This window comes from Flavobacterium sp. LS1R10 (assembly GCF_003968825.1).
Lineage (GTDB): Bacteria > Bacteroidota > Bacteroidia > Flavobacteriales > Flavobacteriaceae > Flavobacterium.
Genome location: NZ_RYDH01000003.1, coordinates 1 through 57,671, shown reverse-complemented (window position 1 = coordinate 57,671; position 57,671 = coordinate 1). Strand labels below are relative to the sequence as shown.

General features: G+C 35.1%; 46 protein-coding genes, 1 rRNA gene and 1 pseudogene (1 of these 48 running past the window's edge). 30 read left to right on the top strand and 18 right to left on the bottom strand.

From position 1 onward, the window contains the following. A protein-coding gene (locus EKL96_RS07365; RefSeq protein WP_126456328.1) for an NAD(P)H-dependent oxidoreductase crosses the window boundary here: on the top strand, positions 1 to 160 show its 3' portion. 446 nt of this gene lie to the left of the window's left edge; only the last 160 of its 606 coding nucleotides appear in the window; its start codon lies off the left edge, out of view; it ends in the stop codon at positions 158 to 160. A gap of 1 nt (position 161) precedes the next feature. Next, a complete protein-coding gene (locus tag EKL96_RS07360) occupies positions 162 to 2,045 on the top strand; it encodes a monovalent cation:proton antiporter-2 (CPA2) family protein (RefSeq protein ID WP_126460265.1) in 1,884 nt (627 codons plus the stop codon). Between the two features lie 86 nt (positions 2,046 to 2,131). On the opposite strand, the gene guaB is transcribed toward EKL96_RS07360, so the two are convergent. Further along, positions 2,132 to 3,604, bottom strand: coding sequence for an IMP dehydrogenase (gene guaB / locus EKL96_RS07355; RefSeq protein ID WP_126460262.1), 1,473 nt, complete (start codon positions 3,602 to 3,604; stop codon positions 2,132 to 2,134). Positions 3,605 to 3,689: 85 nt separating this feature from the next. Between guaB and EKL96_RS07350 the strand changes: the two genes are divergently transcribed. Together EKL96_RS07350 and EKL96_RS14185 are read left to right on the top strand one after the other, a co-directional pair. Next, positions 3,690 to 3,971 (top strand): cation-transporting P-type ATPase, encoded by a 282-nt coding sequence (locus EKL96_RS07350; protein ID WP_158614925.1) that lies wholly within the window; start codon positions 3,690 to 3,692, stop codon positions 3,969 to 3,971. Positions 3,972 to 3,977: 6 nt separating this feature from the next. Further along, positions 3,978 to 4,127 (top strand): hypothetical protein, encoded by a 150-nt coding sequence (locus tag EKL96_RS14185; protein ID WP_158615219.1) that lies wholly within the window; start codon positions 3,978 to 3,980, stop codon positions 4,125 to 4,127. Between the two features lie 110 nt (positions 4,128 to 4,237). Here EKL96_RS14185 and EKL96_RS07345 read toward each other — a convergent pair whose 3' ends face one another. From EKL96_RS07345 to EKL96_RS07335, 3 genes are read right to left on the bottom strand one after another with little or no spacing between them, the layout of a single operon-like run. After that, positions 4,238 to 5,632 carry a DUF5723 family protein gene (locus EKL96_RS07345; RefSeq protein WP_126460256.1) on the bottom strand — a complete coding sequence of 465 codons (1,395 nt, stop codon included), beginning with the start codon at positions 5,630 to 5,632 and terminating at the stop codon, positions 4,238 to 4,240. Further along, positions 5,629 to 6,324: a hypothetical protein gene (locus tag EKL96_RS07340; RefSeq protein ID WP_233579276.1), complete on the bottom strand. Its 696-nt coding sequence runs from the start codon at positions 6,322 to 6,324 to the stop codon at positions 5,629 to 5,631. Before EKL96_RS07340 ends, EKL96_RS07345 begins: the two co-directional genes overlap by 4 nt. Continuing rightward, on the bottom strand, positions 6,290 to 7,153 hold the full coding sequence (locus EKL96_RS07335) for a hydroxymethylglutaryl-CoA lyase (protein WP_126460253.1): 864 nt from the start codon (positions 7,151 to 7,153) through the stop codon (positions 6,290 to 6,292). Before EKL96_RS07335 ends, EKL96_RS07340 begins: the two co-directional genes overlap by 35 nt. 198 nt (positions 7,154 to 7,351) lie before the next feature. On the opposite strand from EKL96_RS07335, the gene EKL96_RS07330 reads away from it, so the two are divergent. Both EKL96_RS07330 and EKL96_RS07325 read left to right on the top strand, forming a co-directional pair. Next, the gene (locus tag EKL96_RS07330; RefSeq protein ID WP_126460249.1) at positions 7,352 to 7,963 is read left to right on the top strand and encodes a hypothetical protein; all 612 of its coding nucleotides are present in this window, start codon (positions 7,352 to 7,354) and stop codon (positions 7,961 to 7,963) included. Continuing rightward, positions 7,960 to 8,670, top strand: a pseudogene (locus tag EKL96_RS07325) (DUF3307 domain-containing protein). The gene EKL96_RS07330 and the pseudogene EKL96_RS07325 overlap by 4 nt, the downstream one beginning before the upstream one ends. On the opposite strand, the gene EKL96_RS07320 reads toward EKL96_RS07325, so the two are convergent. Further along, complete coding sequence (locus tag EKL96_RS07320; RefSeq protein ID WP_126460246.1) at positions 8,656 to 9,675, bottom strand: quinone-dependent dihydroorotate dehydrogenase; 1,020 nt, start codon at positions 9,673 to 9,675, stop codon at positions 8,656 to 8,658. The pseudogene EKL96_RS07325 and the gene EKL96_RS07320 sit on opposite strands and share 15 nt — an antisense overlap. A 531-nt stretch (positions 9,676 to 10,206) precedes the next feature. Between EKL96_RS07320 and pepT the strand changes: the two genes are divergently transcribed. From pepT to EKL96_RS14295, 3 genes are all read left to right on the top strand, one after another. Continuing rightward, a complete protein-coding gene (gene pepT, locus EKL96_RS07315; RefSeq protein WP_126460243.1) occupies positions 10,207 to 11,460 on the top strand; it encodes a peptidase T in 1,254 nt (417 codons plus the stop codon). A gap of 85 nt (positions 11,461 to 11,545) precedes the next feature. Continuing rightward, positions 11,546 to 11,719 carry a YdeI/OmpD-associated family protein gene (locus tag EKL96_RS14680; protein ID WP_126460868.1) on the top strand — a complete coding sequence of 58 codons (174 nt, stop codon included), beginning with the start codon at positions 11,546 to 11,548 and terminating at the stop codon, positions 11,717 to 11,719. Positions 11,720 to 12,028: 309 nt separating this feature from the next. Continuing rightward, a complete protein-coding gene (locus EKL96_RS14295) occupies positions 12,029 to 12,490 on the top strand; it encodes a hypothetical protein (protein WP_199739575.1) in 462 nt (153 codons plus the stop codon). A 73-nt stretch (positions 12,491 to 12,563) separates the two neighbouring features. Here the strand turns inward: EKL96_RS14295 and yajC are convergent, their stop codons facing one another. The 3 genes from yajC to EKL96_RS07290 all read right to left on the bottom strand — a co-directional run bounded on the left by yajC (position 12,564) and on the right by EKL96_RS07290 (position 15,070). Next, the gene (yajC, locus tag EKL96_RS07300) at positions 12,564 to 12,836 is read right to left on the bottom strand and encodes a preprotein translocase subunit YajC (protein ID WP_126454584.1); all 273 of its coding nucleotides are present in this window, start codon (positions 12,834 to 12,836) and stop codon (positions 12,564 to 12,566) included. A gap of 30 nt (positions 12,837 to 12,866) precedes the next feature. After that, complete coding sequence (nusB, locus tag EKL96_RS07295) at positions 12,867 to 13,778, bottom strand: transcription antitermination factor NusB (RefSeq protein WP_126460862.1); 912 nt, start codon at positions 13,776 to 13,778, stop codon at positions 12,867 to 12,869. Between the two features lie 185 nt (positions 13,779 to 13,963). Then, complete coding sequence (locus EKL96_RS07290; protein WP_126460240.1) at positions 13,964 to 15,070, bottom strand: Glu/Leu/Phe/Val family dehydrogenase; 1,107 nt, start codon at positions 15,068 to 15,070, stop codon at positions 13,964 to 13,966. 201 nt (positions 15,071 to 15,271) lie between these two features. Between EKL96_RS07290 and EKL96_RS07285 the strand changes: the two genes are divergently transcribed. Together EKL96_RS07285 and EKL96_RS07280 are read left to right on the top strand one after the other, a co-directional pair. Further along, positions 15,272 to 17,032 (top strand): ABC transporter ATP-binding protein, encoded by a 1,761-nt coding sequence (locus EKL96_RS07285; protein WP_126460236.1) that lies wholly within the window; start codon positions 15,272 to 15,274, stop codon positions 17,030 to 17,032. A 71-nt stretch (positions 17,033 to 17,103) separates the two neighbouring features. Beyond that, on the top strand, positions 17,104 to 17,484 hold the full coding sequence (locus tag EKL96_RS07280) for a PUR family DNA/RNA-binding protein (RefSeq protein ID WP_126460233.1): 381 nt from the start codon (positions 17,104 to 17,106) through the stop codon (positions 17,482 to 17,484). A 109-nt stretch (positions 17,485 to 17,593) separates the two neighbouring features. Here EKL96_RS07280 and EKL96_RS07275 read toward each other — a convergent pair whose 3' ends face one another. Then, positions 17,594 to 17,929 (bottom strand): tRNA-binding protein, encoded by a 336-nt coding sequence (locus tag EKL96_RS07275; RefSeq protein ID WP_126460231.1) that lies wholly within the window; start codon positions 17,927 to 17,929, stop codon positions 17,594 to 17,596. 279 nt (positions 17,930 to 18,208) lie between these two features. On the opposite strand from EKL96_RS07275, the gene EKL96_RS07270 reads away from it, so the two are divergent. Then, the gene (locus tag EKL96_RS07270; protein ID WP_126460228.1) at positions 18,209 to 19,327 is read left to right on the top strand and encodes a GTP cyclohydrolase; all 1,119 of its coding nucleotides are present in this window, start codon (positions 18,209 to 18,211) and stop codon (positions 19,325 to 19,327) included. Positions 19,328 to 19,425: 98 nt separating this feature from the next. On the opposite strand, the gene EKL96_RS07265 is transcribed toward EKL96_RS07270, so the two are convergent. Further along, positions 19,426 to 19,902 carry a hypothetical protein gene (locus tag EKL96_RS07265; protein WP_126460225.1) on the bottom strand — a complete coding sequence of 159 codons (477 nt, stop codon included), beginning with the start codon at positions 19,900 to 19,902 and terminating at the stop codon, positions 19,426 to 19,428. 105 nt (positions 19,903 to 20,007) lie between these two features. Beyond that, on the bottom strand, positions 20,008 to 21,270 hold the full coding sequence (locus EKL96_RS07260) for an aminotransferase class I/II-fold pyridoxal phosphate-dependent enzyme (RefSeq protein ID WP_126460222.1): 1,263 nt from the start codon (positions 21,268 to 21,270) through the stop codon (positions 20,008 to 20,010). Between the two features lie 282 nt (positions 21,271 to 21,552). Between EKL96_RS07260 and EKL96_RS07255 the strand changes: the two genes are divergently transcribed. Then, the gene (locus EKL96_RS07255; RefSeq protein WP_126454595.1) at positions 21,553 to 22,317 is read left to right on the top strand and encodes an NYN domain-containing protein; all 765 of its coding nucleotides are present in this window, start codon (positions 21,553 to 21,555) and stop codon (positions 22,315 to 22,317) included. Here EKL96_RS07255 and EKL96_RS07250 read toward each other — a convergent pair. Further along, positions 22,310 to 24,685, bottom strand: a complete 2,376-nt coding sequence (locus tag EKL96_RS07250) for a hybrid sensor histidine kinase/response regulator (protein WP_126460219.1) — start codon at positions 24,683 to 24,685, stop codon at positions 22,310 to 22,312. The two genes, EKL96_RS07255 and EKL96_RS07250, sit on opposite strands and share 8 nt — an antisense overlap. A gap of 494 nt (positions 24,686 to 25,179) precedes the next feature. Between EKL96_RS07250 and trmD the strand changes: the two genes are divergently transcribed. The 6 genes from trmD (at position 25,180) to EKL96_RS07220 (ending at position 32,154) form a co-directional block, all read left to right on the top strand. Then, positions 25,180 to 25,857: a tRNA (guanosine(37)-N1)-methyltransferase TrmD gene (gene trmD / locus EKL96_RS07245; RefSeq protein WP_126460215.1), complete on the top strand. Its 678-nt coding sequence runs from the start codon at positions 25,180 to 25,182 to the stop codon at positions 25,855 to 25,857. Between the two features lie 169 nt (positions 25,858 to 26,026). Beyond that, positions 26,027 to 26,377, top strand: coding sequence for a 50S ribosomal protein L19 (gene rplS / locus EKL96_RS07240; protein WP_126454599.1), 351 nt, complete (start codon positions 26,027 to 26,029; stop codon positions 26,375 to 26,377). A 290-nt stretch (positions 26,378 to 26,667) separates the two neighbouring features. Next, complete coding sequence (locus EKL96_RS07235) at positions 26,668 to 27,891, top strand: isocitrate dehydrogenase (NADP(+)) (RefSeq protein WP_126460212.1); 1,224 nt, start codon at positions 26,668 to 26,670, stop codon at positions 27,889 to 27,891. A gap of 142 nt (positions 27,892 to 28,033) precedes the next feature. Then, complete coding sequence (locus EKL96_RS07230) at positions 28,034 to 30,415, top strand: TonB-dependent receptor (protein ID WP_126460209.1); 2,382 nt, start codon at positions 28,034 to 28,036, stop codon at positions 30,413 to 30,415. 40 nt (positions 30,416 to 30,455) lie between these two features. Continuing rightward, positions 30,456 to 31,277, top strand: coding sequence for a DUF4249 domain-containing protein (locus tag EKL96_RS07225; RefSeq protein WP_126460206.1), 822 nt, complete (start codon positions 30,456 to 30,458; stop codon positions 31,275 to 31,277). A gap of 214 nt (positions 31,278 to 31,491) precedes the next feature. After that, positions 31,492 to 32,154 (top strand): thiamine diphosphokinase, encoded by a 663-nt coding sequence (locus tag EKL96_RS07220; protein WP_126460203.1) that lies wholly within the window; start codon positions 31,492 to 31,494, stop codon positions 32,152 to 32,154. A 5-nt stretch (positions 32,155 to 32,159) separates the two neighbouring features. On the opposite strand, the gene EKL96_RS07215 is transcribed toward EKL96_RS07220, so the two are convergent. Then, on the bottom strand, positions 32,160 to 33,023 hold the full coding sequence (locus tag EKL96_RS07215; RefSeq protein ID WP_126460200.1) for an alpha/beta fold hydrolase: 864 nt from the start codon (positions 33,021 to 33,023) through the stop codon (positions 32,160 to 32,162). 387 nt (positions 33,024 to 33,410) lie between these two features. Between EKL96_RS07215 and rlmF the strand changes: the two genes are divergently transcribed. The 3 genes from rlmF (at position 33,411) to uvrB (ending at position 39,786) form a co-directional block, all read left to right on the top strand. Further along, the gene (gene rlmF, locus EKL96_RS07210; protein ID WP_126460196.1) at positions 33,411 to 34,397 is read left to right on the top strand and encodes a 23S rRNA (adenine(1618)-N(6))-methyltransferase RlmF; all 987 of its coding nucleotides are present in this window, start codon (positions 33,411 to 33,413) and stop codon (positions 34,395 to 34,397) included. A 215-nt stretch (positions 34,398 to 34,612) separates the two neighbouring features. Further along, positions 34,613 to 37,669 carry a TonB-dependent receptor domain-containing protein gene (locus tag EKL96_RS07205; protein WP_126460193.1) on the top strand — a complete coding sequence of 1,019 codons (3,057 nt, stop codon included), beginning with the start codon at positions 34,613 to 34,615 and terminating at the stop codon, positions 37,667 to 37,669. 125 nt (positions 37,670 to 37,794) lie between these two features. Then, on the top strand, positions 37,795 to 39,786 hold the full coding sequence (uvrB, locus tag EKL96_RS07200; protein ID WP_126460190.1) for an excinuclease ABC subunit UvrB: 1,992 nt from the start codon (positions 37,795 to 37,797) through the stop codon (positions 39,784 to 39,786). On the opposite strand, the gene EKL96_RS07195 is transcribed toward uvrB, so the two are convergent. Continuing rightward, on the bottom strand, positions 39,783 to 40,184 hold the full coding sequence (locus EKL96_RS07195) for an excinuclease ABC subunit B (RefSeq protein ID WP_126454617.1): 402 nt from the start codon (positions 40,182 to 40,184) through the stop codon (positions 39,783 to 39,785). The two genes, uvrB and EKL96_RS07195, sit on opposite strands and share 4 nt — an antisense overlap. Before the next feature lie 56 nt (positions 40,185 to 40,240). Between EKL96_RS07195 and EKL96_RS07190 the strand changes: the two genes are divergently transcribed. From EKL96_RS07190 to EKL96_RS07170, 5 genes are all read left to right on the top strand, one after another. After that, a complete protein-coding gene (locus EKL96_RS07190; RefSeq protein ID WP_126460187.1) occupies positions 40,241 to 41,074 on the top strand; it encodes an alpha/beta hydrolase in 834 nt (277 codons plus the stop codon). Positions 41,075 to 41,122: 48 nt separating this feature from the next. After that, positions 41,123 to 42,133 (top strand): dipeptide epimerase, encoded by a 1,011-nt coding sequence (locus EKL96_RS07185; protein ID WP_126460184.1) that lies wholly within the window; start codon positions 41,123 to 41,125, stop codon positions 42,131 to 42,133. 6 nt (positions 42,134 to 42,139) lie between these two features. Continuing rightward, entirely contained in the window at positions 42,140 to 43,171 is a 1,032-nt protein-coding gene (locus tag EKL96_RS07180) for an aminotransferase class I/II-fold pyridoxal phosphate-dependent enzyme (protein WP_126460182.1), read from the top strand. A gap of 58 nt (positions 43,172 to 43,229) precedes the next feature. Then, positions 43,230 to 43,697, top strand: coding sequence for a DUF1456 family protein (locus tag EKL96_RS07175; RefSeq protein ID WP_126454659.1), 468 nt, complete (start codon positions 43,230 to 43,232; stop codon positions 43,695 to 43,697). Positions 43,698 to 43,802: 105 nt separating this feature from the next. Further along, positions 43,803 to 44,324 carry a hypothetical protein gene (locus tag EKL96_RS07170; RefSeq protein WP_126460178.1) on the top strand — a complete coding sequence of 174 codons (522 nt, stop codon included), beginning with the start codon at positions 43,803 to 43,805 and terminating at the stop codon, positions 44,322 to 44,324. 118 nt (positions 44,325 to 44,442) lie between these two features. On the opposite strand, the gene EKL96_RS07165 is transcribed toward EKL96_RS07170, so the two are convergent. After that, on the bottom strand, positions 44,443 to 46,011 hold the full coding sequence (locus EKL96_RS07165) for a protein adenylyltransferase SelO (protein ID WP_199739577.1): 1,569 nt from the start codon (positions 46,009 to 46,011) through the stop codon (positions 44,443 to 44,445). A 161-nt stretch (positions 46,012 to 46,172) separates the two neighbouring features. Further along, on the bottom strand, positions 46,173 to 47,366 hold the full coding sequence (sucC, locus tag EKL96_RS07160) for an ADP-forming succinate--CoA ligase subunit beta (RefSeq protein WP_126460171.1): 1,194 nt from the start codon (positions 47,364 to 47,366) through the stop codon (positions 46,173 to 46,175). A 406-nt stretch (positions 47,367 to 47,772) separates the two neighbouring features. Here sucC and gltB point away from each other — a divergent pair, with 406 nt between their 5' ends. The 3 genes from gltB to lysA all read left to right on the top strand — a co-directional run bounded on the left by gltB (position 47,773) and on the right by lysA (position 55,134). Then, the gene (gltB, locus tag EKL96_RS07155) at positions 47,773 to 52,290 is read left to right on the top strand and encodes a glutamate synthase large subunit (RefSeq protein ID WP_126460168.1); all 4,518 of its coding nucleotides are present in this window, start codon (positions 47,773 to 47,775) and stop codon (positions 52,288 to 52,290) included. 2 nt (positions 52,291 to 52,292) lie between these two features. Next, on the top strand, positions 52,293 to 53,747 hold the full coding sequence (locus EKL96_RS07150; protein WP_126460164.1) for a glutamate synthase subunit beta: 1,455 nt from the start codon (positions 52,293 to 52,295) through the stop codon (positions 53,745 to 53,747). A 169-nt stretch (positions 53,748 to 53,916) separates the two neighbouring features. Next, positions 53,917 to 55,134, top strand: a complete 1,218-nt coding sequence (gene lysA, locus EKL96_RS07145) for a diaminopimelate decarboxylase (RefSeq protein WP_126460160.1) — start codon at positions 53,917 to 53,919, stop codon at positions 55,132 to 55,134. A 339-nt stretch (positions 55,135 to 55,473) separates the two neighbouring features. Here lysA and pafA read toward each other — a convergent pair whose 3' ends face one another. Further along, the gene (gene pafA, locus EKL96_RS07140; protein ID WP_126460157.1) at positions 55,474 to 57,093 is read right to left on the bottom strand and encodes an alkaline phosphatase PafA; all 1,620 of its coding nucleotides are present in this window, start codon (positions 57,091 to 57,093) and stop codon (positions 55,474 to 55,476) included. Positions 57,094 to 57,395: 302 nt separating this feature from the next. Next, positions 57,396 to 57,505, bottom strand: a 5S ribosomal RNA gene (rrf, locus tag EKL96_RS07135). Positions 57,506 to 57,671: the final 166 nt, after the last annotated feature.

Below are 57,671 nucleotides of genomic sequence, written 5' to 3'. Positions count from 1 at the left end.
TGTTGTGCATGGCACACACAATATGTCCAAAGATGATTATAAACAAAACGGTTTAATGTATGGCCATTTTCTAGATTACATAAACAACAATAATTTAGATACGGAAGTACTTTTGCAGTACCATTATTTGAACGAATGGTTTGCCACAATACAACAATAACATGGATACCAATTTTTTACTTCAGGCTATTATTTATTTATCAGCTGCCGTTATTTGTGTTCCTATTGCTAAAAAATTAGGATTAAGTTCTATTTTAGGCTATTTATTTGCCGGCATAATAATAGGCCCTTATGTAATGGGATTTATTGGTCAGGAAGGCCAGGATATTATGCATTTTGCTGAATTTGGCGTTGTGATGATGTTGTTTTTAATTGGTTTAGAACTGGAACCCAGTAAGTTTTGGAAAATGAGGAAATTTATTATTGGAATGGGTTCCGCACAATTAGTTGGAACAACGCTTCTTTTATTTTTTGGATGTCTTTATTTTATGGATTGGAAATGGGAAACCACACTGGCCGTTTCCTTAGCGCTCGCATTATCCTCTACGGCCATTGTATTGCAAACTTTAAAAGAAAAAGGATTATCAAATACTTCCGTGGGACGTTCGTCATTTGCTGTTCTTCTTTTTCAGGACATCGCCGTAATTCCGATTTTAGCATTTTTGCCGCTTTTATCTACCGTAAATCTAGAAACTACAAATGAAATTCAACAATCCCTAATTACAGGTTTCTCCAGCTGGTTGCAAACTTTAATAGTCATCGGATGTATATCAACAATATATTTTGCAGGCCGCTTTTTATTTGTTCCGTTATTGCATATTATCGCCAAAACTCGGTTGCAGGAATTGTTCACCGCATCGGCATTGTTATTGGTTGTAGGCGTTTCTTATTTGATGCAGCTGGTTGGGTTAAGTCCCGCTCTAGGAGCATTTATGGCTGGAGTCGTACTGGCCAACTCTGAATTTCGTCATGAGCTGGAAGGGGATATTGCTCCGTTTAAAGGATTACTACTTGGTCTTTTTTTTCTTGGAGTAGGCGCATCGATAAACTTTAAACTGATTCTTGACAATCCCCTTTTCATATTTGTTTTTGGAGCTATTCTTACTTTGGTTAAGTTTTTCGTTTTATTTATAATCAGCCGCTTTCATAAAAAGAAAATAGACCAAAACCTATTATTTGCTTTTGGGTTAAGTCAGGCAGGAGAATTTGGTTTTGTAATCATGAGCTTCTCTATGCAGCTGAACATCATTCCTAACATTTTGGCCAATCAAATCATGGCTGTTATTGCTATGAGTATGATAGCAACACCTTTTTTGCTGTTAATAAATGAACGCTTAATTTATCCTAATTCAAAATTTCAAGAAAAGGAAACAAAAAAAGACAGTGATTATATTGATGAAGACAATCCTGTAATCATAGCTGGTTTTGGTCATTTTGGGAGTACAGTTGGACGCCTATTAAGAGCCAATAACGTAAAATCAACGATCCTAGATTATGATTCTGATCGAATAGATGTATTACGAAAAATGGGATTCAAAGTATATTATGGAGATGCCACTCGTTTAGAATTATTGAAAGCTGCAGGTTGTGATACTGCCAAACTTTTTATTGCTGCCATTGATAATCCTACGGTAAATTTGCAAGTAATTGAAACCTTAAAAAAACACTTCCCAAATTTAAAGATCTTAACTCGTGCCCGAAACCGAATTGATGCCTATGAATTAATTGACCATAAAGTAGAACACATTTATCGGGAAACGTTATACAGTGCGGTCAATATGGGGGTAGATGCCTTAGTAGAATTAGGTCACAGAAAATATACCGCTACCAGACAAGGGCAGCAATTTATAAAATATGATGAAATTACCACCCGAAAATTGGCGGAAAAACGTCATGATAAAATGGCCTATCTGATCACCGTAAAAGAAGAAATTGAATTACAGGAACAATTGTTGAAAAGTGATATTTATTCCCAAGTTGCAGCCACCAATCACAGTTGGGACAGCGAGCATTTGAAAAACAACTTAGCAGATACTACAGAATAACGATTTTCCGAAAACTGAAAAAAGACATAATTAAGACCTTAAGCGGAATTAATTATGCCTTTTTTATTGTTTAAAAAAACTAAAAATTATCTTGAATAATTAGGAGCTTCTTTTGTAATGGTTACATTATGAGGGTGACTTTCATTGATTCCGCTAGCTGTTATGCGAACAAAACGACCGGTTTCCTGTAAAGTTGGAATGTCTTTAGAGCCACAATACCCCATTCCGGCACGAAGACCACCAATAAATTGTTGCATGCTTTCGTTCAATTCCCCTTTGTAGGGAACCCTTCCTACAATTCCTTCCGGAACCAGCTTTTTTACATCATCTTCTACATCTTGAAAATAACGGTCTTTAGAACCTTCTTGCATTGCTTCAACAGAACCCATTCCACGGTACGACTTAAATTTTCTGCCTTCGAAAATAATAGTTTCTCCTGGAGATTCCATGGTACCTGCTAATAATGATCCTAACATTACACAATCAGCTCCTGCAGCAATAGCTTTTGGAATATCTCCAGTGTAACGAATTCCACCATCAGCAATAACTGGAACTCCAGAACCTTTGATCGCCGCAGCTACTTCAAGAACAGCTGAAAACTGAGGAAAACCAACGCCTGCTACAATACGAGTCGTACAAATAGACCCTGGACCAATCCCTACTTTTACTCCATCTGCACCATTCTCAACTAGATATTTAGCTGCTTCAGCAGTGGCAATATTACCAACAATAACGTCTAAGTTAGGGAATTTCGCTTTAACTAATTTTAGTACATCGACAACTCCTTTCGTATGTCCATGAGCAGTATCGATAATAACTGCATCTACTCCGGCATTAACCAAAGCAGTAGCCCTTTCAACAGCATCGGCAGTTACACCTAACGCTGCAGCTACACGTAAACGTCCGTATTTGTCTTTGTTTGCATTTGGTTTTTGAGTCAATTTAGTGATGTCTCTAAAGGTAATCAGACCCACTAATTTATAATCAGCATTTACTACTGGAAGTTTTTCAATTTTATGACCTTGCAAAACTACTTCTGCTTGTTCCAGAGAGGTACCTTCGGCAACAGTTACTAAGTTTTCACTGGTCATAACCTCAACAATAGGTCTTGAACTATTTTTTTCAAAACGTAAATCTCTATTGGTAACGATTCCTTTTAATATTTGATTTTCATTTACAATTGGAATACCTCCAATACCAAATTCTTTCATGGCATTTTTGGCATCTGCTACTGTTGAAGTTAATGGCAAAGTAACGGGATCGATAATCATACCGGATTCGGCTCGTTTTACTTTTCTAACTTTCGCAGCTTGCTGTTCGATGGTCATATTTTTATGCAAAACGCCTATTCCGCCTTCTTGAGCCATCGCAATTGCCATCGCGCTTTCGGTTACGGTATCCATAGCAGCGGATACAATAGGAACATTTAACGTTATATTTCTTGAAAATTTGGATTGAATACTCACTTCGCGAGGAAGCACATTTGAGTAGTTGGGAACTAATAGAACATCATCGTAAGTTAATCCTTCACCGATAATCTTAGAGTTGTGTGCGATCATTGCAATTGTAGTTGGAGTTTAATTGCGTGCAAATATAGATAATTTTAAGCAAAAAATCGCTATCATTTTCCAATAAATAATTAAATTGCCGTTCAAAGTCAATTCTTTGGTTCTAAAATACACCTTGGTTTCCAATCCAGAAAATCGGTTTAATTTATTTTGCTATGACAGAAACCCACACCAATTAAAAGGACTTTCTAATGAAGCCGTTTTTCTTTCGAGAACAAAATTTGGCTCGAATGCAATAGTCAATCAGGATAAAAATCAGTTCTTGAAATCCCTATTCGAAATGGTAAAGGAACTAATGTTCTTACTATTACTCTCCGCAACTAGTGCTTATTTCATTATTAGTGATTATGGAAACTGAATTTTGATGAGTGTAGCAATTGTATTGGTTTCCGCTATTTCACTGTATCCGGAATCCAAAAGCAGAACAGCAATTGAAGCCTTAAAAAATTATCCAGACCCAAAAGCAAAGTCATTTGCAACAGCTAAATCATTGAAATTTCAAGCGAGGAAATAGTTGTTGGCAACAAAACGCAACTAGGCATAAAATAGGGCAATCATTCGGCAACTCTTGAATTATGAAAAAATAGCAACTTAAAAACTAACGAAGTAATGTTAGATAGTACTTTATCTTTTACTGTTTTTGAAAATAACATTTAACCCCAGTTGAAAAGAAAGACTATTTGCCTTGGTAACATCGCGGTATTCCAAAAGATTATCAGCAAGAATATAGAAATTTACTGGTCCAAAATGACTGGACAATCCCAATCCTATATTCTTGTACGAATACGAATCTATGGTGTATGTGGCTTTCATTTGCAATGCCTTGAAGAGTTTTCGCCTGTAATAGGTGGTAAAAGCGACTAGTGGAGTTCGTGGTGTAGACATAACAAATAATTGGGCGCCAACTGCACTTTTATAAATAGTTTCCGGATCATAATTAAGACAATTACAATCTTCTGGTCTTTCTTCGTCAAACGAATACTGAACCGAAGTATTGAATTTTGCCGGGCGCCAAGTCGTATAATCCGCATATAAGGTGTCCAAAGGAATGGCATCATTGAATTCCTTGTATCCGTTTCCTGGTGAATTACCGGAGCTGAAATTCGGAATCACACCTTCATACTTATAGGTTCCTTTGTATGTTAAACTCTCTACTTCTTTGCTGTGTTTAATAAAACCCACATCAATAACACTGGCCGTAAGCTGTATGTTTTTCTTTGGATAATAGGTAAACCCAGCATCAAATCCCAGTCCTAAATTACCTCCTAAAAAAGCTCTTTTAGTAATGTCTTTCGCCACATTAGGTTCGTAATTCTCATCATTATATTGAGCAATTCCAGACGTATTGAGTTGTAATTGTGAATAAATTATCTGTTCATAGGTTCCTGTAGTGGAAGGAATAGTGTAAATATAGCCTGAGTTCTTGGTAGAATTAGCATTGTAAATACTCGAATAAATTTTACCTCGTACTCCTAAAATAAACTTTTCATTGATGTTTTTATGAAATCCAACATGAAATACCGTTAGCAATTCTGCTTTGACATTCAGATCTCCTAAATTAAAAACTTTACCCAGATAACCTTCATTTCCGTCTAAAGCTAAAATGGCAATGTCTTTAGGAACATAACTTAACATATCAAATTCCTGATACATCCCAAACGAAATATAAGAATCATTTTGTTCTCCTTTGATTTTAAAACCTCCGTTAAAAAGTTCTATTTGTTCATTGATTGCTACCCTGTCTTTTCTAGAAGATGAGAATACTGCATTGCGTAATTTTACATTAAAATCGACTCCGTTATCCGCAAATAAATCATACGCCGAAAATCCGCTTGAGCCTACATTTGCAGAAATTCCGGACAATAAAGGAACTCCAAAATACCAATTATATTTGAAATCTGCTCCCGGATTAGTCATCAAAGACTGAGGAACTGAGGTGAAATTATATAAAATTTGTTTGTTTTGCGAAAAGCAATCTACAGCTAGAAATAAAATAAAAATTAAGATTACTTTTCTCATTCCAGCACTAAATAAGCGGTTGCACCTGAACGCAGTTTCAAACTCCCAGCACTATCCTCGTTCAATGGTGCACCAGGCGACATTGTCAGTGTAAAAGCAATTCTGGTAGTTCTTTTTAATAAATCAAGCTGGGAGTTTTCGAAAGTTTCTGTCTTAGTCATTTTGTTTTCCGAACCGGTATAAGCCGGAACAGTAAAATTTATAGCGTGAACGCGTTGGTAATTTTTGTCCAAAAACACTAGATCCACTGAATATGCTCTACTAATGGTATTTTCCATTTCAAATGAAAGTTCCACTTTTTTTAATCGCTGTCTAAAAAAATCATCATTAAACACATCCAATACGGGTGCATCAAAGATCACGCTTTGCTCTACTCCATTAGTGACAAAATCTTTTGCCAGAATGTCAAAATGTGCTAAATTAGATACAAAAACAGGCTCTAACTTTAAAGTGTCCACCTGATCATAATCTAAATCACTCGCGCATGAAAAAGAAAACAACAACAATATTAGTATTCCTATAACTCTATTGAAAGCCAGTAGTCTCATGGTATGATTCGTTAAAGAAAAAAATTTGATTCGTATGATTAACGCATCAATGATAAACTTATTATTGCCAAAATAAAAGAGTTCCACTCCAGTTTCCTTTCTTTTATTTCTAATGAAACTCTCCAAACAACTTAGAAGCCTCATTATAAGCACTTTCAAAACTCATTGGACTGCTATTTGTATATTCTTTTTGGGCAGTAAAATATGATAATAATTTCTCCGTGGGCATGTTCCCAGTCAGATCATCAGTAGCCATTGGACAACCACCAAAACCCTGAATGGCTCCATCAAAACGACGACATCCTGCTTTATAAGCGGCATCAATTTTTTCAAACCATTTATCAGGTGTGGTATGGAGGTGAGCACCAAATTCTATTTCTGGATATTGTGGAATTAAATTTGAAAACAAATACGAGATTACATCAGGGGCAGAACTTCCTACTGTGTCCGAAAGCGACAGGATTTTGACTCCCATACTGGCTAATTTTTGAGTCCATTCGCCAACAATTTCAACATTCCATGGATCACCATAAGGATTTCCAAAACCCATTGATAAATACGCCACGACTTCTTTGTTGCTTTTAGCTGCAATTTCAAGAATTTCCTGTAAGGTAATTAACGATTCAGCTATGGTTTTGTGGGTATTCCGCATTTGAAAATTCTCAGAAATCGAAAATGGGAAGCCCAAATAGCGTATTTCAGGATGAACAGCCGCAAGAGTTGCTCCTTGTGTATTGGCAATAATAGCCAATAATTTGCTTTTGGTTTGAGATAAATCAAGTTGTGCCAGAACTTCTGCTGTATCCTGCATTTGCGGAATTGCTTTTGGTGAAACAAAGCTTCCAAAATCTATAGTATCAAAACCCACACGCAACAAAGACTGAATATAAGTCACTTTTCTTGCCGTAGGAATAAAAGGTTTGATGCCTTGCATGGCATCCCGTGGACATTCTATAATTTTTATTGGTTCCATAGAAAGCCAAAGATAGAAAAACAATTAAGATTATTAAATTATGATTTTTAAAATTTCTAAAATTGATATTATTACCTATTTTGGTAATAAATTAAAATATTACGTAATTTGGTAATAACAAATATTATTACGTAATTTGGTAATAATTTAATTCTAATCTTTTGAAATTGAATTTGATTTTTTAATTACAGTTGAAATATGATAAGTATAATCACAGGAGACATTATTAATTCGAAACAACTACCTTCTGCAATATGGATTGACGGCTTGAAAGAGCTATTGAATACCAAAGGTAAAAATCCGAGTGAATGGGAAATTTATCGGGGTGACGAATTTCAAATAGAAATTACAAATCCTGAAGAAGCACTACTCACAGCTTTGCAAATTAAAGCGTATCTAAAAACGCTGAAACTCGATGCGAGAATGAGTATTGGTTTTGGTGATAAAACCTATTCTGGAGCAACAATTTCCGAAAGTAACGGAACTGCATTCGTTCGATCCGGGGAACTTTTTGAAACTTTAAAAAAACTAAAAACGACCTTAGCCATTAATTCCGGCACTAGCGATTTAGATACTGAAATAAATTTAATGCTGCGTTTAGGATTGACCTTTATGGATAATTGGCTGGCGCAATCGGCTGAATTTATTGTGGTTTCTATGGCAAACAAAATGCTTTCTCAAGAAGAAATAGGCACAAAATTAGGTATCAATCAAGCCGCTGTAAGTCGGAGACGAAAACGAGCACAATTTGATTTGGTATTAGAATTAGACAATCATTTTCGGAAAAAAATTAAAAACCTCCGTGTATGATTATTTTTGTAAAACTACTATTGGCCCATTTACTTGGTGATTTTTTGTTGCAACTCACATCTTGGGTTTTAGATTAAGAAAACAGGAAACATAAAAGTATTTATCTTTATATCCACACGTTTATTCACTTTTTTCTGGCTTGGATTTTAATTGGTAAGACTAATTTTGTTTAGTTTGCGACTGTACTAGCGGTAACACATGGAGGAATTGATTTTATGACATTACACGTTCAAAAAGACAAAACAAAACGCAATTGGTTCCTAATTGACCAACTTTTACATCTTATCGTACTCATAGCAATTACACTATTTTACAATAACGACCGTATCGATTTTGCATCATTTGACAATCAATTTTGGATCTTTGCAACCGGAATACTTTTACTGACACAACCTACATCGATACTGATAAAAAATATCATTTCGATTTGGACTCCAGAAAACAAAAAAAACGATGATTCTCTAACCAATGCTGGAAATTACATCGGAATATTAGAACGCTTATTTGTCTTTTACTTTGTAATTAGTACCCATTTTGAAGCCATCGGTTTTCTATTGGCTGCAAAATCTATCTTCTGTTTTGGAGATTTAAAAGAAGCCAAGGACCGAAAACTTACTGAATATGTTCTTATCGGAACCTTATTAAGTTTTGGAATTGCTTTATTGACAGGGCTTTTAATACAATATGGGATATTAGAATTTTTCTAAAATTTTCATATTTATGGCTTTCACTAAAGCTGGTCCTTCATAAATAAAACCGGTATACAACTGAATTAAACTTGCACCAGCGTCTAATTTTTCTATTGCATCTTCGGCAGAATGAATTCCCCCTACTCCAATAATCGGGAAGGCTTTATTGCTTTTCTCAGCTAAAAAACGGATTACTTCAGTAGACCGTTTTGATAATGGTTTTCCTGACAAACCCCCTAATTCGGCTTTATTTTCGGATTGCAATCCTTCACGGGAAATTGTAGTATTAGTAGCAATAACGCCCGCGATTTTAGTTTCCTTTATAATAGCAATAATGTCAAGTAACTGCTCATCTGTCAAATCAGGAGCAATTTTCAGCAGAATTGGCTTTTGCTTTGGCTTTGCCAAATTCTTATTCTGCAACGTTTGCAACAGTTGCGCCAATGGCTCTTTGTCTTGCAAAGCACGGAGATTTGGCGTGTTTGGCGAACTCACATTCACTACAAAATAGTCCACATAATCATATAAAGCGTCAAAACATATTTCATAATCTGAAGTCGCTTCTTCGTTTGGTGTCAACTTATTTTTTCCAATGTTTCCACCTATCAAAATACCTTTATTTTTTTTTAATCGTTCCACCGCTTCTTGAACTCCACTGTTGTTGAAACCCATTCGGTTAATAATGGCGCTGTCTTCTTTCAAACGAAACAAGCGTTTTTTAGGGTTTCCTTCCTGCCCTTTTGGGGTAAGTGTTCCTATTTCGATAAAACCAAAACCAAAGCTGGACAATTCTTTATACAACTTGGCGTCTTTATCAAACCCAGCCGCAAGTCCTACGGGATTTTTAAATTTTAGTCCAAAAACTTCTGTTTCTAATCGGGGATCCTTGACTTCATAAAGCAATTTAAAAAGAGAAGAAAACCCTGGGATTTTAGACAAAAAGTGAATTAATGAAAAAGTAAAATAGTGCACTTTTTCAGGATCAAACCAAAAAAGTATGGGACGTAAAAGTAATTTGTACATGGGTGCGTTGTTATGGAGTACAAAAATAGAATTATCTAACCGATAAATAAATATTTAGAAAATAATTTATATAAATCATTTTGATTACTAAAAATATCCGGGAGTACAACGCGTATTAGAGTTACTGATCCGTAAAAATGGTGACTCGGCAGGAATTACAAATTGTAATGCTTTTAATTCATGATGCCCAACAGTAAAGCAATAGTAGTCCGAAAAAATCTAATTCCTATTTTTAGTGGTTTAATAAAAGACGGAATCACCAACTTTTATATAAAAATAGTACCTATATTGATAGAGGAAAATCACTGGGACTTTGGACAAAAAAAATGGAAAATGGAAACTTTTCCGCGATTGTTTTAACGCTGATATACCAATGGCAAAAATGTAATCGTTAATTATTTGCCTATACCGACACAAAAATAATAGTGCAGGCATTGTTATTTCAAAAGATTAAAATAAACAAAATTCACACCAACATTTACTTAAAAATGCTCCTTAAAAAATGATTATATTTGCATAAAACAAAGAAAAATGCAACATATCATAGACCGTTTTATCAGTTATGTAATTATTGATACCGAATCTGATTCAAACTCAGAAACTACTCCAAGTACCACAAAACAATGGACTTTAGCCCATAAACTGGTTGACGAATTAAAAGCTATAGGAATGCAAGACGTAACAATAGATGACAAATCATATATTATGGCTACTTTGCCCAGTAATGTGGCTCATGAAGTGCCAATCATAGGATTTATTTCTCATTTTGACACTTCTCCGGATTTTTGTGGAGCCAATGTAAAACCTCAAATTGTGCGCAATTATGATGGAAAAGATATTGTATTAAATGCAGATAAAAACATTGTATTATCCCCGAGTTATTTCAAAGATTTACTGCAGTATAAAGGACAAACACTAATCACTACAGATGGCACAACATTACTAGGAGCTGATGACAAAGCCGGAATTACAGAGATTGTTACCGCAATGGAGTTTCTGATCAATAACCCGGAAATCAAACACGGAAAAATACGAATTGGCTTCACACCAGACGAAGAAATTGGTCGTGGTGCCCACCATTTTGATGTAGATAAATTTGGAGCTGAATGGGCGTATACTATGGATGGTAGCCAGGTAGGCGAATTAGAGTATGAAAATTTTAATGCAGCTGGTGCCAAAATCACTTTCAAAGGCAAAAGCGTACATCCTGGTTATGCCAAAGGGAAAATGATCAACTCTATGCTGATTGCCAATGATTTTATCAATGAACTCCCCTCCGGAGAAACACCTGAAGAAACTAAAGGATACGAAGGTTTCTTTCACGTACATCACATAACAGGAAGCATCGAAGAAACCGTTTTAGAACTTATTATTCGGGATCATAACAAGAAAAAGTTCGAAAGGCGTAAAGAATTAATCGAGAAAATTGTTCGAAAAATCAATAAGAAATTTGCAAAACAATTTGGTGAAGACATAGTTATCACTGAGATTAAAGATCAATATTACAATATGAAAGAAAAGGTTCTGCCTGTAAAACACATTGTAGATATTGCTGAAAAAGCAATGAAAGAAATAGGAATCAAACCGCTTATTAAGCCTATTCGTGGTGGAACAGACGGTTCACAATTATCCTATAAAGGATTACCATGTCCTAATATATTTGCAGGAGGACACAACTTTCACGGAAAATACGAATACGTTCCTGCTGAAAGCATGCAAAAAGCAGTTGAAGTAATCGTGAAAATTGCTGAGCTAACAGCATTAGGAGATTCAATTATAAAATAAGCCTAATTTAGAATATTCAAAAATCAATACCTATTCTTGGGATAAAAATAATAATTGGTATGCCTAATTATAATTTCTCAAATTAATTATTGCCACAACAGAATTAGCAGCAGTATTTCAGAAATTCTATCCTTGCAAACAATACGAATTCTTAGCATATCTTGAAACAGCAAAACGAGACGAAATTAAACGTTCCGGTATTGAAAAAAGAATACGAATACTATCAGAAAATATTAGTCTTAATGACAAATATGGATGACATTAAGTCCCATTTCTAAGAACTCAGAGTGGGACTTTTTAATTTAAAAAACACTAAGAAAAGAACATTCACTACAAATCATTCAGAGTAAATCTCCCTAAAATCTTACTTATAGTCTTTCATCAACAATTGTCTCCTACCTCTATTTCTGGTATACTTGAAACTTCCAATTTAGAATATTGAAAAGCTTAACATTCGAAAATAAATTAAATCACTATATTTGCTAACAATTACTTAACCATTTATTAACATTGAGCCATTTTTTTTAAGTTTTTAATAAAATCAAAAACGACACTAATAATACACACTATGATACAAAAAAAAGAAAATCCTACAGTACCTACTTCCGTAAAACCTGAAATTGATAAACCCGTAAGGGCACCCAAAAACAAAGTTATCCAACCTTCTGAAGAAACTATAGTCCCACTTAATGAAGTAGTAATAACTGAAACAATAGAAGAAACCATAGAAATTTCAGTAGAAGACAAAGACGATACAACTGTGGAAGTTCTAAATAAAAAGGACGATACAAAAGATCTTAAAAAGAAGTTAAAAATAAAAGACAAAGACATGAAAGACAAAGACAAGAAAAAGGCTAAAAAAGCTGACGCAAAAGAGAAAGCAAAGCAAAAAGCGAAAGCGAAAGCAAAAAAGGCAAAAAAAGCAAAAAAGGATAAAGCAAAAAAAGCAAAAGTAAAAGCCAAGATAAAAGCCAAGAAAGCCAAAGCAAAATCTAAAAAAGCAAAGAAAGCAAAGAAAAGCAAAAAATAATCCGATTATTTTTTATCCAAAAAAGTCCCAATCCGAAACCGGATGGGACTTTTTTAATTTCTCAAACCAAAAATTATTTTTTGTTCAATACTGCACTCATTTCCATAGAAATAGCAGAACGCTCCATTTTTAATTTTCCTGACATCGTCTCTACAACAACCGTTGTATCCGCTAGTTCAGAAACTTTTCCGTGAAGACCACTTTTTGTAATGATTTTATCACCTACTTTAAGTGTGCTTTCAAATTCTTTTTCATTTTTCGCTCTTTTTTGTTGTGGTCTGATCATGAAGAAATAGATCACCACAAACATTAATATAAACGGTGCAAATTGAGTTAATTGTTCCATAATTTTAATTCTCTTTTTATTTGTTAATTATTACATTAAGCCGCGACCGGCTTTTATAATTCTTTTGCTGGCTTGAAGCTCTTTTACGAGACTATCTAAAATTCCGTTGATAAAAATACTACTTTTTGGTGTAGAATATTCTTTGGCAACCTCTAAATATTCGTTAAGAGTTACTTTGACGGGAATTGATGGGAATTTTAAGAACTCACAAATTGCCATTTTTAGAATGATAGTATCTATTTCGGCAATCCTATCACTGTCCCAATTGGGCGTTTTATCCACGTACTCCTTAGCTAATTCCGTTTCATTCAAGACTGTTTTTCGGAACAAGTCTTTCACGAAATCCTTATCTTCATTGTCTTTATATAACTTTGGCACTCTGAAATTATCATCTTCACCAGATTTGATTACCTTCAATTGCTTGATAATATGTGTGTTTACTAACGGAATATCATCCACCCAAGTCAATTTGTCATCTTCCAGATACTCATACAATTTCTCGTTAGGAACAATTACATCCATGAATAAATCAACAATAAACTGTCGGTCTTCCTCAAAGGTGTTCACCGCATTACTCATGTATTGCGCATACAATGTGCTGGCTTTAATATCATTCAAAAGCAATAAAATATAATCGTCGTTTAACGTCCAATTATTGATTTTACGGTTTTCCAGCGCGATACTTAATGAATTATTTTCGGAAAGAATTTGAAAAATTCTATTTTTGATGAATTTTTCGTTTGGTTTACGTTCCTCAGGAGTTGCAAGATGTTTCAAACTGGATTTATGCAAAAAAATAGTTTCTGTTTTGCAAATTTCAATCAGCGAAGAAAGCATTATAAGATATAAATCTTGAATATTGTCGATACTGTAAAAAAGGAATTTTTCTTCTTTTTCCAGATTATCTGAACCGCTTTGATGCATCGCATAAATGGATTGCATAACCTTGACGCGAATGTGTCTTCTATTTACCACCTTGTAAGAACTTTTATTAATTAGGGTGCAAAAATAAGTATTTCATTTTTTAAAATAAAATATATAATCGGTTATTTTATTGCATTCAATCAACAGTATTCAGTGAATGGTACAAAAATGTTCGCTGAATACTGAAAACTGAGCCTTGAAAACTACTTTTTATTGTTTTCTATTTTTCTTTGATAGATGCGATTTTGAGCAATCGTCAAAGCCGCATGATGCGTTGTCATGTTGTTTGCAAGGGCAAAATCAAATATTTCTAAGGTTGTGTTGTAAATATTTTCTGTTTTACGCATGATCTCCGCTTTGTCATAATGTGCTAATTCAGCATACACATTGATAATTCCTCCGGCATTAATCAAAAAATCAGGCGCGTATAAAATGCCTCTTTCTTGCAGAATTGCTCCGTGAACATTCTCATCCGCTAATTGATTATTAGCAGCTCCAGCAATAACTTTGGCTTTAATTTTATAAACTGTATTGTCATTTAAAGTTGCTCCCATGGCACAAGGCGCGTAAATATCAACATCAGCACTGTACAAATCGTCTCCTCTGAAAATTGCTGCATGGTACTTCGCTCCTACTTCATTCAGTTTTTCTTCATTGATATCAGCAATGGTGACAATAGCTCCTTCTTTAGTCAAATAATCAACTAATGTTTCGCCAACGTGACCAATTCCTTGTACCAATACTTTCTTACCACTCAAAACATCCGACCCAAATTGTTGTTTTGCAGCCGCTTTCATGCCTAAATATACTCCGTAAGCCGTAACAGGTGATGGGTTTCCGGAACCACCTCTTGATTCAGAAATTCCAGTAACATACGGCGTTACATCTCTTACTGTATCCATATCTTTAGTTTCCATTCCCACATCTTCAGCAGTAATATATCGTCCGCTTAAAGAATGTACGAATTCACCAAATTTACGCATCAACTCTGGTGTTTTTTGTGTTTTGGCATCGCCAATAATCACCGCTTTACCGCCACCAATATTCAATCCTGTAATTGCTGCTTTAAAAGTCATTCCGCGTGAAAGTCGCAGTACGTCGTTTAGGGCTTCCCATTCATTCGCGTAATTATACATCCGCGTACCACCCAAAGCAGGACCCATAACCGAATTATGAATACCAATAATTGCTTTTAAACCTGTATCTTTGTCGTTGCAAAATACAATTTGTTCATGATCATCAAATGATAATTGACCAAAAACGGGATCCATTTTTTGAAGTTCCTTTACAGTAGTGAAAGCTGCATTCATAGTGTGAAATTTTTATAATGATAAAATTATGAATTTGTCAAAAAGACGATCCAAAATTACACAAAAAATAAATATGCGGTAACATCTTATATAAAAATTGTTTATTCAGCAATTTACACAATCGAAAAATTATTATTAAAATTACTAAAAGCAAAATTTTATACCATCAATAAAACTATTTCAACATAGAATATCATAAAAATGAAAGAATTACGTTATTTAAATAAATATTTCGTCAAATACAAATACAGTTTTTTACTGGGGATTGTTTTTACCATTATTGCACAGATCTTTATGCTTTTTACACCCAAGCTGATCAGCAAGTCTTTTAAGGTAATTGAGGCTTTCGCCAAAGATAAAACCGTAGCCAAATCAGTCATTTACGAGGAATTAGTTGCGAATATTTTACTAATTATTGCCACAACAATCATTGCTGGTTTTCTTACTTTTTTGATGAGACAAACCCTAATCGTGATGTCGCGCCACATCGAATTTGATCTAAAAAACGAAGTGTTTCGGCAATATGAGAATTTATCTCAAAATTTTTACAAACAAAATCGTACCGGCGATTTGATGAACCGAATCAGCGAAGATGTATCCAAGGTCAGAATGTATGTAGGTCCTGCGGTGATGTATACTATAAATACCGTAATTCGTTTTGCTATTGTAATTGTGTATATGTATAACGTATCGCCAAGATTGACTCTGTATACCTTGCTGCCTTTGCCGCTATTGTCCTATGCCATTTTTAAACTTAGTTCCGAAATCAACGTAAGAAGCACCATTTTTCAACAATATTTATCTAAAGTTTCTAGTTTTTCGCAGGAGATATTTTCAGGAATCCGAGTGATCAAAGCATATTCATTAGAAGATCAACACCAAAAAAACATGGTGAATTTAGCCCATGAGAGCAAAAGCAAAAGCTTGAATTTAGCCAAAGTACAATCTTTATTTGGACCATTAATGCTTGCCCTTATAGGAATCAGTAACTTAGTGGTCATCTATTTTGGAGGTCTGATGTACATTGATGGAACGATCAAAAGCATTGGAACCATCGCTGAATTCATCCTATATGTCAACATGCTGACCTGGCCCGTGGCTTCACTAGGTTGGGTTTCGTCAATGGTTCAGGAGGCCGAAGCCTCTCAAAAAAGGTTAAATGAATTTTTAAAAATTGAACCCGAGATAAAAAACAAAAACGAAAACAAATCCATAATTGAAGGTTCTATTTCTTTTGAAAACGTAAGTTATACCTACGAGGACACTAATATCAAAGCGTTACAAAATATTTCGTTCACAGTAAAAAAAGGAGAAACCTTGGCCATTTTAGGAAAAACAGGTTCCGGAAAATCGACTATTTTATCGTTGATTTCCAGAATGTATGATGTTACAGCCGGGAAAATAAATATTGACGGAAATGAAATAAGCGCCATTAATCTGTTTGATTTACGCAACAGCATTGGTATTGTGCCACAAGATGCCTTTTTGTTTTCGGACAGTATCAAGAATAATATTATGTTTGGGAAAGAAAATGCTTCAGAAGAGGAAGTGAAATCTGCTGCCAAAAGTGCTGTGGTACATGACAACATTATGGGCTTCAACAAACAATACGAAACGGTTCTGGGCGAAAGAGGAATTACACTTTCCGGAGGTCAAAAACAAAGAGTTTCCATTGCCAGAGCAATTATTAAGAATCCCCCTATTTTACTTTTGGACGATTGCTTGTCAGCAGTGGATACTGAGACCGAAGAAGCGATATTAAACAATTTGCAAGAAATCTGCAAGGACAAAACAACTATTATAGTGAGTCACCGCGTATCATCAGCTAAAAATGCCGATCGAATTATCATTATCGAAAAAGGACAAATTATCCAACAAGGCTCTCATAATCAATTGATAAATCAAGAAGGGTATTATGCTGCTTTGTATTTGAAACAACTTTCAGAAAAAGAAATGCTATAATTGTTGTATAATACATATTTTTTATAGATTTTTGGATACTAGTTAACAACCATAAATTGACAGAAAGGATTATGAGAGAACATGACATGTTAGAAAAAGAAGAGATATTTTCTAAAGTTTTAAGAGCTGGAAGAAGAACGTATTTCTTTGATGTGAGAGCGACAAAAGCAGATGATTATTACATTACCATTACTGAGAGCAAGAAATTTACGGAAGAAGATGGATCTTTCCATTTCAAAAAACATAAAATCTATTTATACAAAGAAGATTTTGCTGCTTTTGCAGAAATTCTTGGCGAAATGACTTCTTATGTTTTGAACCACAAAGGCGACGAAGTAATATCAGAAAGACACCAAAAAGATTTCAAAAAAGAATATGCCTCTGAGAAATCAGAAGATGAAATCATACCGCAAACATCAACTTTTACCGATATAGAATTTGATGATATTTAATATTTAGTTCCTTACTTACCAATAAAAAAGTCCAAAAATCATCTGATTTTTGGACTTTTTTGCTATAGAAAATTAATTTACAGTTGATTGCAAGAATTCCTTTCACAAATTAGCCAATTCGCAATCCGTTTTGAATTTTGAAATCCGGCGCCAGTAAAATCACGTCTCCTTCCTGACCAACTGCTCCTAAAATTAAACATTCACTACTAAATTTTCCAATTTGTTTTTTAGGAAAATTGACTACGGCAACAATCTGTCGGTCTAGCAAATCCTCTTTCCGGTACCGTTTCGTTATTTGTGCGGATGTTTTTCGGATTCCAATTTCGGAACCAAAATCTATTGTGAGCTGATACGCTGGTTTTCTCGCTTCGGGGAAATCATTCACTGCCAGAATTGTTCCTATACGCATCTCTACTTTTTCGAATTCAGTCCAGGATAATTCCATAAAATCTTAGTTTTAGTTTTGAGTTATAAATATACTATTTTAACTATTTATACAACGCCAATCCGCAAGGAAAAACCAGCTCTTCATCGACAAACTCAAATACAGCAATAGTGATAGAAATATCCGTGACATATTCCTTACCAATAAAAACCTAAAATACGAGTCCTTCACACAAAGGAATAATATGGCCTTTTTTTACTTTTTCATGTATAAGTTAATTATATTCGTAGTTTTGTGCCTCAATAAAACAGTAACTATACATTGAATCAATCCTACGCAATGATCACCATACAAGAAGCAAAAACAAAAAGCGAATTAACTGATTTTATCAAATTCCCTTTTTCTTTATACAAAAACAATAAAAACTGGGTTCCGCCATTAATTGCTGAAGAACTGGAAGGATTTGATAAAACAAAAAATCCCGCTTTTGAAACTGCCGAAGCCTATTTTTATGTTGCTAAAAGAAATACCGAAATAGTAGGCAGAATTACGGCAATTATCAATTGGAGTGAGGTAAATGATCAGCAAAAAAAGAAAGTGCGTTTTGGCTGGTTTGACGTCATTGATGACATCGAGGTAACTAAAGCCCTTTTAGAAAAAGTATATGAATTAGGACGGAAAAACAATTTAGAACATGTTGAAGGCCCGATGGGATTTTCAAATCTAGACAAAGTAGGTATTCTGACCGAAGGTTTTGACCAAATAGGAACCATGATTACTTGGTACAACCATGAATATTATGCACGTCATTTTGAGCAATTGGGCTATGTAAAAGAGAAAGAATATATTGAGAGTAAATTTCCTTTTGAAAACGTAAAACTACAATTTTTTGAAAAAGCAAATGATTTAGTCAAAAAAAGATACCAGTTAAGTCCGCTTAATTTCAAAACAACTAAAGAGGTCATGCCTCATGTGGATAAAATGTTTGATTTATTTAATAAATCCTACGCTTCCCTATCGTCATTTGTGGCTATTTCCGACACTCAAAAAGAGTATTTCAAGAAAAAATACATCAGCTTTATCAATCCTGAATTTATAAAATTTGTAGAAGACAAAGATCATAACATCGTGGCCTTTAGCATTGTGATGCCTTCTTTTGCAAAGGCAGTACAAAAATCCAAAGGAAAATTATTCCCGTTTGGATTTCTACATTTACTATTGGCAAAAAAATACAGCAAAGATGTCATTTTCTATCTGATAGGCGTATTGCCGGAATATCAAAACAAAGCCGTTACCGCAATTATTTTTAAAGAATACTATGAAACTTTCCGAAAAAAAGGGATTGTTAATTGTTTTAGAACCCCTGAATTAGCTGATAATGCTCCCAGTCTAAACTTGTGGAAACATTTTAATCCATTAATTCACAAACGAAGATGCACGTATCGGTTAGAATTGTAGTATTTGACAAGTATTGAATTAAAAAAATTCATCAGTTTTGCTGATGAATTTTTAGTTTTAAATGCCTGCATGCTAAATTCTTAAAAGGAAATTATAAATCAAAGGATACAATTTACTTTTGACAACACCACACTTACATTAAATTTTAATTGCTTTCTATCTTTAAACGTTACTTTCCCTTTATTATCAACCACATCACCATAACCTTCCACATAAGTATTCCCTTTTTTTAAGAAAACAACTTGCCGCACAGTCACAAGCCCTTCGGACATGAAGGTATACGCTGCATAAAGCGTATCTCCTTTTATTTCTCCTACTAATGTCCCATTATTTTTATCTTTTTCATAGAAATTATACCTTAATTTTCCTGAAACATATTGCTCATTTTCTATTTTCAAAATCACAGAAATGCTATCATTCTTTATAACACCGGTGTAACATTCTTCCAGAATAGACTCTTTAACATCCTTTTCTATAGAAACATTTGGACTTGCGGCTTCTTCCAGCTGTTTACTTTTATGACATGAAATTAAAAAACTAAAAAAAATGACACCCAATACAATCCCTTTTTTCATACCCTTTGTTTTTTGTTGTATAAAGATATCACTTCTTTTTAAGTATAAAAAAAATCCATCCTGCTAAAGAAAGCAGGATGGATTAGAATAACTTATTTTATAAGACTAAGCGTCTAAATCAACTTTTGTTTTACTTGCAATCTCTTTATAGGTTCCATTTACTAATTTTTCACGAATGGCTTCAAAAGCAACTAGTGTTTCCTCAATATCTGATAATTCATGTGAGGTTGTAGGTATCATTCTCAATAAGATAATTCCTTTTGGAATAACAGGATAAATTACAATCGAAAGGAAAATTCCGTAATTCTCTCTCAAATCGTTCACCATAACCATAGCTTCCGGAACACTGCCTTCTAAATAAACAGGAGTAACACATGTGTTTGTGTCTCCAATATTAAAGTTTCTGGTTCGTAATCCGTTTTGTAATGCATTAACATTCTCCCAAAGTTTGTCTTTCAATTCTGGGTGATTACGCAACAATTCCAATCGTTTCAAAGAACCAATTGTTTGAATCATTGGCAAGGACTTAGCGAACATTTGAGAACGCATGTTGTATTTAAGATAATCGATAATGTCTTTATCCGCAGCTACAAAAGCACCAATATTAGCCATTGATTTAGCAAAAGTGGAAAAATAAACATCAATATCATCCTGAACTCCTTGCTCTTCACCTGCTCCGGCACCTGTTTTTCCAAGTGTTCCAAATCCATGTGCATCATCAACAAGCAAACGGAAATTATATTTTTGTTTCATGTCCACAATCTCTCTCAATTTTCCTTGCTGTCCACGCATTCCAAAAACGCCTTCCGTTATAAAAAGGATTCCTCCTCCAGTTACTTTAGCTAATTTTGTGGCGCGTTGCAGGTTTTTTTCCATACTTGCAAGATCGTTATGACGGTATGTAAAACGTTTTCCCATGTGCAAACGAACACCATCAATGATACAAGCATGTGCATCAACATCATACACAATTACATCATTTTTAGTTACTAATGCATCAATTGTAGACATAATTCCTTGGTAGCCAAAATTCAATAAATATGCTGACTCTTTGCTTACAAAAGCAGCTAATTCATTTTCTAATTGCTCATGATATTTGGTATGTCCACTCATCATTCGGGCTCCCATAGGGTAAGCTGCTCCATATTGTGCAGCCGCATCAGCATCTGCCTTCCGTACTTCCGGGTGATTAGCAAGACCCAAGTAGTCATTTAAACTCCAATTCAAAATATCTTTCCCATCAAACTGCATTCTTGGACCTAACTCACCTTCTAATTTAGGAAAAACAAAATAACCTTCCGCTTGTGAAGCCCATTTTCCTAATGGTCCTTTATTGTTTTGAATCCTTTCGAATAAATCTTTTACCATAATATATTAAGTAATAATTTTAATTTTTAAGAAGTTGCAAAAATAATTATTTATATTTTATAAAGGACTTGAAAACAAATTTATTTTTAGTTTATTACAACGATAATTCCTGACAATTTCCTACTATATGCGATATCTGTTACATTATCTAAAAAAAATGCTTCATTCCTGCTAATAACACAACAAAAAGTATATCTCACAAAACTTTGAAACGATTTTGATTCAAAATCGTTTTATCAATAAACATTGTATCTTTGAATAAATATTTCAATACTAAAGTTTATGGCACAGGACACAAAAGAGTTAAAATTAGCGGTTCTAATTGATGCTGATAATGTTCCCTACAGCAATGTAAAAGGAATGATGGAAGAAATTGCTAAATTTGGCACACCAACCACCAAACGTATTTATGCTGATTGGACGAAACCTAATGCTGGTGGATGGAAAAGTGTTTTATTAGAGCATGCCATTACGCCTATTCAACAATACAGCTATACTGTAGGAAAAAACTCCTCAGATTCAGCGATGATTATTGACGCAATGGATCTATTATATTCTGACAAAGTGGATGGTTTTTGTATTGTATCCAGTGATTCTGATTTTACCCGTTTAGCAATTAGGCTTAGAGAATCCGGTATGAAAGTAATTGGTATTGGAGAGCAAAAAACGCCCAATTCATTTATTGTTGCCTGTGATCGCTTCATCTATATTGAGGTTCTGGATGGCGCAATCAAGAAAAAAACAAAAAAACCAACGGCCACTGATCCTAAAAAAGTTGCCCCAAAAACGTTGAACAAAATTGATTTGCACACCATTGAATTAATAGAATCAACCATTGAAGACATAGGTGATGACAGTGGATGGGCATTTCTCGGTGACGTAGGAAATCTTATTGTGAAGAAAAAACCAGAGTTTGATCCTAGAAATTATGGCTTTTCTAAATTAACTCCAATGTTGAAATCATTGACCGATATTCTGGAAATTGACGAAAGAGACTCCGATAAAAAAGGAATCAAACACGTTTATGTACGATTGCGATTTAGTTAACTAATTTTTTGATTGCCTCATATAGCACTTCTTTTTTGATTGGTTTAGACAAATAATCATTCATTCCTATTTCCTTAACCCGCTGTTTTGTGGCCTCCATGACATCCGCTGTTACAGCAATAATAGGAATATGACTATTGTGTATACCTGCTGCTCCATTTCTTATTGCAATTGTAGCTTCATAACCATCCATCACTGGCATTTGAAGGTCCATCAGTACAATATCAAATTGATTTTTAATCAATGCCATTATCCCTTCCTGACCATTATTAGCAAACATAACTGTGGTATTCAACCATTTTTTAGTAATCATTTTGATCACCATCTGGTTTATAGGATTGTCTTCAACTACTAAAATGGATTTCCCTTCTAAATCATTTTCAATTCCCATTTTAGCAGTTGTTCCTATGCCTTTTTTTTGTTCAGAGACCTCAAAATCAATCGTCATGACACAGGTGGTTCCCACATTAATCACGCTATCCATTTTAATACTTCCGTTTTGCATATCTACCAATGTTTTCACGATATAAAGTCCTAATCCAAGTCCGCTGAATTTTTTCTTATTATCACTACTCTTTTGATAAAAAGAATCAAAAATACGTTCCCTTTTATCAGGAGAAATCCCCACCCCGGAATCTGAAATGGTCAATATCAAGCTCGCCCTGTTGCCGGGCAATAATTCCGCATCAATAGTAAACTTCACACACCCTTTTAAGGTGAATTTAATGGCATTACTTAATACATTATTAACGATCTGAACCAATCGATTAGCATCTCCAATCAAAAAATCAGGAATACTCTCTGATTTCGAAAATTGAAACTCAAGTCCCTTTTCATTCGCTATATTGATCGCATTATTATTTAAATACTCTAAAACCTGTACGGGATCAAATGGATTGTTTTCCAGTTTTAATTCCCCTTTTTCAATTTTAGAAAAATCAAGAATATCATTGACCGAACTCAATAAACTATACGAAGAATACTTTATGATTTTGCATTTATGTTTGATCGTATCATCTTCAACTTCATTAGAAATTGACTCAATCAAATTCATAATAGCATTCAATGGAGTACGTAATTCATGACTAATATTGGATAAAAAATAAGATTTCAAATCATTCATTTCTTCAGAACGAATCAAAGCAAGACGATTGAGGTTGTCTTTTTCATTTTTAAGATTCCGAATCAAATTAGCCATAGAAAGGGAAAGAAAAATAACTTCCAAACCAGTACCTAATTTAGAGCTGTTATCTGTTAGAAACGAATTGGGAATTTGACTGAAGTTATTGAGAATAAAAATGCCAAAGCCGAGCACCAAAAAGAAAATACCCATTGTAAAAAAACCATCTACATGTATTTTTTTACAATACAGATACACGACAGAACTTATAATCAAGATAAGAATCAGCAATCCCAGCACGTTTGCCAATGGATAACACAAAGCTAAAGCCTTAGGGACAAATAAAATACATACAATTAAAACAAAAGCTAAAAAATAAAGAACAGTAAACAAAAAGTAAATTATTTTATTATGTTTTTTGATATTCAAAAAAACTTCACTGTATTTGCCCAGCAAAAAACCTGCAATCATCGCAAAAAGCAACACTGCACGAAGCGAAAACCAACCGCCTTTAGGGGTAATTAACTCATAAAAATAACCATCTAAAGAGAACTGCATTAAGCCGATAAAAACAACATATAAACTATAATATAAAAATGCTTTTTGGCGTAAGGCAAAATAGAAGAATAAATAAATAATAGAAACAATGGCCAGAATACCATAGAATATACCAAAAAACAACTGCTCGTTTGAAATCAACTTTATAAAGTTTTCTGAAGAGTACAACATGACCGGCATGTTGACAACTTCACCATCACTTTTTAGATGCAAAAATAATTGCTGCCTCGAATTTGGCAAAATTTTAATCTTAAAAATAGTTTTACGATTATCAAAACTTCGCTCAGAAAAGGGCATATTATCACCGCTTACCATTTTGGTAATTTTCCCCGAAGTGCTATCAATAAAATACAATTCTACTAAATCCGTTATAGGTCTGGCCGTTTCTAAATAATAATTCAAAGTCCGATCACTAGCGTTTATAAGCTCCGTTTTTGACCAAAAATTATTTTGAGAAAAACCTAAATCATCATTTTTAGTTTGAAGTTTTTTAGGATTAAATGAATTAAAGTTGGCAAGAACATAGTGAATATCTAGATTTCTTTGACCGACATCTGCAACTGTAGTGTAATTGTGCAATGAAACTTCTTTGGGTATAGTTCCATTACTGAATTCATATTGAGAAAATGATTTAGTAAAAAACAATACAACTAAAGAAACATAAATCCATTTATCTATTTTTTTACCCATCGCCGCAAACTGTATAATTAAATATTAGTTTATATACGTTGAAAGATAAAGTTTGGTTTTATAACAGGTTTTAAAATTGCTAGCGTTTGATACAAAGAAGTAACTCGTTGGGTTTACTAATTCAAAGCATAATAACCCCCTTCAAATAGAGCTTACAACACACGAATTCAAACGTTCATTTTCAAACGTTCATTTTCAAACCTTTAAACGCAATGTTTAACAAATATTTCCTTTATGATAGCGTTTAGAAAGCACCATAAAAAAATACTGCTGCTTTGTTTGATACAATTATTAATTAAAACATCCTATTTTGACAAACACCTAGCCCAGATTGAAACGGCATCCTTTTCTTGCTTTCTTTAAGCAAGGAAAGATACAGTGTAAAGCTGGAAATAGCTCCTGAAGAAAAGTTTAATCGCTGAATTGGTTAAATGGTTATTTGAAAACCTTGGCATCTTTGTACCTTTGCCCTTTTCAAACTAAGATTTAAAATTATGCGCATTGATATTGTTACTGTTCTGCCAGAATTATTGCGAAGTCCGTTTGAGGCTTCGATCATGAAACGAGCTATTGACAAAGGTCTGGTGGAAGTTCATTTTCATAATCTGCGGGATTACACGACCAACAGACAAAAAAGCGTAGATGATTATCCCTATGGCGGTGGCGCCGGAATGGTGATGACCGTACAGCCTATCGACGCCTGTATTACGCATTTGAAAAGCGAGAGAGCCTACGATGAAATCATTTACATGTCGCCGGACGGGGAAACCCTAAACCAGAAAATGGCCAATACGATGTCAATGTATGAAAATATTATTATCCTTTGCGGACATTATAAAGGAGTAGATCAGCGGGTACGCGATCATTTTATTACCAAGGAAATCTCTATTGGTGATTACGTTTTGAGTGGTGGTGAATTAGGCGCATTAGTATTATCAGATGCATTGATCCGATTGATTCCTGGTGTTTTGAGTGATGAAACCTCCGCATTGACGGATAGTTTTCAGGACGGATTATTATCAGGTCCTATATACACTCGTCCGGCAGATTACAACGGATGGAAAGTTCCGGAGGTTTTGACCAGCGGGAATTTTGCCAAAATTGACAAATGGCGCGAGGATATGGCCTACGAACACACGAAGAACAGACGACCGGATTTGTTGGAAGATTAAAATTTGTTTGAAGTTTAAGGTTTAAAGGTGGCATTCAAGAACTTCTAAACTTTAAACAAGAAAAACTTTAAACTTTAAACTTTTTTATTTACTTTTGCACCCACATTAGCTCAACCTCTGGCGAGATCCGTGAATGTTGACTTAATACAAACCATAATTAAAAAATATCATGGCAGATTTAATGAAATTCGTTCAAGACGAATTTGTAACAAGAAAAGATTTCCCAGTTTTTGCAGCTGGAGATACTATCACTGTTTACTACGAGATTAGAGAGGGTGAAAAAACAAGAACTCAGTTTTTTAAAGGAGTTGTTATTCAAAGAAGAGGTTCTGCTAATACAGAAACGTTCACGATTCGCAAAATGTCAGGTGCTATTGGTGTAGAGCGTATCTTCCCAGTAAACTTACCAGCTTTACAAAAAGTGGAAATCAACAAAAAAGGTGCAGTTCGTAGAGCTAGAATTTTCTACTTCAGAGAACTTACTGGTAAAAAAGCTAAAATTAAAGACAAAAGAAGATAGTCAAATATCTCTTTATTATAAAAGTCCTGACGTTGTCAGGATTTTTTTTTGGTTTAAAGTCAAGCTATTCAATACTATTCTACCAATTTTATTAAAATTGAATGCATTTGAAGCACTTATTTTTTGACAAGAAATAAGGAATATATTTTCCATATTCTTATTTTGACCATCCTAAAGTAATAATTTGACAATTCATTTTAAACAAATGAAAACGCATTTTCTTTTACGATAACGTTTTATTACATTTGTAGCTAAATTTAAAAAATAAGAATTACATATATCAATACATTATGACAAAAATTAAAGTAGCTAATCCGGTAGTTGAATTGGATGGTGACGAAATGACACGAATTATTTGGTCCTTTATCAAGGAAAAATTAATTCTTCCTTATTTAGATTTAGATATTAAATATTACGATTTAGGAATGGAAAGCAGAGATGCTAGTAATGACCAAATCACTATTGACTCTGCTGAGGCAATAAAAAAATACAATGTTGGTATTAAATGTGCCACAATTACTCCTGATGAAGACCGTGTTACCGAATTTGGTTTAAAAAAAATGTGGAAATCTCCAAACGGAACCATCCGTAATATTGTAGGCGGAACCGTTTTCCGTGAACCAATTATCATGAAAAACGTACCTCGTTTAGTACCGGGTTGGACACAGCCTATCGTTATTGGTCGTCATGCTTTTGGAGACCAATACAAAGCTACAGATACTGTTATCAAAGGAAAAGGGAAACTAACAATGACTTTTGTTCCTGAAGAAGGAGAAACTCAAACTTGGGAAGTATACGATTATAAAGGAGACGGAGTCGCAATGGCAATGTACAATACGGATGAAAGTATTTACGGTTTTGCACATTCCTCTTTCCAAATGGCTTTGACAAAAAAATGGCCTTTGTATCTTTCTACAAAAAATACTATTTTGAAAGCCTATGACGGACGTTTCAAAGATATTTTTGAAGAAGTATATCAATCTACCTACAAAGCACAATTCGTTGAAGCAGGAATTGCTTACGAACACCGTTTGATCGATGACATGGTTGCCTCTGCAATGAAATGGAGTGGTGGTTTTGTTTGGGCGTGTAAAAACTATGACGGTGATGTTCAATCTGACACTGTTGCACAAGGTTTTGGTTCGTTAGGATTAATGACTTCAGTATTAGTTACTCCTGATGGAAAAACTCTAGAAGCAGAAGCGGCTCACGGAACAGTTACACGTCACTACAGACAACACCAACAAGGAAAAGCAACATCAACAAACCCAATCGCCTCTATTTTTGCATGGACAAGAGGATTGGAACACAGAGGTAAACTGGACGAAAATCAAGCTTTAATTGATTTTTGTCATACTCTAGAACAAGTATGCATTGATACTGTTGAAAGCGGAAAAATGACTAAAGACTTAGCAATGTTAGTAAAACCAGAAGGGTTGACTGCTGCAGATTACTTGACTACCGAGGCTTTCTTAGCAGCGATACAAGAAAATTTAGATGCTAAACTAGCTTAATTTTTTTACTACATAATATTAAAAAGACAACTGGAAACAGTTGTCTTTTTTTTTACCTTAGCAATACCTTAACGGTTGTTATATGTCAAATACTGTTCTATTTAATGTAATTTGCATTTTTGTATTTAGAAAAATTTAAACAATGACTCCAAAGAAAATTATTCCCTTTTTAGTGGTATTACTATGCTCCTTTTCATGCTTCGCTCAAGAGAAATTTACGCTAAGCGGAACTATTATTGACGCCAACAGCAACGAAACTTTAATAGGCGTCAACATTGTAATCCTTGAACTCAAAACCGGAGTAACTACCAATGAATATGGATTTTACTCCATCACAGTTCCAAAAGGAATCTATAACGTCCAAATCAGTTATTTGGGATTTCAAACCAAGGAAGAGCTAATCGACTTGAGTCAAAACCTAAAAAATAATTTTAATTTATTCAGTGATGAAACCGCCTTGAAAGAAGTTGTTATTACGGATAATGAAACCAAAATAGACATCAAAAAACCCGAAATGAGCGTCAATAAACTCTCCATTTCAGCGATCAAGAAAATGCCCGTTGTGCTGGGCGAAGTCGATGTTTTAAAATCTATTTTATTACTGCCCGGTGTTACAAATGCTGGTGAAGGCGCTTCAGGATTTAATGTTCGTGGTGGCGGTGCCGACCAGAATTTAATTCTGCTCGATGAAGCTACCATATTCAATTCTTCACACGTTTTTGGTTTTTTCTCTGTTTTTAATCCGGATGCCATCAAAGATTTGAAGTTGTACAAAGGCGGAATTCCAGCTCGTTATGGTGGAAGAGCCTCTTCTGTGTTGGATATTTATCAAAAAGACGGCAACAGCAAAAATTTTCATGTCAATGGAGGAATCGGATTGATTTCCAGTCGCATTTTGGCCGAAGGACCATTGGTAAAAGACAAAGGTTCCTTCCTGATTGGTGGCAGAAGTTCCTATGCGCATTTATTCCTGAAGCTATCCGAAAAACAAAAAAACAACTCCGCTTATTTTTATGACCTAAATACCAAGTTGAGTTATAAATTAGATGCAAATAACAGTCTGTATTTATCGGGTTATTTTGGCCGAGATGTCTTCAGCCTGAACAAAAGTTTTACCAATATTTATGGAAACACCACTTTAAACTTGCGCTGGAATCACTTGTTTTCTGAAAAATTATTTTCTAATTTATCGCTCATTTACAGCGATTATTATTACGGTTTGGATTTGGATTTTGTAGGGTTCAAATGGGATTCCGGCATCAAAAATTACAATATCAAATACGATTTCAAGAATTATATTTCAGATATATTCAAATTGAATTACGGAGTAAACGGAATTTATTACGAATTCAATCCGGGAACCATCAAGCCATCTGATACGGACTCCGGAATAAATTTTGCTCAATTGGATAAAAAATATGCTTTTGAACCCGCAGTTTACATCAACGCTGATCACGAAATATCCGACAGAATAGCCCTTTCCTACGGACTTCGATACAGTATATTTTACCGTTTAGGGCAATCTACCGTGAATATTTATGAAAATGACAATCCGGTTCTCTTCAATTCGGAATTACAGATTTATGAAAAAGCAACTCCAATTAACACTGAATTTTACGACAAAAATAAAGTCATCCAAAGCTATAATTATCTGGAACCTCGTTTTTCATTGGCGTACAAAATCAATGACAACCAATCCATAAAAGCAAGTTACAACAGGATGGTGCAGTATTTACAATTAATTTCGAACACCACATCGCCAACTCCACTTGATGTCTGGACGCCAAGCGATAATTTCATTAAACCCCAAATTGCAGATCAGGTGGCTTTGGGTTATTTTAAAAACTTTCAAGAAGGAATGTATTCCCTTGAAGTAGAAACGTATTATAAAGAAGTGCAAAACCGCTTGGATTATATTGATGGTGCTAATTTGATTGCCAATAAAGCCATTGAACAAATAATCCTGAACGGGCAATTACGATCATACGGTTTAGAAATCATGTTCCGAAAAAACGAAGGGAAATTTAATGGCTGGATATCGTATACATTATCCAAATCCGAGCAACAAACTCCTGGAAGAACCTCAATCGAAACCGGAATCAACAACGGCCAATGGTACAATTCCGTATATGACAAACTGCACAATATTGCAATAACCAGTTCCTACAATCTAAATGAAAAATGGTCTTTTGGAGCTAATTTTGCCCTGCAAACTGGGCAACCGGTAACATATCCTGTTGGACAATATGAATACTTAGGCATCAATCTACCCAGTTATGGATTGAGAAATAGAAATCGGCTCCCCGCTTACCACCACCTGGATATTGCCGCTACTTTGACTCCTAAAAGCAATAAAGACCGCCAATGGAAAGGCGAATGGGTTTTTAGCATTTACAATTTGTACAATCGGAAAAATGCCGCTTCTATTAATTTTAGACAAAATACAGATACAGGAATCAATGAAGCTGTAAAAACTTCGATATTTGGTGTAGTTCCAGCGGTGAGCTATAACTTTAAATTTTAAGCTTAGCATTCTACAAGGCAACTAAATAAAAAATAAAATCATGAAAAAAATAACACTATATCTGGTACTTCTCATCGCTATTTTTTCGGCAAGTTGCGAAGATGTTGTCGAAGTAGATTTAGATAATGCTCCACCAAAACTGGTAATTGAAGCAGCAATTAATTGGAAAAAAAGAACTTCGGGAAATCAACAAAAAATAAAACTGACTACAACAACTGGATTTTACGGTACAACTATTCCAAAAGTTTCCGGAGCAACAGTGTCTATAAAAAATAGTGCTAATGTGGTTTTTACTTTTTCGGAAATTGCAAATACCGGCGAATATACTTGCGCTACTTTTATACCGGTAATCAACGAAACCTATACACTGACAGTTATCAGCAATGGCAATACGTATACCGCAACCGATACACTAAAACCCGTTACGCCAATCACAAAAATTGTTCAAAACAATCAAGGCGGTTTTACAGGGACTGACATTGAAATTAAAACATTCTACCAAGATCCAGCGGGTGAAACCAATTATTACCTATACAAATATGTGTATTCAAACCAAGCAAAATCAAATTTTTATGTTGACCAAGATGAGTTTTTCAACGGAAACGAATTTTTCAGTATGTCACAAAATGATGATTTAAAAAAAGACGATAAAATTGAAATAATCCACTTCGGAATTTCAAAAGCATACTACAATTACATGAGTGTATTAGTGAGTATTGCAGGAAATAATGGTGGCGGACCGTTTCAATCTCCGCCTGCTACCGTAAGAGGAAACATCATCAACACCACGGATTCGGTTAATTATCCTTTGGGTTATTTCTCCCTTAGCGAAGTTGATGTTAGAAGTTACACGATTGAATAATCAGGAGCTAATCCGGCTGTTCATTACAACCAAAAACAGGCTCTAAACAGTTTTCCAGACCGTATAAGGAGCTTCCTTTGGTCGCTCTTCTACTGCCGGAAAACTAAAGTTTACAACCTGTTTTGGTTTTCATTGCCATCCGGGCTAGTACGTGAGAGATAAAACGAGAACTTTTATTTACTTTTACACCATAATTCATAATTCATAATTCACAATGTCTTCACACCATATCGTTCGCGACGACCAAGAACCTGCTTTAATCATTGCCAATGGCGCTTCCTGTAACCCGGAACTATTGGGTCAATTACTGGAATGGTCACCACTCGTGGTCGTATTAGATTCGGCTATGGTTCGCGTTATGGAACTAGACATCAAAGTCGATGTGCTTTTAGGAGATTTTGACCGAGGATTTGACCCAGAAATTTATAAAACGTCTCAATATCCCATCGAAATTATTCATACTCCGGATCAGAATAAAACCGATTTAGAAAAAGCTTTTGACTATTTAATCGAAAGAAAAATTCCTGCTGTAAACGTCGTTTGGGCCACCGGACGAAGAGCTGATCATACCATAACCAATATTACCAACATTACGAGATATAGAAATTTATTGAAAATTGTCATTCTGGACGATCACTCAAAAGTATTCCTTTTGCCTAAAAAATTCGAAAAATGGTATACGGCAAACACTCCTATTTCATTAATCCCTGTAGGTCACGTCACTGGAATTCATTCTGATAATTTATTTTATCCGCTGAAAGATGATAGTTTGACTATTGGTTACAGAACCGGCAGCAGCAACCACGTCCTCAAAGACGGAATCGTAACAATAGAACATAATGAAGGTGATCTATTAATGATGGAATGCCTGGATTAGTTTTATTACATTTTTAACAATATATTTCTTATAATTTCATAGTAACTCCAAGGAATAAAATGATTCGCTTTTTTGATCGTTATTGCATCGATTGATTTAGCATTGGTAAACTTTTTTTGCATAAAGGCAACATTGCTGTACGGCACCAAAACATCTTTTGTTCCATGAATAATCGTAACCGCACAAGTAATTTTTTTTAGTTCTGGCTCTAAAGCTACCAAATCCTGTTTCAGCCACCACAACTCATCATTAGAAGGACGCAATGCTCCGGGAATCAAATACCGCAAAGGCTTTGCCTTGATAACCGTTCTCCATTTCTCTGGGTTTTCAGCTTTCGGGTCCAATGATCCTGCCAGTATCACCAATCTTTTGTACCAAGAAGGATTATCCGCAGCCAATTGAGCCACAACTGGTCCGCCTACAGAATGCCCAACCAAAATTAGCGGCTTTTTATTATCGGTTTTTTTTATAAACTCAGATATTCTTTGAGATTGCTCCCTTAAATTTTGAGCATCACCAAAATCACTGTATCCAAAACCCGGTCGATCAATCGCAATCATTCGGTATTTTTTCAGCAATAAAGTATCTTTAAGATATTCTTTGAAGGCATTCCAGCTTCCGGGCGAACCGTGTACAAAAAACAATGTCGGATTTTGCGCATTACCCGTTTCTACATAATGTATTTTATAGCCTTCAAAAGCAATTGTTTTATCCTGAAATTCTATTTTTGATGGAGCAAAAAATTTTGATGTCTCTTTATTCGAAAATCGCATCGTCATACAAGACTGACACATTACGATATACAAAAAAATTAAACTGTAAACTATGTATCTCTTTTTGAAATGAAAAGTAGCGGGTATAAAAGTCATACTATTTGTGTGTTTTATAAAAGTAACCGTTTTTATGGTTCTAAAAAACGGCAATATTCTAATTTTATGATTTATTTTCGATCTGTTTAATGGGTCATAGTCAGATCAAACGCATTAAAACAAATTGAAGTTTAAACCACATAGAAACATAGTGTTTATTCCTGTAAAAATAAATTTTGACAGTGATAAGAGTTCACAATAGAAAAAAAAGCATTGGCTTTTTTTCTATGTCACCTAAATTTTGACTGTTCGGAACAGATTTAAATCAAAAATTAAATTAAATTCTATGTTTCTATGTGGTTCATTTTTTCATCTGTTTAATGAGTCAAAGTCGTCTTTGTACTTTTACAAAATAGTTATGCCTATATTTGCATCGAAATAAAAAAAATGAAAGCGAAAACGATTACCGAAAAGACTAATTTACATCCCAGAAATCTGGATAGATTTGGATATGATTTTGAGGAACTAATTCAAAAATCCCCTGAATTAAAGCCTTTTGTTTCCGCCAATAAGCACAATCCAGACGCTTTGGAAGAAACAATTGATTTTAGTAATCCCGATGCGGTAAAGTCGCTTAACAAAGCATTATTGTTGTCCCATTACGACATTCAAAACTGGGATATTCCTAAAAATTATCTTTGTCCGCCCATTCCCGGAAGAGCGGATTACATCCATTATATAGCAGATTTATTAGCTTCAAGCAACAACGGAATCATTCCTGAAGGAGAAACCGTTCAAGGCTTAGATATAGGCGTAGGTGCGAATTGCATTTATCCTATAATTGGTAATTCAGCGTACGGATGGAGTTTTGTAGGTACAGATACCGATTTAAAAGCAATTGAAAATTGCAGTGCCATTATTGAAGAAAATCCAAAATTGATTGACGCTATCAGCTTACAACAACAAACGGAATCGCGCTTTATTTTTAAAAATATAATCACTCCCGAAGACAAATTTACGTTTACCATTTGTAACCCACCTTTTCATGCCTCGCAAGATGAAGCCACGAAAAGCACGATTCGAAAAATCAACAATTTAGAAAATGCTAAAACTACAACCCGAGGTACAGCCGAACGAAGTGACGCTAAACCTGTTTTAAATTTTGGTGGTCACAATGCAGAATTGTGGTGTGAAGGCGGTGAATTAGGTTTTGTAACCCAGATGATTTACGAAAGTGCAAAATATCCGATGCAGTGCTTGTGGTTTACAACTTTGGTATCTAAAAAAGAGAATCTTTCCAGTCTTTACAAAACATTAAACAAAGTAAGTGTGGTCGAAATTAAAACCATCGATATGGCTCAAGGCCAAAAAACTAGCCGAATTATTGCTTGGACTTTCCTCAGTGAAGCACAACAAAAAGCTTGGAAATTTTAAAAAATCAGCCTAATTACTCCTCATTCTGGTTAGAAATGAAAGATCTTTATCAATAAAAATAGTACATGTTCAATAAGAAGAACTCAAACTAGTTTTTTCATAAAAAAAAATGTAAATAATAATTATTTGCCATTTAACAAATATCTTGATTGTTTTTATTCTAATTAACGCCATTTAAGTAGTATTTTTACGGTTCTAACATTAAATTACCAAAAATGAAAAAACTTTTCTTTATTCTAACTTTAATTTTTTCAGCAGTAATAACTGCCCAAGAAATTAGAGTCTCCGGTGTTGTTACTGACGACTCCAACGCCACCTTACCTGGAACAACCATTATGATCAAAGGAATTGCAAAGGGCACTACTTCAGATATAGATGGTAAATACACCATTACTGCAAAAATTGGAGATATTTTACAATTCTCCTATGTAGGTTTAGAAACAAAATCAGTTAAAATCACAGGAAGTACACTAAACATTACTTTAACGGGAAGTGGCGAAACATTACAAAATATAGTTATAATGGGCTCCCGTAATCCTACAAGAACCGTAACGGAATCTGCAGTACCTATTGATGTTATTTCTATGAAAGAGATCGCTTCACAAGGTGCTCAAACGAATTTGAATCAGATTTTAAATATGGTTGCGCCATCATTTACCTCAAATACAACCACTGTAGCTGATGGAACGGATCACATTGACCCTGCACAATTAAGAGGTTTAGGACCAGACCAAGTATTGGTTTTAATAAACGGAAAAAGAAGACACACTTCTTCTTTGGTAAATATTAATGGATCACCTGGTAGAGGAGCTGTAGGTACCGACTTGAATTCCATTCCCGCTTTTGCTATCGAAAAAATTGAGGTATTAAGAGATGGAGCTTCAGCTCAATATGGCTCAGATGCTATTGCTGGTGTAATCAACATCAACATGAAAAAAGATACTAAAAAATTAGAAATAAACCTTTTTGGAGGAAGTCATTTTTCTAAAAATGCTAACGACCATACCGGTGGAAATGATGGAAACAACATTCAAATTGACTTGAACTACGGAACAAATTTAGGAAAGGAAAAAAGTTTCATTAATATTACGGCAAGTGCTCAATTGCGAGGTCAAACAAGTCGTGCTAAAGAAGTTAAAGGAAATTTATTTAACCGATACAATGCTGTTGAAGAAAGAGCTAGAATAGCAGGTATTAACATTAATAGTTTGTATGCGAATACGTTAAACACTACCCCTGGTTTTTATAACGGTTTGCTGAACACAATTAATACGTATGCGCAACAAGTAAGTTATTTTGATGCAACAACAAAAACTGCTATTCAAACTGCCGCATCGAATGGAAATTTATCCGGGATGAGAGCTTTATTAGGAGTTGACGTAACTTCGGAGGAACTTGGTGCTAGAGGTTTAGTACGAAATGATTTTAATATGCGAGTAGGTCAATCATCACTTCAAAGCTCACAATTCTTTGTAAATGCTGCCTATCCTTTAACTGATAAATTAGAATTGTATGCTTTTGGAGGAAACAGCAACAGAACTGGTGAAGCCGCCGGTTTTTACAGAAGACCAAATCAATCTAGATCGTATACCGGTTTGTATCCAAATGGTTTTTTACCAGAAATACATTCAACAATCAACGATATCTCAGCAGCAGCGGGTCTTAGAGGTATAATTTTCGAAAATTGGAATTTTGACTTAAGCAATACTTTTGGAAGAAATGCATTTGATTATGGCGTTGAAAATACCGTCAATTCTTCCATGAGAGAAAACTCTCCTACTGAATTTGACGCTGGTGGATTAGCCTTTAGCCAAAACACAACCAATTTCGACATGAACCGAAAATTTGGTGATTTGAACGTTGCTTTTGGAGCTGAATACCGAAATGAAAACTATAGTATTAGTGCAGGACAACCAGAATCATATAATTTATATGATATAAATGGTGATGTCGCTTTACCAGGAGTAACCCCCGCTAATCTGATCGTAACTGATTTCTTTGGATCTATTAGAGGGAATGGCTCCCAAGTATTTCCGGGTTTCAGGCCAACAAATGCTATTGACAAAGGTCGTAACAGTACCGCTATTTATGGAGATCTTGAATATGATGTTACAGAAAAATGGTTATTGAACGGAGCCGTTCGTTTTGAAAACTATTCTGATTTCGGAAACACTACTAATTTTAAAGTTGCCAGTCGTTATAAACTAACAGACAACATTAATTTGCGTGGTGCTGTTTCCACAGGTTTTCGCGCTCCTTCTTTACATCAAATCAATTTTAATGCTACAGCGACTCAATTTGTTGGTGGTGTACCATTTGAAGTAAGCACATTTAGTAATGATTCCCCGGCAGCACAAGCCCTTGGAATCCCACAATTGAAACAAGAAGAATCTAAAAGTGCCAGTATTGGTTTTACCGCTAAGATTCCAGAAGGAAACATTACTTTGACTGCCGATGCTTATATTGTAAGAATAGATGACAGAGTAACTTTGACGGATCAATTTTCTCGTCCATCGGGAACGTTTGCTGACGGAACGCCACAGAGAGAGCTTCAATTACAATTTGATCTCGCTGGAGCAAATGCGGCAACCTTTTTTGCCAATGCTATTAGTACAGAGTCTAAAGGAATTGATATCATTATAACACATAAGCTAAATTTAGGAGCTATAGTAATCAAATCTGATTTAGCTACTACTTTTTCTCAAACAAGACAAGTGGGCGCGATTAAAGGTTCACCTACTTTAGTTGCTAATGGTCAAATCAACCGCTATTTTTCTGAAATGAGCAGAGTCTATCTAGAAGAAGCCATTCCAAGAGTTAAAGGAAATTTAACCAACTCCTTTACTTATAAAAAATTCGATTTCTTTTTGAGAAATGTTTACTTCGGCCAGGTTACTGATCCAAATACGGCTGATGTAAATGGAGATGGAAGAGTTGAAGGAGCAATAATAAATGGTCTAGCAGTCGAAATTGAGCATCCAATCTGGGGCGCAAAAATAATCACTGATTTATCTGTTGGTTTCAAAATTACGGAAACTACAAAAGTTGTAATTGGGGCTAACAATATTTTTGATATCTATCCTGATGTAAATCTTGGTACACAAACTGCAAAAAGAGCAAATGGTGTTGACACAAATGGCAATGTAACTTATGCTGCCAATGCAACAACAATTGACTTGTCAAATGCAAATCAATTTGCATATTCAAGAAACACCTCTCAATTTGGTCAAAACGGAAGATTTCTTTTCGCTCGATTAAGCTTGAGTTTCTAGAACTCCCTGTTTTACACTAAAAACCATTCGCCCACGCGAATGGTTTTTTTTTGGCTCATCCTTTGGTAAAAAAAAGAATCCAAACTTGTATCTTTACAGCTCTAAAACTTTGCCACTTAACACCAATGAATTTTCAAGTAGTATCCGATTACCAGCCCAAAGGCGACCAACCACAAGCGATTGACAAATTAGTTCAGGGGATTATTGATGGTGATAAATTCCAAACTTTATTGGGTGTTACCGGATCCGGAAAAACATTTACGGTAGCCAATGTAATTCAGGAAGTACAAAGACCCACTTTGGTTTTGGCACACAACAAAACGTTGGCGGCACAATTATACTCGGAATTCAAGCAATTCTTCCCGAACAATGCCGTGGAATATTTCGTTTCCTATTACGATTATTACCAACCCGAAGCTTTTATGCCTGTAACCGGCGTTTTCATCGAAAAGGATTTATCCATCAATGAAGAACTGGAAAAAATGCGAATGTCAACCACTGCATCCTTGCTTTCTGGACGAAGAGACATTTTAGTTGTGGCCTCCGTTTCGTGTTTGTACGGTATTGGAAATCCTGTCGAATTTCAGAAAAACTTGATACCAATTGAGAAAGGACAAATTATTTCCCGCACCAAATTATTACATCAACTGGTGCAAAGTTTATATTCCAGAACGGAAGCCGACTTTAATCCTGGAAGTTTTAGAATAAAAGGAGACACCGTTGATGTGTATCCTAGTTATGCTGACGAAGCCTACCGAATCCATTTCTTTGGTGATGAAATCGAGGAAATCGAAAGTTTTGACACCAAGAACTCTCAAGTACTTGAAAAATTTGATAAACTGACGATTTATCCGGCCAATATGTTCGTGACTTCACCGGATGTTTTACAAGGTGCGATTTGGGAAATCCAACAGGATTTAGTAAAACAAGTCGATTATTTTAAGGAAATTGGAAAACATCTGGAAGCTAAACGACTGGAAGAACGTACCAATTTTGATTTGGAAATGATTCGGGAACTGGGTTATTGCTCCGGAATTGAAAATTATTCTCGTTATCTGGATGGTCGTTTACCTGGAACAAGACCTTTTTGCCTGCTGGATTATTTTCCAAGTGACTTCTTAATGGTTGTTGATGAAAGTCACGTAACACTTTCACAAGTCAGTGCTATGTATGGCGGGGATAGAAGCCGAAAAGAGAACTTAGTGGAATATGGTTTCCGACTTCCTGCAGCAATGGACAATCGCCCTTTGAAGTTTGAAGAATTTGAAGCCATGCAAAATCAGGTAATTTATGTTTCAGCAACACCTGCTGATTATGAATTGCAAAAAACGGAAGGTGTCGTTGTGGAACAGGTAATTCGTCCGACAGGATTATTGGATCCCATTATCGAAATCCGACCAAGTTTAAACCAGATTGATGATTTAATCGAAGAAATTCAGGTTCGGGCAGAAATTGACGAACGCGTTTTAGTGACAACTTTAACCAAAAGAATGGCAGAAGAACTCGCAAAATATTTAACGAAAGTCAATATTCGCTGTCGCTATATTCATTCTGAAGTCGACACTTTGGAACGAATAGAAATCATGCAAGATTTACGAAAAGGAATTTTTGATGTATTAATTGGTGTCAATTTACTTCGTGAAGGTCTGGATTTACCGGAAGTTTCTTTGGTGGCCATTTTAGATGCAGACAAAGAAGGTTTTTTACGAAGTCACCGCTCACTTACGCAAACAATTGGTCGCGCAGCAAGAAACCTGAACGGTAAAGCAATTATGTATGCGGATAAAATAACCGCCAGCATGCAAAAAACCATTGATGAAACAAATTATCGCAGAACCAAACAAATCAATTATAACACTGAAAACAATCAGACACCACAGGCATTAAACAAAAAAATAGAAAGTGCATTTACCAAAAATCCTTTGGTAGACTATGAATTGGGTCTCACTTTGAATGCCGCAGCAGAACCGGAAACTACATATCTATCAAAAACGGAAATCGAGAAACTTATCCGGGAAAAACGGAAATCGATGGAAAAAGCCGCAAAAGATCTGGACTTTATGCAGGCGGCAAAATTACGGGATGACATCAAGAGATTGCAGCAACAATTAACTTAATTATGTTGCTCTTGAAAAACAGTCAATAAGACTTCAGAATTAATAATTGCGTTTGGCGCTTCATCCATCAGCTTCAGAATTCGTTTTGTTGCAGCAGGATTAAGTCCCATTTCAATTGCTATTTGTTGGATGTTAACAGCTTCTTTCTTGTGCAAAATTCCGTCGCTATGCATCAGTAAAGCCAATCTATAAAATTGCTGTATCCGCTGAAATTCGGATTTAATGGGCAACTGTGGCAATTCTAAATGAAACAAATCATTGAAACCTCCTTTTTCTATATTCAATTCATTGGCTACAATAAACAAAAAATCATATTCTTTCTTGTGTAAATGACCATCAACTGTAGAAAAAGCAATCATCTCCAAAAGTAAACTTCTCTTTTCTTCGAATGTATCCATCAAATTATTATTTTTAGCTAAAATATTGTTTTTAAATTGAATTACAAAACGAACTAATGATTCAACGATACCTATTATTGCTGTTTATCCTTTTTTTGATACCAGAAATCAACGCTCAAGAGCCAAGACCTTCAGTTAGAACTTCGAAGCAGCGTACGGCATCAAAACAAGTTTCCACTTTTACTATCGAGGCTCCACAGCTTCAATCGACAAAGAAAATTTGGGTGTATTTACCCCAAAATTATGCCACATCCAAAAGAAAATTATCCGTAATTTACATCCATGATGCTCAAAATTTATTTGACGCTACAACTTCTTATTCAGGTGAATGGAATATAGACGAAAAATTGGATAGCCTAAAAGCACCCGTTATTGTTATAGGAGTTGAACATGGAAATGAAAAACGCATTGATGAACTGACGCCTTTTAAAAACGAGAAATATGGAGGAGGAAAAGCAGACCGTTATTTAGAATTTATCGTAAAAACCTTAAAACCGCACATCGATAAAACGTTCAGAACCAAAACCGACAAGAAAAACACTATCATCATGGGAAGTTCCCTTGGCGGTCTTACTTCGTATTACGCTGTTTTAAAATACCCAGAGATATTTGGAAAAGCGGGAGTATTTTCCCCTTCCTTTTGGTTTACCAAAGATATTTATGATCTGACTGAAAAGTCTAAAAAAATAAAGTCTAAAATCTATTTTCTATGTGGAGACAATGAAAGTGAAGATATGGTGACCGATTTGAATAAAATGGAATATTTACTGAATTCCAATAGATGTTCCTGCCTTAATTTGAATGAAAAGAAAATTGTAAAAGGCGGACAACACAATGAAAAATTATGGCGTGATGGTTTTGTAAAAGCTGTTTTATGGCTTGGTTACTAAATTATTCTGCTGCAAGTAAACACAACAAACATTAAAATCACATTCCTTATGGAACTAATCTTAAGAGCATACAACCTTAAACTGAAACATACATTCACGATTTCGAGAGAATCTATAGACTTTCAGCCTTCTTTGATTGTGGAATTACAAAGTGATGGTTATTCAGGTTTTGGCGAGGCAACTTCTAATCCGTACTACAAGACAACTGTTCCGGTGATGATGCAGGACTTGGAAAAAATTCGATCTGTAATTGAAACTACAACAAATGAAACCCCTGAAGAATTTTGGGCTGCGATTCATCCGTATTTAAAAAACAATATGTTTGCCTTATGCGCTTTGGATATGGCCTTTACGGATTTGTATGCTCGTAAAAAAGAAAAAAAACTGTACCAATTGTGGAATTACACTACCGATAAAAATCCATTGACAGATTACACAATAGGAATTGCATCGATAGAAAAAATGGTGGCTAAAATGAAAGAATTACCTTGGCCAATTTATAAAATAAAATTAGGTACAAAGGAAGATATTGCCATTGTTACTGAACTTAGGAAACATACTGACGCTGTTTTTAGAATTGATGCCAACTGCGGCTGGGGTGTAGCAGAAACCATAAACAATGCCGTTGAACTAAAAAAATTAGGTGTCGAGTTTTTGGAACAACCCATGAAGGCAAACAATTGGGAAGAACACAAGGAAGTTTTCAAACATTCTGTTTTACCAATTATAGCCGACGAAAGTTGTATTATAGAAGAAGATGTAGCCAAATGTCACAATCATTTTCATGGGATAAATGTCAAATTAGTAAAATGTGGCGGACTAACTCCCGGAAGACGAATGATTCAGGAAGCCAAGAAATTAGGGTTAAAAACCATGGTGGGCTGCATGACCGAATCAACAGTTGGAATATCCGCAATTGCGCATTTATTACCGCAACTGGATTATGTAGATATGGATGGCGCACTATTATTATCCGAGGATATTGCCACAGGTATTACCATTGATTTCGGCAAAATAAGCTATTCTGACTTGAACGGAACCGGTGTAACTTTAATGTAGTTTTAAATGAAAGTCAATCAATTTCCAGATCGAATAATTGAAGTAGAAAATGAAGAATATCTTTATTTTGGCGGAACAGCTTATTTGGGTTTGCCTACACATTCCGAATTTCAAAACTTAATTATCAAAAATATTTTGCAATGGGGAACGGCGTACGGAAGTTCCAGAAGTGCCAATATTCAACTGACTGCCTACGAAAACGGAGAACGCTTTATAGCCCATTTTATCAAAGCAGATGCTGCACTTACTCTTTCATCCGGTATGCTGGCAGGGAAAATAGTTATTGAAATACTCGAGTCGCAAACCAATTGTTTTTTTCATTTTCCAGGCACACACGCCGCCATCAAAGCTCCTAACAGCTTACCTGTTTTTACTGAAAATGAATTAAATCCTCGTTTACTAGATACCGCAACTGAAAAAATTACGATTCTAACGGATTCTGTTCCATCCTTTCAGATAAGACCAATCGATCTTTCGATTTTAAATTCGATTCCGTCCAATAAAGAAATCACTTTGGTTATTGACGAATCGCATTCGCTTGGAATTTTGGGAACAAATGGTTGCGGAATTTATTCGACCATAAATCTTCCTAACATCAAAAGAAAAATCATGGTGGCCTCTTTAGGGAAAGCCTTTGGATTGACAGGAGGCGTAATTGCCAGTGATTCTGAATTTATTAATCAGATAAAAACTTGTGATACTTATATTTCCAGTGCTGGAATGAATGCCGCATTTGTACAAACCATGGCTGATGCAGCAGCAATTTATTTGCAACAGCATCAAAAACTAAAAGAAAATATTCAGTATATAGATGCTCATTTAATTAAAAACAAAGCCATTCATTTTGACCCCAAGTATCCGCTTATTTATCCGAAAATCATTGGACTTACTGAAATTTTGACTGCAAATAAGATCATAGTGACCAATTTTAAATACTTGACAGATACTCAGAATTTAAATAGAATTGTAATTACTGCCAATCATAGGAAAGAAGATTTAGATACTCTAATTCAGATTTTGAATTGCAACCAATTCTAAATCTAAAATTGTGTTGCAATTGCTTTTAAACCGTACCTTTGTAAAAAATTAGAATATGATGACAAACAACGATATCTTTAAAAAACTTCGCGTCGCTTTAATGCTGCGTGACGATCAAATAGTTGAAATATTGGAATTGGTAGATTTTAGAATCACTAAATCCGAATTGGGTGCATTTTTCCGCGATGAAAAACATGAAAATTACATAGAATGTGGTGATCAGGTGTTGCGTAATTTTCTAAATGCATTGGTTATTCACTTGCGTGGAACCAAAGAAAATCCAAAAAACCCAAATGATGTTTTAGCCAAGCACAAAGCTCAAATTCCTGCAAAAGAAGGAGCTAAAGATAGACCCGAGTTTAAGGCAAAACCAAGAGACGAAGAAAAATCAAGAGGCGACGAAGCACCATCAAAATCAAGACCTGCTACAAAAAATACTTCTAAAAAACAGTATCCAAAAGGAAATTCAAAAGTCCAAATAGTGGAGAAAGTGAAATTTAATTTCGGAAAAAATAAAAAATCATAAGTAGTAAAGATTTATATCCTCTACTATATTAAATTATAAAATCCTGAACGAGAATTCAGGATTTTTTGTATATTTAGTTCATCTTAATGAATTTACGTCATCAAAATGAAACAGCTCCTAACCTTTTCTATATTATTTATTACAACATTATTTTTTGGACAAAACACTAAAAATTCAGATGCAGCTATGTTTTTTGATTCAATTTTAATGCCTGTAAATATGATGGAATATTTTGACCCAAATGAAATTGAATCTGTGAATGTAATCAAAAAAGACACTACAATAAATGCTGTTTTGTATCATGGCCAACTTTATATTGCTTCTAAAAACCCTAAGAAATATGATTTTATAGGTTTAGACCAAATTAAATCTGAATTCACAAAAATCAAAAGTAATGATGTCATTTATATGGTAAACGGAACATTAATAAAAGACAATACTGATACTTTCAAAGTAGACCGAAACTATATTTTGGAGGTTGAAGTCACCAATACAGAAGTACATTACAATCTAAGAAAAAGTGACACCAAATTTGACATTATAAACATTTTGGGAAAAACCAAAGAAAATTTAGATAATAAAAATAATATTTTAATAAGAGGTCAAGAGGTAATTGGTGTTAAATAGATTTTAAAAAAAACATTAAATGACTGTGCTTTGTGAATACCAATATATTTAATTTTATTTAAAAGATGTAGTTTGGCAACTACAGGACATACCTAATTTAATATTTTTTAAACCATTTTTAAGAACTACAGCTTAACATAGAACACCCCACTTTATCTCTGGCCCAATCGGGTCTTTTGGCAAACCACTTTTGAAAATTTGGTTGTTCATCATACGGCTTTTTAAGCATTTCGAATAATTCGTTTAGCAACGAATAATCTCCTTTATCCGCGTCATCAATACACAATTGTGCCATATAATTCCGCAATACATATTTTGGGTTCACGGCATTCATTTGATTTTTTCTTTCTGTATCCAAAAGTATTTCTTCATTGATTCGAATGCTGTATTTCTCCAACCAATCGTACCAATCTTTCAAGACCGTTTCATTTAAATCCTTTTCATTGTAAAAAGCGTCTTTTATTGAACCGAAAGCGGTTATTACAGGATCAGCTTTGGTCACATCACTCAGATTTCTAAAGAAAATAGTCATATCTGTTTCTACCCGTTCCAGCAATTGGGTCAAACTCTGAATCAAAACAATATCGGATTCCTTTTTAATTTGGAAACCGAGTTTATTTCGCATCATATCCAAATACTCCTTTTCGTATTCCGTACTAAAAGCGTCCAAAATAGTTTCAAGTGGTTTGGCCTCATGAATTAAAGGATACAACGCATTCGCCAATTGATACAAATTCCAGAGTGCAATTTCAGATTGATTGCCAAAACGGTATCTTTTATGTTGACTGTCCGTTGTATTAGGTGTCCAGCCGGAATTATAATCTTCCAACCAACCGTAAGGCCCATAATCAATCGTGATCCCGTGAATAGACATATTATCAGTATTCATAACGCCATGAACGAAACCAACGCGTTGCCAGTGTAGAATCATTTTAAGTGTAGTTCGGGTTACTTCCTGAAAAAAGGCGAGATATTTTTCGATACCTTCCCCTTGAATGTGAGGAAAATGATGTTTGATCGTAAAATCAGCCAGTAATTTGAGATTAACATAATCTTCTCGAGAAGCAAACATTTCGAAACTACCAAAACGGATAAATGACGGAGCCACTCTGCAAACGATAGCGCCTTTTTCATAGGCAGGATTTCCATTATACATTACATCGCGCAATACCTGATCGCCTGAAAGCATAAGCGATAGCGAACGTGTTGTGGGAACACCTAAATAATGCATGGCTTCAGCGCATAAATGTTCCCGTATGGAAGAACGCAATACCGCAAAACCATCTGCAGTTCTGGAATATGGAGTTGGACCTGCTCCTTTTAGTTGTAAAGTATATATCTTATTTTCATGAATAACTTCGGTGAGATTGATGGCGCGACCATCTCCCAATTGTCCGGCCCAATTCCCAAATTGATGTCCGGCATAACACAAGGCAAAAGGATTTGTTTCCGGATAAACGGTGCTTCCTGAAAAAATGTGCAAAAAATCAGCTGAAAGTAGGTCTTCATCAGAAATGCCAATGGCATGAGCCACTTCATTAGAAGCATGAATTAGTGATGGGTTGGATGGTTTTTTGGGCAACACATACGAATATGCCGATTGCTGAACCTGTCTTGGTGTATTGATTTCAATGGGGTCAGCCGGTAATTCAGAAGTGAAATTATTTTTTATGTGGAGTTTCATAATACTAAAAAACATTAAAAACAAAGATAATTGTTATAAGCCAGAAAACTTTGCACTTTCGATTATTATTATGATTTGTTCGGTCAAAATAATTAAAAATTAATCCAAAAAAAATCCTGTTTGCCGCAGCAAACAGGATTTTTCAATATATAACAATTTTCTAATTAAGAAAGTGCAGCTTTTACTTGATCTGCAGCTTCTTGAAATTCAACAGCAGATAAAATTGGCATTCCTGAATTATCAATTAATTCTTTTGCAATAGCTGCATTGGTACCTTGTAAACGAACAATGATAGGCACTTTAATGGCATCTCCCATATTTTTGTATGCATCAACAACTCCTTGCGCCACACGGTCACAACGAACGATTCCACCAAAAATATTAATCAAAATAGCTTTTACATTTGGATCTTTTAAGATAATACGGAAAGCAGTTTCAACACGTTTTGCATCAGCAGTTCCACCTACGTCAAGGAAATTAGCAGGTTCAAAACCAGCATATTTAATTAAATCCATAGTTGCCATCGCTAAACCAGCTCCGTTCACCATACATCCTACTGTACCGTCAAGATCTACATAGTTCAAACCTACTTCTTTTGCTTCCACTTCGATTGGGTTTTCCTCACGAACGTCACGCATATCAGCATATTTCTTTTGTCTGTATAAAGCATTATCATCGATATTTACTTTAGCATCTACAGCCATAATTTTATTGTCAGATGTTTTCAAAACCGGATTGATTTCAAACATCGACGCATCAGAACCTATGTACGCATTGTACAAAGAATCGATGAATTTAACCATTTCTTTGAAAGCATTTCCAGAAAGACCTAAGTTAAAAGCAATTCTTCTGGCTTGAAAACCTTGCAGTCCAACAGAAGGATCCACTTCTTCGGTAAAAATTAAATGTGGGGTGTGCTCCGCAACTTCTTCAATATCCATTCCACCTTCAGTAGAATACATAATCATGTTACGACCTGTAGCTCTATTCAATAAAACAGAAACATAAAACTCAGAAGTTTCACTTTCACCAGGATAATAAACATCTTCAGCGATTAAAACTTTATGTACTTTCTTACCTTCCGCAGAAGTTTGAGGTGTAATCAATTGCATCCCGATGATTTGTTCTGCAATTTCTTCTACTTGTTGTAAGTTTTTTGCTAGTTTAACTCCACCACCTTTTCCGCGTCCACCTGCATGAACTTGGGCTTTTACAACATACCAACTTGTACCAGTTTCGGTAGTTAATTGTTTAGCAGCAGCAACCGCTTCTACTGGACTATTAGCAACGATTCCGCGTTGAATGCGAACCCCGTAACTAGCTAAAATCTCTTTTCCTTGATATTCGTGTATGTTCATAATATAGAATTTGTCTGGATTCTGAATTTATTCCAGAATAAAAGTGCCACAAAAATAGCAAAATTAAACGTAACTGTTATTTTTTTTTTGATTTAAATGGTGTCTAAATTTCAATAGTCCAAACAAAACTACAACTCCTTTCAAAATAAAAAAATATAAAGATTAACTCCAAATTTGTTATAAATTCAAAAGCAAAATGATCAGTAAAATATTTCTTTCAAAACTATCAATTCATCGGCTTCTATTTGGTTTTCTCGTTGTAGAAAAATCAAATCGAATGCGTTAAAATCCTATTATTATGTTTTATTTAACCTTTTTCTACTATAACTGTAAAAACAAGCCGTTTTTAACTTTTACACCTATTATATGTTACTAAATCTTTAATTTTGTATAAAAAATATTAAGCATGAAAGTTAAAGAACAAGGCCTTTATTTGCCCGAATTTGAACACGACAATTGCGGAGCAGGATTCATTTGTAATCTAAATGGAATCAAATCAAATGATATTATACACAAAGCATTGGATATTCTAATCAAATTAGAACATCGGGGTGCGGTGAGTTCAGATGGCAGAACGGGAGATGGAGCGGGAATATTATTTGATATCCCTCATGATTTTTTTAAGAAAGTTTGTGATTTTGAAATCCCCGAGACAAAACAATATGCCGTAGGAATGGTCTTTATGCCCAAAAGTAAAAACCAAGTTGTTTTTTGTAAAACGACTTTCGAAACTTCGATACGCGATCAAAATTTAGAAATATTAGGATGGAGAAACGTACCGGTTGATGCCACTAATTTAGGACGAATTGCCGGTGAGAAAGAACCAACCGTGAAACAAGTGTTTGTGGGTAAAAAAGGCTTAGACCTAACGGAACAACAATTTAATGCTAAATTATTTGCAGCGAGAAAAATTGCAGAACATGCGATCCAAAATTCAAGGATTTCAGAAAGCCACATGTTCTATTTTTCCAGTTGTTCCACCACCACAATCATCTATAAAGGATTATTGATGCCGGAAGACATCAGTAGGTATTATACGGATTTATTAGATGACGATTTGGTAACCCGATTAGCTTTGGTTCATCAACGTTTTTCCACCAACACATTCCCATCTTGGGAATTAGCGCAACCGTTCCGTTACATGTGCCACAATGGTGAGATCAATACACTACGTGGAAATATTAGTCGCATGCGTGCTCGTGAGGAATTGATGAAAAGTGATGTTTTTGGTGACGATATCAAAAAATTATTTCCAATCATTTTAGAAGGAAAATCAGATTCTGCTTCAATGGATATGGTAATTGAACTGTTATTGATGACAGGCCGCTCCTTGCCGGAAGCTATGATGATGGTTGTCCCTGAAGCGTGGGAAAAACACCAGACGATGTCCGCCGATAAAAAAGCTTTTTACGAATACAATGCTTGCATCATGGAACCTTGGGATGGCCCAGCCTCTATTCCTTTTACTGATGGTAATGTTATTGGTGCTTTGTTAGATAGAAATGGATTGCGTCCTTCTCGTTATACATTGACTAAAAGTGGTTTCGTAATTATGTCTTCAGAAATTGGTGTTCTTGATATTAAACCCGAAGATGTAGTGCAACATGGTCGTTTAGAACCCGGAAAAATGTTTCTCGTGGACATGAATGAAGGCCGGATTATAGAAGATGACGAGATCAAAAATGCAATTGTCACAAAACGTCCTTATCAGCAATGGCTGGATGAAAATTTAGTACAATTATCTCAAATACCGTATACTCATAATCAAATTCCTGTAGAAAATATTGATTTTGAGACCAGACAAAGACTCTTTGGATATACACTGGAAGACTTAAAGACCATCATAAATCCTATGGGAATCCAAGGGGCAGAGGCATTAAGTTCTATGGGAAATGATACTCCGTTAGCGGTTTTGTCAGATCAGCCACAGCTTTTGTACAACTATTTCAAACAGTTATTTGCTCAGGTTACCAATCCTCCATTAGATGGGATTCGCGAAGAAATCATTACTGATATTAGCCTGGCTATTGGGGGAGATTATAACATATTTGATATTGTTCCAAAACATTGTAAGAAACTAAAAATTCAAAATCCAGTAATCTCAAATGAGGATTTGGATAAAGTAAAAAATATTGATCATGCTGATTTCAAATCAGTAACAATTACAACTTTATACGACATCGAAAAAGGAGTAAATGGTTTAGAACGCGCTTTAGAAAGAGCAGTTCAAGCTACTTTCAAAGCCGTTTCTGAAGGGTGTAATATTGTAATCATTTCGGATAGAGGAGTAAGCGAAAAAATGGCTCCAATCCCAATGCTATTGGCTTGTTCCTATATTCATCATTCGATGAACATCCTGAAATCTCGTTCTAAGTTTGGAATCATCATTGAATCTGCAGAACCACGAGAGCCGCATCATTTTGCCTTATTATTTGGTTATGGTGCCAGTGCAATCAATCCTTATATGGTGAATGAAATTATTCACAACCAGGTAAATGAAGGTTTTATTACTGGTATTAAAGCAGATTATGCCATTAAAAACTATAATAAAGCGATTGCAAAAGGGATCCTGAAAATCATGAATAAAATTGGTATCTCTACGCTACATTCGTACAGAGCAGCACAGATATTTGAAATTTTGGGATTAAATAAAACATTCACTTCTAAATATTTTCCCTACACTCCTTCCAGAATTGAAGGAATTGGTCTAATGGAAATCGAAAAAGAAATCAAAAAAAGATACCAGAAAGCTTTTCCAAATTCGAAAGTGAGTAATTTACTGCCTCTGGAAATTGGCGGAATTTACAGATGGAGAAGATCAGGAGAAAAACACATGTTTAATCCAACAACGATTTCTAAATTACAACAAGCGGTACGTTTAAATAGTCCTGAAAGTTATAAGGAATACTCTGACATGGTTAATGACCAAAGTGAAAATCTAATGACAATTAGAGGTTTGTTTGAGTTCAATAATCTGGATCCTATTTCAATTGATGAAGTCGAACCTTGGACCGAAATTGTAAAAAAATTCAAAACTGGAGCCATGTCCTATGGTTCAATCAGTCAGGAAGCCCATGAAAATCTAGCAATTGCTATGAATAGAATTGGTGGAAAAAGCAACTCTGGAGAAGGTGGAGAAGATCCAAAACGATTCCAAAAAGACTTAAATGGAGATTCTAGAAATAGTGCTATCAAGCAAGTTGCCTCCGGAAGATTTGGAGTGTCTATCAACTATTTGACGAATGCCAAAGAGATTCAAATAAAAATGGCTCAAGGGGCAAAGCCCGGAGAGGGTGGTCAATTACCCGGCGAAAAAGTAGTGCCTTGGATTGCCGAAGTACGAAATTCTACGCCTTATGTTGGATTAATTTCACCGCCGCCACACCACGATATTTATTCTATTGAAGATTTATCCCAATTAATTTTTGATCTAAAAAATGCCAATCGTGAAGCCAGAATTAATGTAAAATTAGTTTCAGAAGTGGGCGTTGGAACGATCGCTGCCGGTGTTGCCAAAGCAAAAGCCGATGTGATTTTGATTTCAGGATACGATGGAGGAACTGGAGCTGCACCATTAACTTCACTACAACACACCGGTATTCCATGGGAACTTGGCCTTGCCGAAGCGCAACAGACCTTAATCTTGAATGATTTAAGAAGCCGTGTCGTATTAGAATGTGACGGACAATTGAAAACAGGACGTGATGTAGCTATTGCAGCTTTACTTGGAGCTGAAGAATTTGGATTTGCGACTGCTCCTTTAGTCGCATCCGGCTGTATTATGATGAGAGCCTGTCACTTGAACACCTGCCCCGTAGGTATTGCGACACAAGATCCAGAACTGAGAAAAAATTTCAAAGGAACACCGGAACATATTATTAACTTTATGTATTTTATTGCTGAGGAGTTAAGAGAAATCATGGCGCAACTTGGATACAGAACCTTAAAGGAAATGGTGGGTCAATCTCAAAAATTAAATGTCAATAAAGCCATCAAGCATTATAAAGCCAGCGGATTAGATTTATCGGCTATTTTGTACAAACCTGAAAAAGCAAAAGAGGTTCCAAACCACAATACTACAACACAAGATCACGCACTAGAACACGTGCTTGACTTTGACATCATAAAAGCCGCTATTCCATCCATTTACAGGAAAGAGAAAACGAGAGTTACATTTGATATTAAAAATACAGATCGTTCCGTTGGCGCTATATTGAGTAATGAAATTTCAAAAATATATGGTGCACAAGGATTACCAGATGATACCATATTGGTAGATTTCACAGGTTCAGCAGGTCAAAGTTTTGGTGCTTTTGCAACTAATGGCTTGTCCTTTAAAATACATGGAAACTGTAATGATTATTTAGGAAAAGGACTTTCTGGTGCAAAACTAATTATCAAAGTCCCACCCGCTGCCACATTCAAGCCAGAGGAGAATATTATCATTGGTAACGTGGCGCTCTATGGAGCAATCACCGGCGAAGCCTATATCAACGGAATGGCTGGAGAACGTTTTTGCGTGAGAAATTCTGGAGCAACAGCTGTTGTGGAAGGAATTGGAGATCATGGTTGTGAATACATGACTGGAGGAACTGTAATCGTATTAGGAAAAACAGGACGAAATTTTGCAGCTGGAATGAGCGGTGGTATTGCGTATGTTTTTGATCCAAATAAAAAATTCGATGCTACCTTATGCAATATGGAAATGGTCGCATTTGAAACATTGGTTGCAGAAGATTTTACCAAATTAAAACATTTGATAAAAAATCATTCTATGTACACCAATAGTCCTTTAGCAAAAAGAATCCTTGAAGATTGGGAAAACCAACGCAACCATTTTGTCAAAGTGATGCCTACTGATTACAAAAAAGCATTAGAAAGATTAGCCGAAGAAAAACAAATTGAAGAACTACTAGCACTATAGTTATGGGAAAGATAGGAGGATTTAAAGAATATACTAGAACGGATGAAAGCACTATACTAGTTAAAGAGCGTGTATCAAATTACAATGAGTTTACAATTCAGTTAGAAAAAGATAAAATTAAAGAACAAGGATCCAGGTGTATGGATTGTGGGATTCCATTTTGTCACAGCGCCTGTCCGTTGGGAAATTTAATTCCTGATTTTAACGATATGGTGCATCAGGAAGAATGGGAAAGTGCCTTGAAAATATTACAATCAACCAATAATTTTCCTGAATTTACGGGTCGTTTATGCCCCGCTCCATGTGAAAAGTCATGTGTTTTAGGAATTATAAGTGAGCCAGTAGCAATTGAAAATATTGAAAAAAATATTATCGAAAGAGGTTTTGCTGAAGGTTGGATCAAACCACAACCTCCAGAAGTTAGAACAGGAAAAACAGTCGCCGTTATTGGCTCCGGTCCTGCTGGATTAGCAGCAGCACAACAGTTAAATCGTGCAGGACACACCGTTACCGTTTTTGAAAGAGACAACGCCATTGGTGGATTACTACGTTACGGAATTCCAAATTTCAAATTAGAAAAAGGAATTATCGATAGACGTGTTACTGTTTTAGAAGCTGAAGGAATCACTTTTAAAACGAATATAAATGTTGGCGTAAACTATAGTGTTGAAGAATTGAACGCTTTTGATTCAATCGTATTATGCGGTGGCGCCACAGAAAGAAGAAGTTTGCCTACCAAAGGAATAGAAAGTCAAGGAGTGGTGCAGGCAATGACTTTCTTGACACAACAAACTAAATCACTATATGGTGAAGTAATTCCAGGTCAAATAATGGCTACCGGTAAGGATGTGATCGTTATAGGTGGCGGAGATACTGGTTCTGATTGTGTGGGAACATCAAACAGACACGGAGCTAAATCAGTGACTAATTTTGAGATTTTACCTAAACCACCCGTTGGAAGAAGTGAAACTACCCCTTGGCCGTTTTGGCCGTTGCAATTAAAAACGTCCTCTTCACATGAAGAAGGGTGTAATAGAAACTGGTTGATCAATACCAAAGAATTCATTTCTAATGAAAGCGGCCAACTTGTAGGTTTAAAAACCGTTGAAGTGGCTTGGAAAATGACACCGGGACAAAGACCTGAATTGATAGAAAAAGAAGGTTCAGAAAAAATTTGGCCATGTGATTTAGCTTTATTGGCACTGGGATTTACGGGTCCTGAAAAAACATTAAGTGATCAATTAGGATTAGAAACTGATATGAGAAGCAATTATAAAGCAACAAATTATCAAACGAATGTTCCTCATATATTTACTGCAGGTGACATGCGAAGAGGACAATCTTTAATTGTATGGGCAATATCTGAAGGTCGTGAGGCAGCCAGAGAAGTTGATAAATACTTGATGGGGTATACCAATTTACCTACCAAAGGAAATGGTGATTTACCCAACTTATAATTCTTGCTACCATTTTGTAACCCTTGACAGAAAAATTTGTCAAGGGTTATTTTTTTTTAAATCAACAATAGATGTTCAAATTATAACTTTTTGTTAGAATTTGTTAGAATTCAGTTATTAGCTTGTAGGACTAAATAAAGAGTAATAAATTTGCTGAAAATTAATAACCATGCAATCAAAAGACTTACTACAATTAGCAGAACAATTTGGCAGTCCAATATACGTTTATGATGCCGAAAAAATACAATCTCAATACAATAGATTAACTAAAGCTTTTTCTAAAGTAGATACGTTACGCATCAATTATGCCATGAAAGCATTGTCAAATGTTGCAATACTCCAATTATTAAAGGATATGGGAGCTGGTCTAGATACCGTTTCTATTCAAGAGGTGCTATTAGGCCTTCATGCCGGTTATGCACCCGAAAAAATATTTTATACTCCAAACGGAGTTTCTCTCGAAGAAATTGAAGAAGTAAACGCGATGGGAGTTCAAATAAATATTGATAATTTATCAATATTAGAACAATTTGGGACTAAACATCCTAACGTACCTGTTTGCATTCGAATCAATCCACACGTAATGGCTGGTGGAAATACGAATATTTCTGTAGGACATATCGATAGTAAATTTGGAATCTCGATTCATCAATTGCCACACCTTGTTCGTATTGTAGAAAACACCAAAATGAATATTGTAGGCATTCACATGCACACTGGTTCTGATATTTTAGACATCGAAGTCTTTTTATATGCTGCCGAAATATTATTTGATGCGGCTAAAAACTTCAAAAATCTTGAATTCCTAGACTTTGGAAGTGGATTTAAAGTGCCATATAAAAAAGACGATATCGAAACGGACATCGAAGAATTAGGCAAAAAACTATCCAAAAGATTCAATGCGTTTTGTACTGAATATGGAAAAGAATTAACCTTGATATTTGAGCCCGGCAAATTTTTAGTTAGCGAGGCTGGCTTCTTTTTAGCTAAAGTTAATGTAGTAAAACAAACCACTTCGACTGTTTTTGCTGGAATAGACAGTGGTTTTAATCACCTTATCAGACCAATGTTGTACGGATCGCAACATCATATCGAAAACATCTCTAACCCCAAAGGAAAAGAACGTTTTTACTCCGTAGTAGGATACATTTGTGAAACGGATACTTTTGCAAACAACAGAAGGATTTCAGAAATCAAAGAAGGGGATATTTTATGTTTTAGAAACGCCGGAGCCTACTGCTTCTCAATGGCATCAAATTACAACTCCAGATACAAGCCTGCAGAGGTTTTATGGCTAAATGGAGAAGGCCATTTAATCCGTGCCCGCGAGAGTTTTGAAGATTTACTTAAAAACCAGATTCCGTTACCCATAGCAGCGACAGTCTAAAATAGGAATCCCATTTGTCCATGCAAATGGGATTTTTTTATTATTAAACCCATAGCCATTTGAAACCTGTTTCATTCCAAAAAAATAATCAATCCTTAACATACTGCGTGAAGCAGTTTCTTTACATTTGGAATTCTTACAAAAAAAAGAAACAATGAATAGACGGAAATTTTTCAAGAATGGCTCTTTATTTGCAATTGGCGCAACTGTACTAAATCCTTTTGAAGGCAATGCACAAAATAAATTTTAGCCTAAACAAGACTCTGAAAATCCTGTAAAATAAAAAACGCCCGTCTTTATCGTAAAGACGGGCGTTTTATTATTAAACTCGACTTAGGTTTATTTATCGTCATCTAAAAGTGTGTCTAACACTTCAGACTCCGTACCATTTGGAAAAGGAATTTTTAGCATTTGTGAAAGTGTAGGAGCAATTTGCGTAATATACTTTTTAGCATGCAACTCCCCTTTAGGAACTTTCCAACCATAAAAAAGCAACGGTACATGAGTATCATAGCTATTAAGTGTTCCGTGCGTAGTTCCGGTAGCTTGATACTGCATATAACCCGCCTTATCTAACACCACAATTTCACCATTTTGTCTCGGATCATATCCCTTAGAAATAAAACTCAAAAAATAATCATCTCCGGAAGAAGCTAAAATTTCTTCCTCAGTATACACTCTTTTAACTTGCTCCTGTGTCATCAAAAACGTCTTAAAACTTTGTTTTACAACATTCATATCCAATCCTTTATTCTTAATAATTTCTGTATTAAAAAACAGATTAAAATTAGAATAATCCAAAACTAAATCAGCACCGAAACTTTCGTTAGAAAACTTTTTCAATGCTGCAACAATATCTTTAGAAGGTATATTTTTTACATTGTATTTATTATCTTTTAAATAATTTGGATTTTCGGCGCCTGCATGATCAGCAGTCAAAAAAAGCAAATAATTGTCTTTTCCAACCGTTTTATCTAAGTAGGTTAAAAACTGAGCAATAGTCTCATCTAAACGTAAATAAGTATCTTGCAACTCCATAGAACGAGGCCCAAAAGTGTGACCAACATAATCAGTAGAAGAGAAACTAACAGTCAAAAAATCTGTTATATCATCTTTTCCGAGGGATTCGTTTTCTATAGCTTTCATCGCCAAGTCAGCTAAAATATCATTGCCAAAAGGAGTAGAACGTAAAATATCAGCCCCTTTTTCTTTATAAATTTCTTTCAAATCATAAGGAAAAACAGGTCTTTTAGTTTTATCCAATTTTCCTTCATATGGATTATCATCTGCAAGACTTTCATTATAAGTAGCAACCGGCTTAAATAAATCCCAGCCTCTATTGATATAATTCATATATCGTTTTTCTTCATTGAATTCTGTAACCCAATCCGGTAATGCTAAACCATAAAAAGTACTTGAAATAAAGGCTCCTGTTTTACTGTACCAAAAAGCCCAATTGGCAAAGTGACCTGCTGGTAAAATGGCACCACGATCTTTGATACTCAACCCGATTACTTTGCCTTCAAAATTTGTTGCCATTCTTAATTCATCAGTGATGGTGGTGCTTAAAAGGTTTTTTGGAGACATAGCCCCCTCATTTTCTAAACCATCCCCAACTGTTTTCACAGAGGCATCGTCAGTGCAATACAAATCCTTTCCTGTCGCTTTATTAAACCAATCATTCCCTACAATGCCATGAGTAGATGGTGTAGCTCCAGTAAAAATACTGGCATGACCAGGGGCAGTATAGGTGGGTACAAAATTATAATGCATGTTATGAAAAGTGTACCCCTTATCCATTAATCTTTTAAATCCATTTGATGAAAAATCATCCGAAAAACGATATAAATATTCCATTTTCATTTGATCCACAACGATACCAACTACTAATTTGGGTCTTTGTTGCGCTTGCAAATTTGACATAAGAATAAAGACACAAAACAAAAATATTTTTTTCATAATAAAAATTTTAATGTTACAAAAGTACATTTTTGATTTCGAAAAAACTTGACTATGGAAAATCTACAGATAAATTTAACGGTAACATAACCATTACAATCCTAGTAGCATGAAAACAAATCAATAAAATTCTCAAACTATTAAAAAACTAATTTAATTAAAAAACTCTCGTTAAAAAAACTGCACCATAATAATAGAAATGGACATTAACAAAGAAAGGCGACGAACCGAGCCCGCATGGCGAACACGTGGTATCTATAAACAAAAGAACCCCAGTCTTTTCAGACTGGGGTTCAAATAAAGAAAGGCGACGACATACTCTCCCACATAACTGCAGTACCATCTGCGCAGGCGGGCTTAACTACTCTGTTCGGGATGGGAAGAGGTGAGCCCCGCCGCAATAACCACCTTAAGGTTGTTAGTCTAAAGTCTGAAGTCTTAAAGTCTAAAGTTTCCTTTGGACTTGTGACTTTCGTCTTTGGACTGTCCGCGCGGCGGACAAATATCTTAACATACTGAGATAAAGAAAATAAAAAGTATTAGAAAGTTTCTTCCTGCCGATTGCTCGGCAGGAAAAG

Excerpts from the sequence above, each read along its gene's own strand:
- EKL96_RS07360 (WP_126460265.1), top strand. The coding sequence starts at position 162 with ATGGATACCAATTTTTTACTTCAGGCTATTATTTATTTATCAGCTGCC.
- guaB (WP_126460262.1), bottom strand. The coding sequence starts at position 3,604 with ATGATCGCACACAACTCTAAGATTATCGGTGAAGGATTAACTTACGAT.
- EKL96_RS14185 (WP_158615219.1), top strand. The coding sequence starts at position 3,978 with ATGAGTGTAGCAATTGTATTGGTTTCCGCTATTTCACTGTATCCGGAA.
- EKL96_RS07345 (WP_126460256.1), bottom strand. The coding sequence starts at position 5,632 with ATGAGAAAAGTAATCTTAATTTTTATTTTATTTCTAGCTGTAGATTGC.
- EKL96_RS07340 (WP_233579276.1), bottom strand. The coding sequence starts at position 6,324 with ATGAGGCTTCTAAGTTGTTTGGAGAGTTTCATTAGAAATAAAAGAAAG.
- EKL96_RS07335 (WP_126460253.1), bottom strand. The coding sequence starts at position 7,153 with ATGGAACCAATAAAAATTATAGAATGTCCACGGGATGCCATGCAAGGC.
- EKL96_RS07330 (WP_126460249.1), top strand. The coding sequence starts at position 7,352 with ATGATAAGTATAATCACAGGAGACATTATTAATTCGAAACAACTACCT.
- EKL96_RS07320 (WP_126460246.1), bottom strand. The coding sequence starts at position 9,675 with ATGTACAAATTACTTTTACGTCCCATACTTTTTTGGTTTGATCCTGAA.
- pepT (WP_126460243.1), top strand. The coding sequence starts at position 10,207 with ATGCAACATATCATAGACCGTTTTATCAGTTATGTAATTATTGATACC.
- EKL96_RS14295 (WP_199739575.1), top strand. The coding sequence starts at position 12,029 with ATGATACAAAAAAAAGAAAATCCTACAGTACCTACTTCCGTAAAACCT.
- yajC (WP_126454584.1), bottom strand. The coding sequence starts at position 12,836 with ATGGAACAATTAACTCAATTTGCACCGTTTATATTAATGTTTGTGGTG.
- nusB (WP_126460862.1), bottom strand. The coding sequence starts at position 13,778 with ATGCAATCCATTTATGCGATGCATCAAAGCGGTTCAGATAATCTGGAA.
- EKL96_RS07290 (WP_126460240.1), bottom strand. The coding sequence starts at position 15,070 with ATGAATGCAGCTTTCACTACTGTAAAGGAACTTCAAAAAATGGATCCC.
- EKL96_RS07285 (WP_126460236.1), top strand. The coding sequence starts at position 15,272 with ATGAAAGAATTACGTTATTTAAATAAATATTTCGTCAAATACAAATAC.
- EKL96_RS07280 (WP_126460233.1), top strand. The coding sequence starts at position 17,104 with ATGAGAGAACATGACATGTTAGAAAAAGAAGAGATATTTTCTAAAGTT.
- EKL96_RS07275 (WP_126460231.1), bottom strand. The coding sequence starts at position 17,929 with ATGGAATTATCCTGGACTGAATTCGAAAAAGTAGAGATGCGTATAGGA.
- EKL96_RS07270 (WP_126460228.1), top strand. The coding sequence starts at position 18,209 with ATGATCACCATACAAGAAGCAAAAACAAAAAGCGAATTAACTGATTTT.
- EKL96_RS07265 (WP_126460225.1), bottom strand. The coding sequence starts at position 19,902 with ATGAAAAAAGGGATTGTATTGGGTGTCATTTTTTTTAGTTTTTTAATT.
- EKL96_RS07260 (WP_126460222.1), bottom strand. The coding sequence starts at position 21,270 with ATGGTAAAAGATTTATTCGAAAGGATTCAAAACAATAAAGGACCATTA.
- EKL96_RS07255 (WP_126454595.1), top strand. The coding sequence starts at position 21,553 with ATGGCACAGGACACAAAAGAGTTAAAATTAGCGGTTCTAATTGATGCT.
- EKL96_RS07250 (WP_126460219.1), bottom strand. The coding sequence starts at position 24,685 with ATGGGTAAAAAAATAGATAAATGGATTTATGTTTCTTTAGTTGTATTG.
- trmD (WP_126460215.1), top strand. The coding sequence starts at position 25,180 with ATGCGCATTGATATTGTTACTGTTCTGCCAGAATTATTGCGAAGTCCG.
- rplS (WP_126454599.1), top strand. The coding sequence starts at position 26,027 with ATGGCAGATTTAATGAAATTCGTTCAAGACGAATTTGTAACAAGAAAA.
- EKL96_RS07235 (WP_126460212.1), top strand. The coding sequence starts at position 26,668 with ATGACAAAAATTAAAGTAGCTAATCCGGTAGTTGAATTGGATGGTGAC.
- EKL96_RS07230 (WP_126460209.1), top strand. The coding sequence starts at position 28,034 with ATGACTCCAAAGAAAATTATTCCCTTTTTAGTGGTATTACTATGCTCC.
- EKL96_RS07225 (WP_126460206.1), top strand. The coding sequence starts at position 30,456 with ATGAAAAAAATAACACTATATCTGGTACTTCTCATCGCTATTTTTTCG.
- EKL96_RS07220 (WP_126460203.1), top strand. The coding sequence starts at position 31,492 with ATGTCTTCACACCATATCGTTCGCGACGACCAAGAACCTGCTTTAATC.
- EKL96_RS07215 (WP_126460200.1), bottom strand. The coding sequence starts at position 33,023 with ATGACTTTTATACCCGCTACTTTTCATTTCAAAAAGAGATACATAGTT.
- rlmF (WP_126460196.1), top strand. The coding sequence starts at position 33,411 with ATGAAAGCGAAAACGATTACCGAAAAGACTAATTTACATCCCAGAAAT.
- EKL96_RS07205 (WP_126460193.1), top strand. The coding sequence starts at position 34,613 with ATGAAAAAACTTTTCTTTATTCTAACTTTAATTTTTTCAGCAGTAATA.
- uvrB (WP_126460190.1), top strand. The coding sequence starts at position 37,795 with ATGAATTTTCAAGTAGTATCCGATTACCAGCCCAAAGGCGACCAACCA.
- EKL96_RS07195 (WP_126454617.1), bottom strand. The coding sequence starts at position 40,184 with ATGGATACATTCGAAGAAAAGAGAAGTTTACTTTTGGAGATGATTGCT.
- EKL96_RS07190 (WP_126460187.1), top strand. The coding sequence starts at position 40,241 with ATGATTCAACGATACCTATTATTGCTGTTTATCCTTTTTTTGATACCA.
- EKL96_RS07185 (WP_126460184.1), top strand. The coding sequence starts at position 41,123 with ATGGAACTAATCTTAAGAGCATACAACCTTAAACTGAAACATACATTC.
- EKL96_RS07180 (WP_126460182.1), top strand. The coding sequence starts at position 42,140 with ATGAAAGTCAATCAATTTCCAGATCGAATAATTGAAGTAGAAAATGAA.
- EKL96_RS07175 (WP_126454659.1), top strand. The coding sequence starts at position 43,230 with ATGACAAACAACGATATCTTTAAAAAACTTCGCGTCGCTTTAATGCTG.
- EKL96_RS07170 (WP_126460178.1), top strand. The coding sequence starts at position 43,803 with ATGAAACAGCTCCTAACCTTTTCTATATTATTTATTACAACATTATTT.
- sucC (WP_126460171.1), bottom strand. The coding sequence starts at position 47,366 with ATGAACATACACGAATATCAAGGAAAAGAGATTTTAGCTAGTTACGGG.
- gltB (WP_126460168.1), top strand. The coding sequence starts at position 47,773 with ATGAAAGTTAAAGAACAAGGCCTTTATTTGCCCGAATTTGAACACGAC.
- EKL96_RS07150 (WP_126460164.1), top strand. The coding sequence starts at position 52,293 with ATGGGAAAGATAGGAGGATTTAAAGAATATACTAGAACGGATGAAAGC.
- lysA (WP_126460160.1), top strand. The coding sequence starts at position 53,917 with ATGCAATCAAAAGACTTACTACAATTAGCAGAACAATTTGGCAGTCCA.
- pafA (WP_126460157.1), bottom strand. The coding sequence starts at position 57,093 with ATGAAAAAAATATTTTTGTTTTGTGTCTTTATTCTTATGTCAAATTTG.